Origin of the sequence: Enterobacter cloacae complex sp. P14RS (genome assembly GCF_014895895.1) — a bacterium.
Lineage (GTDB): Bacteria > Pseudomonadota > Gammaproteobacteria > Enterobacterales > Enterobacteriaceae > Enterobacter > Enterobacter bugandensis.
Genome location: NZ_JADBQM010000011.1, coordinates 153,488 through 211,158, shown reverse-complemented (window position 1 = coordinate 211,158; position 57,671 = coordinate 153,488). Strand labels below are relative to the sequence as shown.

Genomic DNA, 57,671 nt, shown 5'->3' with positions numbered 1-57,671 from the left:
CAGCCCGTCACGCTTGGCGAACAGGAAGGGATCGTTCGCCAGTCGCTGTCCAACGGGCATGGAGGCTGAGGTCACCATGATAAAGCCGATCGCCGCCAGCCCCAGCGTCAGCCAGAACAGGGTGCGGTCGTACATAATCAGGCTATCGGAATCTTTATCCCGTGAAGCCATCACCCAGCCTTTCAGCGCCGCAAACAGCCACACCAGAATTCCAAATCCTGGCAGGCGCGGCATTTTCAGGCGAGGGAGAGATAAACGCATCAGCCTAACTCCTTCGCAAGGCGGGTAAAGACATCGCCACGCTGTTCGAAATTCTTAAACTGATCGAGGCTGGCGCACGCCGGGGAGAGCAGAACCATGTCGCCAGGCTGCACGCGCGGGGCAATCAGGCGCATCGCCTGTTCCATCGTTTCAGTTTGCTCAGCAACTTCCGGGCGTAGTTCAGCCAGCTCGCTGCCGTCACGGCCAAAGCAGTACAGGCGGATGTTATCGCCGGTGAGGTACTGTTTCAGGGAGGAGAAATCAGCGGATTTGCCGTCGCCACCCAACAGAAGATGCAGGGTGCCGTCAACGTGCAGACCGTTCAGCGCGGCCTCCGTGCTTCCCACATTGGTCGCTTTGGAGTCGTTAATCCAGCGAACGCCGTTATGCTCCAGCGCCAGCTGGAAACGGTGTGCCAGGCCGGAAAACGTGGTCAACGCTTTCAGGCTGGAAGAGCGCGGCAGCCCTACGGCATCTGCCAGCGCCAGCGCCGCCAGGGCATTGGTATAGTTGTGCTGGCCGGAAAGCTTCATCTCCTTCACGTTCAGCACTTTTTCACCTTTCACGCGCAGCCAGGTTTCGCCCAGCTGGCGGTTCAGATGATAATCACCCATGGTGATACCAAAGCTGATGCAGCGCTCGTCCGCGCCGCGCACCGGCATGGTCAGAGCGTCGTCGGCGTTAACCACGCAAACTTTGGCATTTTCGTAAACACGCAGCTTGGCCGCGCGATACTGCTGCAGACCAAATGGATATCGATCCATATGATCTTCCGTCACGTTGAGGATCGTTGCCGCCGCCGCATGCAGGCTGGAGGTGGTTTCAAGCTGGAAGCTGGAAAGTTCCAGAACGTAAAGCTCGCAGCCTTTGTCCAGCAGCATCAGCGCGGGCAGGCCGATATTGCCGCCTACCCCTACGTTCATGCCCGCGGCTTTCGCCATTTCACCCACCAGGGTAGTGACGGTGCTTTTGCCGTTAGAACCGGTGATCGCGATAACCGGCGCCTGCGCTTCGCGGCAGAACAGCTCGATATCGCCGACAATCTCAACGCCCGCATCCGCAGCAGCGCTCAGTGAAGGGTGCGCCAGCGCCATACCCGGGCTGGCGACAATCAGATCGGCTGCCAGCAGCCAGTCATCATTCAGACCACCAAGGTGGCGTTCAACCTGTTCCGGCAGTTTGTCCAGACCCGGCGGAGAGACACGCGTATCCATCACGCGCGGAGTAACGCCGCGCGCAAGGAAAAAGTCCACGCAGGAGAGGCCGGTGAGGCCTAACCCGATGATAACGACTTTTTTACCCTGGTAATCTGCCATGATTAACGTACCTTCAGCGTTGCCAGGCCAATCAGCACCAGCATCAGCGAAATAATCCAGAAGCGCACAATCACGCGCGGCTCCGGCCAGCCTTTCAGTTCATAGTGGTGGTGGATCGGCGCCATACGGAAGATGCGCTGACCGCGCAGCTTGAAGGAGCCGACCTGCAAAATCACCGACAGGGTTTCAACCACAAACACGCCGCCCATGATCACCAGCAGGAACTCCTGACGCAGCAGCACGGCGATAATGCCGAGCGCACCGCCCAAAGCCAGAGAACCGACGTCACCCATAAAGACCTGCGCCGGATAGGTGTTGAACCAGAGGAAGCCCAGCCCCGCGCCGACAATCGCCGTACAGACGATCACCAGCTCACCCGCGTGACGCAGATAAGGAATGTGCAGGTAGTTCGCAAAGTTCATGTTACCGGTCGCCCACGCCACCAGCGCAAAACCAGCCGCCACGAAGACGGTTGGCATAATCGCCAGACCATCCAGGCCATCGGTCAGGTTAACGGCGTTACCGGTACCAACAATCACAAAGTAGGCCAGCAGGATGTAGAACAGCCCCAGCTGCGGCATCACGTCTTTAAAGAACGGCACCACCAGTTCGGTGGCGGGCGTATCTTTTCCTGCCAGATACAGCGCGAAGGCAACGCCCAGCGCAATCACTGACATCCAGAAATACTTCCAGCGTGCAATCAGGCCCTTCGTGTCTTTGCGGACGACTTTACGGTAATCATCCACAAACCCGATAATGCCGTAGCCCACCAGTACGGTCAGCACGCACCAGACGTACGGGTTAGACGGATAGGCCCACAGCAGTACGGAAACGACGATCGCGGTCAGGATCATGATCCCGCCCATCGTCGGCGTACCGCGCTTGCTGAAGTGCGACTCCGGACCGTCGTTACGTACGACCTGGCCGAAAGAGAGTTTTTGCAGACGGGCAATCATGCGCGGGCCCATCCACAACGAGATGAACAGCGCAGTCAGCAGGCTGACGATGGCGCGAAACGTCAGATACGAAAAGACGTTAAAGCCTGAATAATATTTGACCAAATGTTCGGCCAGCCAAACTAACATGTCCCGTTCTCCTGTAATGCGTGCACAACCTCTTCCATGGCGGCACTACGTGAACCTTTCACTAACACTGTCACAATTTGTTTTTCTGTAATTAATGCCTTAAGGCGCTCAATCAACGCGGCTTTGTCGGCAAAATGTTCGCCAACGCCGCTGGCATGGCTAATCGCCTGGCTCAGTTTTCCTGCGCTCAGCACGCAGTCCAGTCCCGCCGCTTTCGCCGCTTCACCCACCTGGGTATGACAGGCTTCGCTTTCATCGCCCAGCTCCGCCATGTCGCCAACCACCATGATGCGGTAGCCCGGCATTTCAGATAGCACCTGCACCGCCGCCGTCATTGAGCCGACGTTCGCGTTGTAGGAGTCATCCAGCAGCAATTTGTTTTCTGCAAGCGGGATCGGGTACAGGCGTCCCGGCACGGCTTTCAAATTCGCCAGCCCGGTTTTAATCGCCTCGTGTGACGCTCCCACCGCCGTCGACAAGGCCGCTGCAGCCAGCGCATTGGCGATGTTATGGCGTCCCGGCAGCGGTAACAGCACGTCTACGTCACCCGTTGGGGTAGCAAGCGTGAATTCCGTACCGTGCGACGTCACATGGATATTGGTCGCGGTAAAGTCACTGTTGGCCGCGTTCGGCGAGAAGCGCCAGGTTTTACGCGAGCCAATGATGCTCTGCCAGTTCAGCCAGTCGTTGTTGTCGGCATTGAGAATGGCAATGCCGTCAGCAGGCAGACCGGTGTAGATTTCGCCTTTCGCTTTTGCTACGCCTTCCAGCGAGCCAAAGCCTTCCAGATGCGCTGCCGCGAGGTTATTCACCAGCGCCGCTTCCGGGCGAGTCAGGCTCACGGTCCAGGCGATTTCGCCCTGGTGGTTTGCCCCTAACTCGATCACCGCAAACTCATGCTCTTTGGTCAGGCGAAGTAATGTCATCGGCACGCCGATGTCATTATTGAGGTTGCCTGCGGTATAAAGCGTATTACCGCACTGGCTGAGGATGGCCGCCGTCATCTCTTTCACTGACGTTTTGCCCGATGACCCGGTCAGCGCGACAACGCGAGCAGGCACCTGCTGACGAACCCAGGCGGCCAGTTCACCGAACGCGAGACGCGTATCGCTCACCACTATCTGCGGCAAATCGATATCCAGCCTGCGGCTGACCAGCAGCGCGCCAGCGCCGTTTTCTTTGGCCTGTCCGGCAAAATCATGCGCGTCAAAACGTTCGCCTTTCAGCGCCACAAACAGACAGCCCGCGGTCACTTTGCGGGTGTCGGTGGTGACCGCGTCAATGGTCAGATCCAGGCCCAGCAGCTCGCCGTGCAGTACCGCAGCGGCCTGGCTTAAGGTGATGCTAATCATGCGACGACTCCCAGCAGACGCGCTGCCGTTACGCGGTCGGAGTAGTCCAGACGACGATTGCCAACGATCTGATAGTCTTCATGGCCTTTACCGGCCAGCAGAACGACATCATTTTCTTTTGCCTGCATGATGGTATTTGTCACGGCTTCCGCGCGGCCTTCCACCACACGGGCGCGACCGGCGTCCAGCATACCCGCCAGAATGTCGTTGATGATGGCGCGCGGCTCTTCGGTACGCGGATTGTCATCGGTGACCACAGGAATGTCCGCGAACTGCTCCGCAATGGCGCCCATCAGGGGACGTTTACCTTTGTCGCGATCGCCACCGCAGCCGAAGACGCACCAGAGTTTACCGGTGCAGTGCAGGCGTGCCGCTTCCAGCGCTTTTTCCAGCGCATCCGGCGTGTGGGCATAATCGACAACCACGGTCGGTTTGCCCGGCGCGCTAAACACTTCCATACGGCCGCAAACCGGCTGGAGACGCGCTGACGTTTTCAGCAGCTCCGCCATCGGATAACCCAGCGCCAGCAGCGTTGCCAGCGCCAGCAGCAGGTTGCTGACGTTGAACGCCCCCATCAGGCGGCTTTCGATTTCACCGTCACCCCAGGAAGAGGCAAAGCGGATCGTCGCGCCACTGTCGTGATAGTTAACGTCTACGGCCTTCAGCCAGCGGCCGTGGCAGTTCGGATTAATATGGTCTTCCATCGACACCGCTACCGCGTCTGGCAGCTTCGCAAGCCAGCGGCGGCCCACTTCGTCGTCGGCGTTGATGATGGCCTGGCCGTAATGGTGAGTAGAGAACAGCAGCCATTTGGCGGCTTCGTAGTGTTCCATATCACCATGATAATCAAGGTGATCGCGGCTCAGGTTGGTGAACACTGAAGCAGCAAACTTCAGTGCCGCGACGCGGTGCTGGACCAGGCCGTGCGAAGAAACTTCCATCGCGGCAAAGGTTGCCCCCTGCCCTGCCAGAGCGGCAAGCACGTGCTGTACGTCAACCGCAGAACCGGTGGTGTTTTCCGTCGGGCTCACTTTGCCCAGCAGGCCGTTACCCACGGTACCCATCACCGCGCCGGTTTCACCCAGCAGCTGAGCCCACTGCGCCATCAGCTGCGTGGTGGTGGTTTTTCCGTTCGTGCCCGTCACGCCAACCAGACGCAGCTGGTCGGAAGGTTCGTGATAAAAACGTCCTGCCAGTGCAGAGAGACGCTCATTCAACTGGCTGAGATAGATAACCGGCACCCCGTGCATTTCACGGATCTCACCGTCGGTTGCCTCGTCTTTAGCCTCAGCAATAATGGCAGCCACACCTTGCGCAATCGCCTGCGGGATATAACGACGCCCGTCCGCCTGATGACCAACCACCGCCACAAAAAGATCGCCAGAAGCAGCCACGCGGCTGTCCAGTACCATCTCTCTCAGTGCTCGCTCCGGTGCATTTGGCACCCACGGAGCGAGAAGGTCGCGCAAATTACGATCTGCCACCTGTACCCTCGCCTTGATTAATTACAAATTCACTTTTTTCGCCCGTCGCCAGCGCATCTGGTTCAACGTTCATGGTGCGTAAAACGCCGCCCATGATGGCGCCAAACACAGGCGCGGAGACGGCGCCGCCGTAGTATTTACCCGCCTGTGGATCGTTAATCACGACCACCAGCGCAAAACGCGGATTGCTTGCAGGCGCAACGCCTGCGGTATAGGCAATGTATTTGTTGATGTAGCGGCCGTCTGGCCCCACCTTTTTCGCCGTACCGGTTTTAATGGCGATGCGGTAGCCTTTGATGGCCGCCTTCACGCCGCCGCCGCCCGGCAGCGCCACGCTTTCCATCATGTGCACAACGGTACGAACGATGGATTCCGGGAAGATACGCTCGCCCGGAACCGGTGGATCAACTTTGGTGATGGACAGCGGGCGATAGACGCCGTAGCTGCCAATCGTTGCGTAGACTCGCGCTAACTGTAACGGGGTTACCATTAGCCCGTAGCCGAAAGAGAAGGTGGCCCTCTCTATGTCAGACCACCGTTGTTTTTGAGGATATAAGCCACTGCGTTCTCCGACCAACCCCAAATTGGTCGCCTTTCCCAGTCCAAAACGTGAGTAAGTCTCTACTAACGCTGAGGACGGCATCGCTAACGCCAGCTTTGAAACACCGACGTTACTCGACTTCTGTAACACCCCGGTCAGGGTCAATTCGCTGTAGCGCGCCACGTCTTTAATCTCGTGGCCGTTAATACGGTAAGGGATCGTGTTCAGGACCGTGTTTTCATTGACGATACCGCGCTGAAGCGCCGTCATCACCACCATCGGTTTCACCGTGGAGCCGGGTTCGAACACGTCGGTAATTGCCCGGTTACGCATCGCATCTTTTGCGGTGCCGGTAAAGTTGTTCGGGTTGTAGGAAGGACTGTTGGCCATGGCCAGCACTTCTCCGGTGCTGACATCCACCAGCACGGCGCTGCCGGATTCTGCCTTGTTAAACGCCACGGCGTTGTTCAGCTCGCGGTAGACCAGCGCCTGCAGGCGCTCGTCGATACTCAGAGCCAGGTTGTGCGCCGCCTGGCTGTCCGTAGAGGAGATATCTTCAATGACGCGCCCGTAGCGGTCCTTACGCACAATTCGCTCGCCAGGCTGGCCGGTGAGCCACTTATCGAAGCTTTTTTCAACGCCTTCAATCCCCTGGCTGTCGACGTTGGTGAAGCCGATGAGGTGAGCGGTTACTTCTCCGGACGGATAGTAACGACGGGATTCTTCGCGCAGATGAATGCCCGGCAGCTTCAGTTTCCGAATGTAGTCCGCCATGTCAGGGTTAACCTGGCGCGCCAGATAGATAAAACGCCCTTTCGGGTTCGCGTTGACGCGGGAGGCTAGCTGATCCAGCGGCATTTTGAGCGCATCTGAAAGCGCTTTCCAGCGGTTATCAAGCGTGATGCCACCGGCGTCGTGCAGCTCTTTCGGATCGGCCCAGATCGCCTTCACCGGCACGCTCACCGCCAGCGGGCGACCTGAACGGTCAGTGATCATTCCGCGAGAAGTCGACACTTCCTGAACGCGAAGGGAGCGCATATCTCCCTGGCGTACCAGCATGTCAGGGGCGATGATTTGCAACCACGCCACGCGTCCCAGCAGGAAACCCAGCGCCAGTAAAATGCAGCCGCAAAGCAACGCAAAACGCCAACTGATGAAGTTGGCCTGTTCTTCCTGACGTTTTGGTTTAAGCGTTTTTGCCGCTGCTTTCATGCGTCGCGTGTTCCCTTATTTTTGTACTACGATATTTTCCTGGGAAGGATCAACATGCTGCAGCTGCAGCTTTTCCGTTGCGATCCGTTCAACCCGGCTGTGATCGCCGAGCGCGTTTTCTTCAAGGATCAGATTTCGCCATTCAATATCCAGCGCATCGCGTTCCAGCACCAGCTGCTCGCGTTGCGCAGTCAATAAACGTGTATGGTGAGCTGTGGTCACCACCGTAACTGCCGTAACAATGATGCAAATGAACAGGCAGAGTGGCAGTTTCCCGAATCGCAAAAGATCGTCGCCGATCACGCCAGGCAAGGCATGGCGCTCGTTGCTTCCTAACGATCCCTTAACTTTGCTTAGGGTTTCTGTCACTCTGCCGATCATGCGTTCGTCCTCTCTGCAACTCGCAGCACTGAACTACGGGCACGTGGATTCTCTGCCACCTCTTCTTCGCCCGGCATCAACTTGCCTAATGCTCGCAACTGACGGCCCCCCAGCTTCCTGAGTTGTTCTTCCGTCATCGGCAACCCCGCGGGAACCTGAGGACCGCGGCTCTGTTCACGCATGAAGCGTTTTACAATGCGGTCTTCCAGCGAATGGAAGCTGATGATGGATAACCGCCCACCCGGGGCCAGCACGTCGAGCGAGCTTTTTAGCGCCAGCTCTATTTCCTCCAGTTCACTGTTTACCCAGATGCGAACCGCCTGGAAGGTACGGGTCGCGGGATGTTTGTGCTTATCCTTCACCGGCGTTGCCGCCGCGATCACCTCGGCCAACTCTTTGGTGCGGGTCATCGGCTCAATGCGGTTGCGCTCAACAATGGCGCGCGCAATACGTTTGCCAAAGCGCTCTTCGCCAAACGTTTTGATCACCCATGCAATATCGGCTTCGTCAGCGGTCTGTAGCCATTCGGCGGCAGACTGGCCGCGCGTCGGGTCCATCCGCATATCCAGCGGACCATCGCGCATAAAGGAGAAGCCGCGTTCTGCATCATCAAGCTGGGGTGAAGAGACGCCAAGATCGAGAAGAATCCCGTCGATCTTGCCCGTAAGATCGCGCTCGGCCACGTAATCCGCGAGCGCAGAGAAAGGTCCATGCACGATGGAAAAGCGTGGGTCATTGATGGTCTGTGCAACGGCAATCGCCTGCGGATCGCGATCGATTGCCAGCAGGCGCCCTTCCTCTCCAAGCTGGGAGAGGATCAAACGCGAGTGACCACCGCGACCAAACGTGCCATCAATGTAGATGCCATCCGGACGAATATTCAGGCCGTTCACGGCCTCGTCCAGTAACACCGTTTTATGTTTATAATTTTCCATCATATTTATAGAGACAAGTCCTGCAGCCGTTCCGATAAAGTTGCGGAATCAGACTGCTCAGCGTCGATATCTTCCTTGACCTGTTGATACCAGGTCGTTTCGTCCCACAGTTCAAACTTGTTGAACTGCCCGACCAGCATCACTTCTTTGGTCAGACCGGCATGTTGCCGCAACACAGGAGCAATCAGTAATCGCCCGGCGTTATCCATCTGACATTCACTGGCATGTCCCAATAAGAGCCGCTGCACGCGGCGTTCCTGCGGGTTCATGCTCGACAGTCGCGACAGCTTTTGCTCAATGATTTCCCATTCAGGCAAGGGGTAAAGCAGCAGGCAGGGGGAGTTGATGTCAATGGTGCAAACCATTTGACCCGAAGCATTCTCAATCAGCTGGTCGCGGTATCGGGTTGGTACCGATAAACGCCCCTTGCTGTCGAGATTGACTAACGTTGCTCCACGGAACATGCCAGTCTCACCCCTCCTCACCACTTTAACCCACAAATTCCCACCTGAAGGAGTTTACGGAGCGAGGGAAAAGCTTGTCAAGCCAGGACTCTCCCTATACGAGGCTGTACGCCCACTATTTACAGAGATAAACAGTCCCGGTTAATAACTGCACAACTGGCGAGGCAAAATTAACGTTATGAATATTTGTAAGAAAAAAACCGAATATGCACACTAGCGTTAAGGCTCACTCAATATCATCGCAGATAAATATAAAGTGTCAGTTTGCGACGCGGGCAGCATTTTATGACAGATTGTCAGGGGATGACAGCGCCAGATTCGCTCAATCGGTCGGTAGAAGCGGCGGTTGCGTTGCTGGCCGGTCGGGGGGAAGAAAAAACGTCTGAATATTCATCGACCGAAGAGGGTTTGTAACAAAGTAATACAAAGAGAGGCGTCTAAAAATCGCTTCATGATTCTTTAAGGGCCATTTTAAACGGCAAAATGAATTAAGAAAAATAGTAGATTAGGATCTCTCAAGAATTATCCTAATTTCACTGCGGGAATTAACTCGACGAATAATTCCAGTAAAAAGGGCGGTTTTTCGCCGCCCCGTCATTTCATTTATGGCGGCTCAAAATTCCGCGATGATAGAGATTACGTTTGATACGGGTCAGACCCGGCTTCGGTTTGCGCGGCTCATCCAGGCTCGCCAGAACAATCTCCAGGACGCGTTCAGCTACATCTCGGTGACGCTGGGCCACCGCCAGCACCGGGCACTGAAGGAAATCGAGAAGCTCGTTATCCCCAAACGTGGCGATCGCCAGGTCAGAGGGGAGCTTGCCTTCACGACGCAAGGTGACATCCATTACCCCCTGCAGAAGGGCAAATGACGTGGTGAACAGCGCCTGGGGCATCGGGTGCGTCTCCAGCCATTTTTCGAACAGCTGCGCAGCGGCTTCGCGTTCATAGCTGTTGGCATAGAGATAGTGGACTTCACGCGGATCGTCTTTCCAGGCGGTTCTGAACCCTTGCTCACGCAGGAAGCTTACGGAAAGCTCGGGCAGCGCGCCAAGATACAGCACCGTTTCAGCGGGGAAGGTTCTCAGCTCAGCGGCCAGCATTTCCGCGTCATCCTGATCGGCACCCACTACGCTTGTGAAATGCTCACGATCGAGCGCGCGGTCCAGCGCCACGATGGGGAACGGATCGTTCGCCCAGCGCTGGTAAAACGGATGCTCCGGCGGTAAGGAGGTCGAGACGATGATGGCATCGACCTGACGCTGGAGCAGATGTTCAATGCAGCGCATCTCGTTATCAGGCTGGTCTTCAGAACAGGCTATCAGCAGCTGATAACCGCGCTGGCGGGCCTGACGTTCAAGATAGTTGGCGATACGGGTATAGCTGGTGTTTTCCAGATCCGGGATCACCAGACCAATAGAGCGGGTGCGCCCGGCACGCAGGCCGGCAGCGACAGCATTCGGATGGTAGTTATGCTCACGAACCACCGCCATAACTTTTTCAACGGTCTTATCGCTGACGCGGTACTGCTTTGCTTTGCCGTTAATCACATAGCTGGCCGTTGTTCGTGACACGCCGGCTAGCCGGGCGATTTCATCCAGTTTCACAATTGCCCCTTAAAAAAAGAAAAGAGTCCATGGCCCTGTCAAGGTTATGGTTAAATCTTTTAACATCTAAACGCAGAAAAGCCTTCGCGGCAACCGCTTTTATCTGCGTTGTCGGCTGATTACGCAAAAAAAAGCCCGGCTTTGGTGACCGGGCTGAAAGAGGCGAACCTTTTTAACAACTACCGCATGATTTTCTCGCCGCGTGACAGACCAACGATCCCCGATCTCGCCACCTCAACAATTTTTGCTACATCCCGCACGGATGCCAGGAAAGCGTCCAGCTTGTCACTGGTTCCGACCAGTTGAACCGTATAAAGAGAAGGCGTGACGTCGATGATCTGCCCGCGGAAGATATCCGCATTGCGTTTGACCTCCTCGCGCCCGTAACCGCTAGCCTGTATTTTTACCAGCATGACCTCACGCTCAACGTAAGCGCCCTGCCCCAGCTCGCTTACGCGCAGCACATCGACCAGCTTATGCAGCTGTTTCTCGATCTGCTCAATTACCTTGGCATCGCCAACGGTCTGAATCGTCATACGCGACATCGTCGGATCGTCCGTTGGCGCCACGGTCAGGCTTTCAATGTTATAGCCACGCTGCGCAAAAAGCCCAATGACGCGCGACAGTGCGCCAGACTCGTTTTCCAGTAATACCGATAATATCCGGCGCATATCAGGTTCTCTCCGTTTTGCTTAACCACATCTCGTCCATACCGCCGCCGCGAATATGCATCGGATAAACGTGCTCGGTTCCATCAACGATGACATCCATAAAGACGAGGCGATTGTTTTTAACGTGCTCAAGCGCTTCGGCGAGCTTCGTTTCCAGTTCAGCCGGATCGGTCACCCGCATCCCTATATGACCATAAGCTTCAGCAAGACGAACAAAATCCGGCAGCGATTTCATATATGACTGAGAGTGGCGGCCCGAGTAGATCATATCCTGCCACTGCTTCACCATACCGAGATAGCCGTTATTAAGGTTGAGCACCAGTACCGGCAGCTCATATTGCAGCGCGGTGGAAAGTTCCTGAATGTTCATCTGAATACTGCCGTCTCCGGTCACGCAGACGACGGTTTCATTTGGCAGCGCCAGCTTCACGCCCAGCGCGGCAGGCAGGCCAAAGCCCATCGTGCCTAAACCTCCCGAGTTGATCCAGTGGCGCGGTTTATCAAACGGATAATAGAGGGCGGCAAACATTTGATGCTGGCCCACGTCAGAGGTCACATACGCGTCGCCTTTCGTCAGTCGCCATACCGTTTCGATGACCGCCTGCGGCTTAATATGCTCGCTTTGGGTGTCATATTTCAGACACTGCCGCGCGCGCCATTGCTCAATTTGCTGCCACCAGTCACGGATTTCATCCAGCGGTTGCGCTGTGTTTTCCAGCGCCAGCAGATCCAGCATTTGTTCAAGGACCTGTCGCGCGTCGCCGACGATAGGTACATCAGCAGACACCGTTTTTGAAATTGACGTCGGATCGATATCAATGTGCAGCACGGTGGCGTTCGGGCAATACTTCGCCAGGTTGTTGGTCGTACGATCGTCAAAACGCACGCCGACGGCAAAGATGACGTCAGAATGATGCATCGTCATGTTGGCTTCATAGGTACCGTGCATACCCAACATGCCGAGCGCCTGACGGTGGGTGGCGGGAAACGCTCCGAGGCCCATCAGCGATGACGCAACAGGAAGATTGAGCTTTTCAACCAGTTCACGAAGCTGTGCCTCACACGCTGAATTGACGGCCCCGCCACCGACATAGACCACCGGTTTTTTAGCGGCCAGCAACGTTTGCAGCGCGCGTTTGATCTGACCTTTGTGGCCCTGCGTTGTTGGGTTGTAAGAGCGCATGCTCACCGATTCCGGCCAGACATAGGGCAGCTTGTTTGCCGGGTTCAGGATATCTTTAGGGAGATCGACCACCACCGGCCCCGGGCGCCCGCTTGCCGCCAGCCAGAACGCCTTCTTCAGAATGCCAGGAATGTCTTCGGTTTGCTTGACCAGGAAGCTGTGCTTCACGACGGGACGCGAAATCCCGACCATGTCGCACTCCTGAAACGCATCATAGCCAATCAGTGATGTCGCGACCTGTCCGGAAAGGATCACCAGCGGAATAGAGTCCATGTACGCGGTCGCAATGCCGGTAATGGCGTTTGTTGCACCGGGCCCCGACGTGACCAGGACCACGCCCACTTCACCCGTCGCACGCGCCAGGCCATCGGCCATATGTACCGCCGCCTGCTCATGGCGTACCAGCACATGGTCAATACCCCCTACCGTATGCAGTGCGTCATAAATATCGAGGACCGCGCCGCCAGGATAGCCGAACACTTGCTTTACGCCCTGATCGATCAGCGACCGGACGACCATTTCCGCGCCAGACAACATCTCCATGCTTTGCCTCCAGGCATTTTGTTATAGACGGACCGCCGAATTCATTTCCGCACCGTCTTGCGATCGGGATGAACCCGTCTTCTATTTTGCAGAGTGATACTTACCTTAACCGCTCGTTATGAGGCAGGCAATTCGCAAACCAGGAGAGAGAAGAGGCAGTGAAAGCAGAAAAAACAGACATTGTCAGAGGATATGGTTAATTCATCTGAAATTAGGGGATGAGATGATAAATCATCGCTGAAAAGCGCGGCGATGTAGAAAATCATCTATTTTTACGGGCCTGGCAGCCACCAGATAAAATACGCAACAGAACAAAATATTAGTAAAAGAAACAAAACCAGGATAAATCACATGCAAAGATGCAATTTATCCTGACTCGATTACCGACGGCAGATGCTAATAAGTAGCTCTTCCATCCACTGATGTCCTTTATCCCGTCCAGCAGCTTCATGCCAGGAGAGATAGCAGGTGCGGCTATTTAGCTTGAGCGGCAGAGGCAAAATTTGCAGATTTAACGCGCCAGAGAACTCTTCTGCCAGCCAGCGTGGGGCAATTGCCACCAGCTGCGTCTGGGAAACGACGTTTAATACGCTGACCATGGCCATCCCCTGATAAGCCACGCTCGCCTGTTTCTCCGCAGTGTCGTACCAGGGCAGGCTAAAGGAGGCATATCTGTCGAGCGCAACAACGGCATGCTGTTCGCTATAAACGTCACTTTCACGTAACGGCGCATTCAGTCGTGGATGTTTTTTGCTGGCAACCAGCACCATTTCATCTTTAAACAGCGGTACACAGGAAAATTCAGGACGGCGGAATTCTTCATAACCCAGGACGAATTCGATTTCCTGGTAACGTAACTGGTGTTCGGTGTTTTGATTTAAGGACGATTTAAAGACGAGATTAATATTAGGTGCGATCTCTTCAACTTTATTATAAATAATTGACGTCAGATAATTATCTAATGGGCTGCAGACGCAGAGATGGAATACTCGCTCACTGCTTAAGGGTTCAAAGCCCGAGCCCGGCAGCTCATTTTGCACCAGCTGCAGCGCCTGGCGGATGGAGCCGAAAAGCTGGAAAGCCCGCGCTGTAGGCTGGATCCCTCTTCCATAACGAACAAACAATTCGTCGTTGAACATAACCTTAAGCCTGGCAACGGCATTACTTACGGCAGGCTGTGACATCCCCAGGGCTTGTGCCGCACGCGTGATATTCTGCTCCTGCATGACAGCATCAAACACCGTCAGTAGATTAAGATCCACCGTGCGTAACTGTGGTTTAATTCCATCAGTAATCTGTGGTTGTTTAATATTATTTTCTGGCACTTCTGACTCCACTGTCACGCTACACTCCCTTCGCCAACGCACTGTAATAATTTCGAAAAATATGATTTACCATGCAGATACGACCAGCGAAAGAAAATTGTTTAAAAATCGGAATATATAAAGATTATCTAATAATGCTATAATACAAAACGGCACAAAGGATATGCTTAACTTTAGTGTTTGAATGAAACCATAAACCAAATCAATATACAATAACCATCCAGTTAAGGATGACTTAAGTATAATTAAACTGTTATCGACATTGAGCAGAATTAAGTTAACAATCTGTTATCAATGATTCTATTTGAAGGGAGAAAAAGTTCTCTCAAAAAAGATAACTCGATGATAGTAAAACGGTTTAAAGAGAAAGCATTTGTGAGGACTGCGTCACCTGAAAAATACCCGTTATGTTTATTCGTTTCTGCAAATGTTTTTTAAGTCCAAAAATAGACAATTAGTTAAGTTAAAAATCGAAAACCCAGCACAATAAGCTAAACAACACACCCTCTCTGTTTAGCCTTCTGGGGCCGTTTTTACCATCAGGGGTTGACATGCCCAGCTGTATCCAGTACCACTAAAAGCATATTGAATTTAACGGAGCACGATTCATGACACGCACCATTCGTTTCATCGGTCTACTACTACTAAACGCATCCACTGTGCGCGGTAGACTGGCGGGCGAAATTCAGCGTTGAATCGTCACCAGTAAGACTAAAAACCCGCGCCACTGCGCGGGTTTTTTTTATGCTCGTAGCAAGGCGCCCTAAGACTGACAAGGACCTAACCCATGAGCCAGCAAGTCATTATTTTCGATACTACTTTACGTGACGGTGAACAGGCATTACAGGCAAGCCTGAGTGTAAAAGAAAAACTGCAGATTGCGCTGGCTCTCGAGCGTATGGGCGTCGACGTGATGGAGGTCGGTTTCCCCGTCTCCTCTCCGGGTGATTTTGAATCCGTACAGACTATCGCCCGCACCATTAAAAACAGCCGCGTGTGCGGTCTGGCGCGCTGCGTAGAGAAAGACATCGACGTTGCGGCTGAGTCGCTGAAGGTGGCCGAAGCCTTCCGTATTCATACCTTTATTGCAACCTCACCAATGCACATCGCAACCAAGTTGCGCAGCACGCTGGATGAGGTCATTGAACGCGCGGTATACATGGTTAAGCGCGCACGCAACTACACCGATGACGTTGAATTCTCCTGTGAAGATGCGGGCCGTACGCCGATTGAAGACCTGGCGCGCGTAGTCGAAGCCGCCATCAACGCGGGCGCTAAAACCATCAACATCCCGGACACCGTCGGCTATACCATGCCGTTTGAGTTCTCCAACATCATTACCGGCCTGTATGAGCGCGTACCTAACATTGATAAAGCAATCATCTCAGTACATACCCATGATGATTTGGGCCTGGCCGTAGGCAATGCCATCGCTGCGGTGCACGCCGGTGCACGTCAGGTAGAAGGTGCAATGAACGGTATCGGTGAACGCGCGGGCAACTGTTCACTGGAAGAAGTGATCATGGCCATCAAGGTGCGCAAAGACATCATGAACGTGCACACCCGCATCAATCACAACGAAATCTGGCGCACCAGCCAGACCGTCAGCCAGATTTGCAACATGCCGATCCCGGCTAACAAGGCGATTGTTGGAACCGGCGCGTTCGCCCACTCCTCCGGTATTCACCAGGACGGCGTGCTGAAAAACCGTGAAAACTACGAAATCATGACTCCGGAATCCATCGGCCTGAACCAGGTTCAGCTGAACCTGACCTCCCGTTCCGGTCGTGCGGCAGTGAAACACCGGATGGAAGAGATGGGCTATCAGGACAGCGATTACAACATGGATCAGCTGTACGACGCGTTCCTGAAGCTGGCCGACAAGAAAGGCCAGGTATTCGATTACGACCTGGAAGCGCTGGCCTTCATCAACAAGCAGCAGGAAGAGCCAGAGCACTTCCGTCTGGACTACTTCAACGTGCAGTCCGGCTCCAGCGACATCGCTACCGCCTCGGTCAAGCTGGCCTGCGGTGATGAAATTAAAGCGGAAGCCGCCAACGGTAACGGCCCTGTGGATGCCATCTATCAGGCGATCAACCGCGTTACCGAGTACGACGTAGAGCTGGTGAAATACGACCTGACGGCGAAAGGGCACGGTAAAGACGCGCTGGGTCAGGTGGATATCGTCGTCAACTATAATGGCCGCCGTTTCCACGGTGTGGGCCTGGCGACGGATATTGTCGAATCCTCCGCGAAAGCGATGGTGCACGTCCTGAACAACATCTGGCGCGCCGCTGAAGTCGAAAAAGAGTTGCAACGCAAAGCTCAGAATAAAGAGAACAACAAGGAAACCGTGTAATGTCGAAGAACTACCATATTGCTGTGTTGCCGGGTGACGGTATTGGTCCGGAAGTGATGGCACAGGCGCTGAAAGTACTGGAAGCCGTTCGCTCGCGTTTTGCGATGAAAATTACCACCAGCCACTACGACGTGGGCGGTATTGCGATTGATAACCACGGAACGCCATTGCCGAAAACCACCGTTGAAGGCTGCGAAAATGCCGATGCCGTGCTGTTTGGCTCCGTCGGTGGCCCAAAATGGGAACACCTGCCGCCGGCAGAGCAGCCAGAGCGCGGCGCGCTCCTGCCGCTGCGTAAACATTTTAAGCTGTTCAGTAACCTGCGTCCGGCTAAGCTGTATCAGGGGCTGGAAGAGTTTTGTCCGCTGCGCGCGGATATCGCGGCCAACGGTTTCGACATCCTGTGCGTGCGTGAGCTGACGGGCGGGATCTACTTCGGTCAGCCAAAAGGTCGCGAAGGCAGCGGTCAGCACGAGAAAGCGTTTGATACCGAGGTGTACCACCGTTTCGAAATTGAACGTATCGCCCATATCGCCTTTGAATCTGCACGCAAGCGCCGCCATAAGGTGACCTCTATTGATAAAGCGAACGTGCTGCAGTCGTCCATTTTGTGGCGCGAGATCGTCAGTGAAGTCGCTAAGCAGTACCCGGACGTTGAGCTGTCGCATATGTACATCGACAACGCGACCATGCAGCTGATTAAGGATCCGTCCCAGTTTGACGTGCTGCTCTGCTCCAACCTGTTCGGCGATATTTTGTCTGACGAGTGCGCGATGATCACCGGCTCTATGGGCATGCTGCCATCCGCCAGCCTGAATGAAGAAGGCTTTGGCCTGTACGAACCGGCGGGCGGTTCCGCGCCGGATATCGCAGGCAAGAACATTGCGAACCCGATTGCGCAGATCCTCTCCCTGGCCCTGCTGCTGCGCTACAGCCTCGATGCAGGCGACGCAGCAACCGCAATTGAAAGCGCCATTAACCGGGCGTTAGAAGAAGGCGTCCGTACCGGTGACTTAGCGCGCGGCACGGCAGCAGTCAGTACTGATGAAATGGGCGACATCATTGCCCGCTATGTCGCTGAAGGGGTGTAATCATGGCCAAGACGTTATATGAAAAATTGTTTGATGCGCATGTTGTCTACGAGGCGCCAAACGAAACCCCGCTGCTGTACATTGACCGCCACCTGGTGCACGAAGTGACCTCTCCGCAGGCCTTCGACGGCCTGCGCGCGCACAAGCGTCCGGTGCGCCAGCCGGGTAAAACCTTTGCCACGATGGATCACAACGTCTCCACCCAGACCAAAGACATCAATGCTTCCGGCGAGATGGCGCGCATCCAGATGCAGGAGCTGATCAAGAACTGCAACGAATTTGGCGTGGAGCTGTACGATCTGAACCACCCGTATCAGGGCATCGTCCACGTGATGGGACCTGAGCAGGGTATTACGCTGCCGGGCATGACCATCGTCTGCGGCGACTCCCATACCGCGACCCACGGCGCGTTTGGCGCGCTGGCGTTCGGCATCGGCACATCGGAAGTTGAGCACGTTCTGGCGACGCAGACTCTGAAACAGGGCCGCGCCAAAACCATGAAGATTGAGGTGAAGGGCAAAGCCGCGCCGGGTATCACCGCGAAAGATATCGTGCTGGCGATTATCGGCAAAACCGGCAGCGCAGGCGGTACCGGTCACGTGGTGGAATTCTGCGGTGAAGCCATTCAGGCGCTGAGCATGGAAGGTCGCATGACCCTGTGTAATATGGCTATTGAGATGGGTGCTAAAGCAGGCCTGGTCGCACCGGACGAAACCACCTTCAACTATGTGAAAGGCCGTCTGCACGCGCCGAAAGGTCAGGATTTTGACGACGCGGTCGCATACTGGAAAACCCTGAAAACTGACGACGGTGCCACCTTTGATACCGTTGTCACGCTGCAGGCGGAAGAGATTGCGCCGCAAGTCACCTGGGGTACCAATCCTGGCCAGGTCATCTCCGTCAACGACAGCATTCCTGACCCGGCTTCCTTCGCCGATCCGGTCGAACGCGCCAGTGCGGAAAAAGCGCTGGCCTATATGGGGCTGAAACCCGGCGTACCGCTGACCGAGGTGAACATTGATAAGGTGTTCATCGGCTCCTGCACCAACTCCCGTATCGAGGACTTACGCGCGGCGGCAGAGATTGCCAAAGGCCGCAAAGTGGCGCCGGGCGTGCAGGCGCTGGTGGTTCCTGGCTCCGGTCCGGTGAAAGCCCAGGCGGAAGCGGAAGGACTGGATAAGATCTTTATCGAAGCAGGCTTCGAATGGCGTCTGCCGGGCTGCTCCATGTGTCTGGCGATGAACAACGACCGCCTGAATCCGGGCGAACGCTGCGCCTCCACCAGCAACCGTAATTTTGAAGGCCGTCAGGGCCGGGGTGGACGCACCCACCTGGTCAGCCCGGCAATGGCCGCCGCTGCGGCAGTCACCGGCCATTTCGCCGATATTCGCAGCCTGAAATAAGGAGACAATCATGGCAGAGAAATTTACCCAACATACGGGCCGTGTTGTCCCGCTGGACGCCGCTAACGTCGATACGGACGCGATCATTCCGAAGCAGTTTTTGCAGAAAGTGACCCGCACCGGTTTTGGCGCACACCTGTTCAACGACTGGCGTTTTCTGGACGACAAAGGCGAAGTGCCAAACCCGGAGTTCGTCCTGAACTTCCCGGAATACAAAGGTGCATCCATTCTTCTGGCGCGGGAAAACTTCGGCTGCGGCTCCTCGCGTGAGCATGCGCCCTGGGCGCTGACCGACTACGGCTTTAAGGTGGTTATCGCCCCGAGCTTCGCGGATATCTTCTACGGCAACAGCTTCAACAACCAGTTGCTGCCGGTGACGCTGAGCGACGAGCAGGTCGATGAACTGTTCGCGCTGGTTAAGGCAAGTCCAGGGATGGCGTTTGAGGTGGATCTGGAAGCGGAAGTGGTGAAAGCCGGGGATAAGACCTACAGCTTCAGCATTGATGCCTTCCGTCGCCACTGCATGTTGAACGGTCTGGACAGCATTGGCCTGACGCTCCAGCACGAGGACGCCATCTCAGCGTACGAGAAAAAACAGCCTGCGTTTATGGGCTAAAGGCAATGGCCCGCAGGGCGCGGGCCATTGATAAGGGTGCGTTGAGGCTCAACCACTCTGGAGAGGCGGGGACACTTCCCCCGCCAATACCGCTAACGTTTCGCTTCGTAAGCCAACACTGCCGCCAGCTCTGTTTTCTCCTGTCTGAAGTGCAACTCACACAGCGAATCACGCACCATCCAGGTGAAGATCAATAGCGTCGTACAGATCAGAAACAAACCTAACAGCAGAGTACGTTTTGGCATTCCAGCCTCCTTATTGCTTTTCGGCAATGAAGAGACTAACCTCGCAATGTTGGTTGTGAAGTTGGTCTCCCCATCAGTTTTTTGATGTGGGACTCTCCACTGTTTGCCTCTTGCGAAAGCCTGAGGCAAACAGCCTCAAGCACCCGTCACGCACTCTATGCGCCTTCTCTGTATCTGTCAGAAAATCGTTTCATTTCGTGAAGCCGCCTTCCAGAATCAAACATCCTTGACCCGGCAGGTCAGCCCAAGCGTTACCACCGAAATGGCCGCAATCATCCAGTAAACCGAGGCATGACCATAACTTTGCGCCAGCGCGCCCTGAATCACTCCCGCCAGAATAACGCCCGTCGAAATACTGTTGGTAAAAAGCGTAGTCGCAGAGCCGGCGCGGCCGGGCATGAGATCCTGGAACCAGAGCATGCCGATCCCGGCAACGATGCCAATAAACACGGCATTAAACAGCTGCAGCGCCAGCAACGCTTCACGCGAATGGAAAAGGAGCAGCCCCGCGTAGAACAGCACCCCAGCCGCCACGGCAACGATCATCATTCGACGCTTTCCGAAGCGCTTAACGTAATACCCCGCCAGAATCATCACCGGAATTTCCAGCCCGGCGGCGGTCCCCATTAAGATCCCCGCAAGCTTGTCCGGTAGGCCTAGATCGCTGCTGATCCACAGCGGCATATCAATAATGTACATGGTGTTGCAGGTCCACATCAGCGTGGAGGCGATAAACAGCATCCGCACGTTTTTATCCTGCCAGCCGCTCACCTGAGTAATGGGCTTATCCGTCGTCTGCTCAACCCGGGCGACAGACGGCAGCGCAAAAGCAATCAGAGCCAGGCTGATAATAAAAATGCCTGCCGCGATAGAAAACATGACCGTAAAGCCATAGTTCAGCGCCAGCATGAAGGCCAGCGGCGGGCCGATGACCCACGCCAGCGAGAGCTGTGCGCGCATCACCGAGCTGAACATCACCACCTCTCGCGCCGAGCTGTCGGCGTATTCACGGGCCAGCGCGAACAGCTGCGGCATGGCGGTGTTCGCCAGAGAGGCCAGCAGCACGCCGCAGGTGATGAGTGTCAGGTAATGACGGTTAAAGGCAAAAAGCAGCGCGTTGCCCACGGCCATGGCGCAGCAAAAGAGGATCAGCCTGCGGCGATCGCCCTGGCTGTCAGATCGTTTCGCCAGACCCAGGCTAACGAGGATCCCGGCAATCGCGTTAACGGTATAAAACAGGCCCACCCAAAACGGCTGCGCCCCCACCTCGCGGCTGAGAAACAGGCTCAGCGTCGGTGCCTGTAGCGCACCGGCCACGCCCATCATGAAGGCCACCAGCATAAAAGCAGCGTACACGCCGTTCAGGCGGCGCCCCATCGTCATCAACCACAGCATGCGCAAGTCCTTGTGAAAGCGAATCAAAATTGGGTGAAAGAATAAACGAAAAAAGCCAGCAAAAACATTTTGCTGGCGGGTGATAAACACCAATACTCAGTCACACATGATCGAGGCGAGTTAGCGAGAAGAGGTCGGTTTCGTAACGTCCCACTGCATCAGATCTTCCAGGATTCTCAGCCGTTGCTCTGCACACTGGCGGGCCAGCCAGGACACTCCTTTTGTCGCTGAAAAGTACTGCTGATAAAACTGACGTGCGGTAGACCTCTTCATAATTTACCTCCTCACTTCATCGGGAAGCATTATTGGCTTAATATAGGGATTAATAAATTGCTGATTTTTTGTCAGGAGTTCCTCTTTTATGCCATCCGGTCGACTGCAACAACAATTCATTCGCCTGTGGCAGTGCTGCGAGGGTCAATCGCAGGAGACCACGCTTAACGAGCTGGCAGAACTCCTCAACTGCTCACGCCGCCATATGCGCACGTTACTCAACACTATGCAGCAGCAGGGCTGGCTAAGCTGGGAGGCAGAGGCGGGACGCGGCAAGCGCTCACGCTTGACCTTCCTGTATACCGGCTTGGCCCTGCAGCAGCAGCGGGCGGAGGATCTGCTGGAGCAGGACCGCATCGATCAGCTGGTCCAACTGGTGGGCGACAAAGCCGCCGTGCGCCAGATGCTGGTCTCACACCTGGGACGCAGCTTTCGTCAGGGACGCCACATTCTGCGGGTGCTTTACTACCGCCCAATGAAAAACCTGTTGCCCGGCACGGCATTGCGACGTTCTGAAACCCACATGGCCCGGCAGATATTCAGCGGTCTGACGAAAATAAATGAGGAAAACGGGGAACTGGAAGCGGATATAGCGCACCACTGGCAGCAGATTTCCCCTCTGCACTGGCGTTTCTTTTTACGCCCGGGCATTCACTTCCACCATGGCCGCGAGCTGGAGATGCGTGACGTTATCGCCTCTTTAGAGCGCGCCCGCACGCTGCCGCTCTATTCGCATATCACGCGGATCCACTCCCCAACGGCCTGGACGCTGGATATTGAGCTGTCCCAGCCAGACAACTGGCTGCCGTGGCTTCTGGGCTACGTGCCCTCGATGATCCTGCCTGCCGAGTGGCGATCCCTGAACAATTTTTCCAGCCAGCCGATCGGTACAGGCCCCTACTCCGTTACGCGCAATAACAGCAATCAGCTGAAGATCCGCGCCTTTGATGACTATTTTGGCTATCGGGCACTGATCGACGAAGTGAACGTCTGGGTGTTACCGGACCTCAACGAAGAGCTGAGCGCAGGCCTCACCCTGGAGGGGCCCACAACCAGCGAAAAGGCGTTCGAGAGTCGCCTGGAGGAGGGCTGCTACTATCTTCTTTTTGACAGCCGCAGCTACCGCGGAGCAAACCACGACGTCCGCAAGTGGATCAGCCATATTCTGGCCCCGGCTAACCTGATTTATCACGCTGAAGAACAATACCAGACCTGGTGGTTTCCGGCCTATGGCCTGCTTCCGCGCTGGCACCATGCTCAGCCGGTGCGCAGTGAAAAACCCGCCGGGCTGGAGACCATCACCCTCAGCTACTATCGCGATCACATTGAGCACCGGTTTATCGCGAGGATCATGAGTAAACTGCTGGCGGCCGAAGGCGTGACGCTGGCGATACAGGAAGTCGATTATGATGAATGGCACCGCGGGGATGTCGTCAGCGATATCTGGCTCAACAGCGCGAACTTTACGCTGCCGCTTGATTTCTCGCTCTTTTCACACCTGTATGAAGTGCCTCTTATTCAGCACTGCATCAGCCGGGACTGGCAGCAGGACGCCGCGAAGTGGCGGGCAGGAGAGATGGATCTGGCCGCGTGGTGCCAGGAACTCCTGACCGGGCAGACGATCGTACCGTTGATCCACCACTGGCTGCTGATCCAGGGGCAGCGCAGCATGCGCGGCCTGCGGATGAACACCCTGGGCTGGTTTGATTTTAAATCCGCCTGGTTTGCGCCGCCGGAGCCATAACGCTTTCGTAATATTCACCAAATCATTACAATAGCGCCGTTCTCAACGGGGTGCTGCATCACAGATGTGCGCTGAGATAATACCCGTCGAACCTGATCCGGATAACGCCGGCGAAGGGATTTGAGGCTGTTTCTCAAAATCCTTTGCCACTCAACCCTGAGGTGCAAAGTGTTAAAAAACGTTCTTCCTCTGCTGGCGCTGGTTGCGCTGCCTGTTTTTGCTAAGCCTGTTCTGACGGTCTATACCTACGACTCCTTCTCCGCCGACTGGGGCCCCGGCCCGGTGGTTAAAAAAGCCTTTGAGGCCGACTGCAACTGCGAGCTGAAGTTCGTGGCGCTGGAAGATGGCGTGTCGCTGCTCAACCGTCTGCGCATGGAAGGGAAAAACAGCAAGGCCGACGTGGTGCTCGGGCTGGATAACAACCTGCTGGAAGCCGCCACGCAAACCAGACTGTTTGCCAAAAGCGGCGTGGCGGCAGATGCCGTCAACGTGCCGGGCGGCTGGAAAAACGACACCTTCGTTCCCTTCGATTACGGCTACTTTGCGTTCGTCTACGATAAAAACAAGCTGAAGAACCCGCCGAAGAGCCTGAAAGAGCTGGTCGAAAGCGACGAGAAATGGCGCGTGATTTATGAAGATCCGCGCACCAGCACGCCGGGCCTGGGGCTGCTGCTGTGGATGCAGAAAGTCTACGGCGACAAAACGCCGGAGGCGTGGCAGAAGCTGGCTGCGAAAACCGTTACGGTCACTAAAGGCTGGAGCGAAGCCTACGGCCTGTTCCTGAAAGGCGAAAGCGATCTGGTGCTGAGCTACACCACCTCTCCGGCCTATCATATTATTGCCGAGAAGAAAGACAACTACGCGGCTGCGAATTTCGCTGAAGGTCACTACCTGCAGGTTGAAGTGGCTGCCCGCACCGCCGCCAGTAAGCAGCCGGAACTGGCCGAGAAGTTCCTGAAATTTATGGTCTCCCCGGCATTCCAGAACGCCATTCCGACGGGCAACTGGATGTACCCGGTCACCGACGCGGCGCTGCCGGCAGGCTTTGAGCAGCTGAACAAACCGCAGACCGCGCTGGAATTTACGCCGCAGCAGGTTGCCGCTCAGCGTGCCGCATGGATAAGCGAATGGCAACGCGCCGTCAGCCGCTGATCCCCGGCTGGTTAGTTCCCGGACTGATTGCCGCCATACTGATGGTGGTCGTCAGTCTGGGAGCGTTTCTGGCGCTGTGGTTTAACGCGCCAGAGAGCGATCTGCTCGCGCTCTGGCACGATAGCTATCTCTGGCACGTTATCCGTTTCTCCTTCTGGCAGGCGTTTCTTTCCGCGCTGCTGTCAGTCATCCCGGCCATTTTCCTTGCGCGCGCCCTCTATCGCAGACGTTTCCCCGGCAGGCTGGCACTGCTGCGCCTGTGCGCCATGACGCTGATCCTGCCCGTGCTGGTGGCCGTCTTTGGCATCCTGAGCGTATACGGTCGCCAGGGCTGGCTGGCCTCGCTCTTCGCGTCTTTAGGCCTGGAATGGACCTTCTCTCCCTACGGGCTGAAGGGCATCCTGCTGGCACACATTTTCTTCAATATGCCGATGGCGACGCGCCTCTTTTTGCAGGCGCTGGAGAACATACCCGGCGAGCAGCGCCAGATTGCGGCCCAGCTCGGCATGCGCGGATGGTCATTCTTCCGCTTTGTCGAATGGCCGTGGCTGCGACGCCAGATTGCCCCGGTGGCCGCGCTGATCTTTATGCTCTGTTTCGCCAGCTTTGCGACCGTGCTTTCTCTCGGCGGCGGCCCGCAGGCCACCACCATTGAGCTGGCGATCTATCAGGCATTAAGTTACGACTACGATCCGGGCCGCGCCGCGTTGCTGGCGATCGTACAGATGGTGTGCTGCCTGGCGCTGGTGTTACTCAGCCAGCGGCTGAGCAAAGCGGTCCCCGCAGGAAGCAATAATCTTTCTGGCTGGCGCGATCCGCAGGACAGCCTGCATAGCCGCATCTCGGACGTGATGCTGATCGCGCTGGCGCTCCTGCTTCTGCTGCCGCCGCTGCTGGCCGTGATCGCCGATGGCCTCAACAGGAATGTGGTATCGGTACTTCAACAGCCGGTCCTGTGGCAAGCCACGTGGACCTCATTGCGTATCGCGCTGGCAGCCGGGCTAATTTGCGTGACGCTGACCATGATGCTGCTCTGGAGCAGCCGCGAGCTGTACGCGCGACATGCCCGCAAAGCCGGACACGCGCTGGAACTGACGGGCATGCTGATCCTGGCGATGCCGGGCATTGTGCTGGCGACCGGCTTCTTTTTACTGTTTAACAGCACCATCGGCCTGCCGGAAAGCGCCGACGGCATCGTCATTTTTACCAACGCCTTAATGGCCATACCGTACGCGCTGAAGGTGCTGGAAAACCCGATGCGGGATGTTAACAGCCGGTACAGCGCCCTGTGCCAGTCCCTTGGCATTATGGGCTGGCGGCGGCTGAAAGTGGTCGAACTACGCGCCCTGAAGCGGCCGCTCGCCCAGGCGATGGCCTTCGCCTGCGTGCTGTCGATTGGGGATTTTGGCGTGGTGGCCCTCTTTGGCAACGAGGATTTCCGCACGCTGCCGTTCTGGCTTTATCAGCAAATTGGCTCCTACCGCAGCCAGGACGGTGCCGTCACGGCGCTGCTCCTGTTACTGCTGTGCTTTGCCTTATTTACCGTTATCGAAAAACTTCCGGGGCGTGATGTTAAAACTGACTGATGTAACCTGGCTTTACCAGCACCTGCCAATGCGTTTTACCCTCTCCGTTCGTCAGGGAGAGCGAATTGCGGTGCTTGGCCCAAGCGGGGCCGGTAAAAGTACCCTGCTCAATTTGATTGCCGGTTTTTTGCAGCCTGTCAGCGGGTCGATAGTCATTGATAATGGCGAGTATACCTACGCTCCGCCGGCTAAGCGCCCGGTGTCGATGCTGTTTCAGGAAAACAATCTGTTTAATCACCTTACGGTGTGGCAGAACATCGCGCTGGGAATCGATCCGGGGTTAAAACTCAATGCTGCGCAGCGTCAGAAGCTGGAGGCAATTGCCGAACAAATGGGCCTGTCCGCGTTGATTTCCAGACTGCCCGGTGAGCTTTCCGGCGGCCAGCGTCAGCGCGTGGCGCTGGCACGTTGTCTGGTGCGCGAGCAGCCGCTGCTGCTGCTCGATGAACCCTTCTCGGCACTCGACCCGGCCCTGCGCCAGGAGATGCTCTCGCTGGTGGAAGAGGTTTGCCAGCGCCAGCAGATCACGATGCTGATGGTTTCGCACAGCATTGAAGATGCCGCACGCATTGCGCCGCGATCGGTAGTGATCGCGGAGGGACGGATTTTTTGGGATGGAGAAACAGAAGAACTTCTGAGTGGTAACGCGGGGGCGTCTTCATTGTTGGGCATTCGTGCGGTCTGACGCCCTCACCCTGGCCCTCTCCCACGGGGAGAGGGAAAACACCTTAACGGCTCACTACCTTCAACAGGATCTCGCCGTACACCGGCATCAGCGGATGACGAATCAGCGCGACCAGCGCCACCACCGCCACGCCCAGCGTCAGCGGGGCCAGCCAGAGCAGGCGCGCGCGCGGGAGATAGCGCGTCAGGCGATCGACGCTGGCTTTCGCGCTGCGCCATAGCCGCCAGCAAAGCCAGGCCGCCAGCCACAGCAGTACCGCCGTTCCCAGCAGCAGCCACTTGAACTCACCGCTTTGCATACCGTCAGGGATATCAATGGCCGCACCCGCGAGGATCCCCGGCAGGAAGTAAAACGGCGGCCAGAATACGCAGCCGATAATGTTCGGCACAACGAATTTTGCGACGGGCAGATCCAGCATCCCCGCCACCATCGGCACCAGCGGACGCGTTGGCCCGACAAAGCGGCCTACCAGAATGGTGAACATGCTGTGCTGGTGCAGCGCATGTTCGGTTTTATCCAGCAGCGCTTTGTTCTTTTTCATGAACGACCAGCGGTGCAGCGGCTTCTTAAAGCGCCAGCCCAGCCAGAAGGAGATCCAGTCCCCCAGCAGGCAGCCGATAATCCCGGCCAGCCACGCCTGCCAGAAATTGACCTCACCGCTGCCGATCAGCGCCCCAAGCCCCGCCATCATCACGGTGCCGGGCAGGATCAGCCCAACCAGCGCCAGCGATTCCAGAAACGCCACCAGCGCCACGGCGATGAGCGAGTACATAACGGACTGGGTAATAAAGTGTTCCAGCAATGCCTGCATAACTATTCCGGTCAGAAAACGAATCAGCGATTCTGCTTAGCGCCCCGCACCGCGTCAAGGCATCAATTGTCTGAATAGTTTACAGGATGCTCCTGAAGTTCACCTGAATGTTTACCGTTTATTCACATCCCGCGCGGAATTCACTGGGACTGGCGCCGGTGCACTTCTTAAACACGCGAGAGAAATAGAGCTGATCTTCAAAGCCCACGTTGCGTCCGACGGTCGCGATAGGCATCCGGGTGGTGCTGAGCAACAGCTTTGCCTGGCTGATGCGCTGATCCTCACGCCAGCTCAGCACGCTCACGCCAAGCTGCTGGCGGAACAGGTGTGACAGGCGGGACGGCGAAAGACAGACGTGCTGGGCAACGCTGGCGATATCAAACTGGCTGTCGGCCAGATGGTCGCTGATGTACTGGCAGGCGTCGCGGACGCGGTTATCCAGCGGCGGGTTAAGCGACTCGTTGATCGCCTCCATGCGGCGCAGCAGCACCTGCTCAAGCAGGTTGATCGCCAGCAGTTCGGCATAGCGCCCGCCCGCCTGCCCCGCCTCAATAATTTGTGCGAACAGTTCACGAAACTGCGCCAGATGCGCCTCATCCGGACGATAAAAACCGGTTTGCGCGAAAATAGCCGGCCATGAGAGCCACTCCTGCCAGTAGGCGCGCGGGCGGAAATAGACCCACTGGTGATACCACTCTTTGGCGTCCGGGTGACGCCCGTAGTGGTGGATCTCCCCCGGCGGGAACAGCAGCATATCGCCCGGGCGGCAAACAAACTGCCGATCGCCGTTTTTGATCACCCCTTCCCCGCGTACGGTCAGGTTCAGAATATACCCTTTCATGCCGAGCGGCCGGTCGACGTAAAAATCGAGATACCCCTCGGCCTCAATTGGCGTCAGCCCCGCCACCAGATGGGCGTTAAATGAGTATCCCGGCAGCAGGGGATCGTTTTGCGGTTCGGCCATAGATTCAGTTCTCCCAAGGGTCCTGAAGGAAACCATTTGTCCATATCGTTAAAAGCAGTATAAAAATGGCCTGCGAAAAGATCCAAAAAGCATCACGCCTCTTTTACGTCCGCCATGTTTCAGCCTTTTCCCCTGATTTTTCTGCCGGCACGGGCAGAGAAGCAGTAACAAAAGTGTCTATAAGTGCGGCAGAAATGTCCACATTGAATATTTGCACGGCGTCACACTTTCCGTCGTAACAGCAATTTAGTCCATAAGATTAGCGGATCCTGCCTGACGATTTTTATCCCCAGTCTCTAATGTTCTTCCATACCTGTTTCGGATGGAGCAACACCATGGCAATTGCAATTGGCCTCGATTTTGGCAGCGACTCGGTTCGCGCGCTGGCAGTGGACTGTACGACTGGCCAGGAGATAGCAACCAGCGTTGAGTGGTATCCGCGCTGGCAAGAGGGGCGCTACTGCGACGCGCCAAACAACCAGTTCCGTCACCACCCGCGCGATTACATTGAATCGATGGAAGCGGCGATCAAAACCGTGCTGGCTGAACTGACTGACGCCCAGCGGGCCGACGTCGTGGGGATTGGCGTCGACAGCACCGGTTCAACGCCAGCCCCGGTGGACGCTGAAGGCCGCGTGCTGGCGCTGCGCCCGGAGTTTGCCGACAACCCGAACGCCATGTTCGTGCTTTGGAAAGACCATACCGCCGTGGAAGAGGCGGAAGCCATCACCCGCTTATGCCATCAGCCGGGCAAAACCGACTACTCGCGCTACATCGGCGGCATCTACTCCAGCGAATGGTTCTGGGCCAAAATCCTGCACGTTACCCGCGCGGACGCTTCGGTCGCCCAGGCCGCGGCAACCTGGATTGAGCTGTGCGACTGGGTTCCCGCCCTGCTCTCCGGCACCACTCGCCCGCAGGATATCCGCCGCGGCCGCTGCAGCGCCGGGCATAAATCCCTGTGGCATGAAGGCTGGGGCGGTCTTCCTCCGGCAGCGTTCTTCGATGAACTTGATCCGATCATCAACAAAAACCTGAAATACCCGCTCTTTACCGACACCTTCACCGCCGATATTCCGGTCGGCACGCTCTGCGAAGAGTGGGCGACGCGTCTCGGCCTGCCGCAAAACGTGACCATTTCCGGCGGCGCGTTCGACTGCCACATGGGCGCCGTGGGCGCGGGTGCGCAGCCTAACACGCTGGTGAAAGTGATTGGCACCTCCACCTGCGACATTCTGACGGCAGATAAAGCCAGCGTCGGCGACCGCGCGGTGAAAGGGATTTGCGGCCAGGTTGACGGCAGCGTGGTGCCAGATTTTATCGGCCTCGAAGCCGGTCAGTCCGCATTTGGCGATATCTACGCCTGGTTTGGCCGGGTGCTCGGCTGGCCGCTGGATCAGCTGGCTGCCGCGCATCCTGAGCTGAAAACGCAGATTACCGCGAGCAAAAAACAGCTTCTGCCGCAGCTCACCGAAGCCTGGGCAAAAAATCCGTCTCTCGACCACCTGCCGGTGGTGCTGGACTGGTTTAACGGTCGCCGCACGCCGTTTGCCAACCAGCGCCTGAAAGGGGTGATTACCGATCTCAACCTGGCGACCGATGCCCCGGCGCTTTTCGGCGGTCTGATTGCCGCCACCGCGTTCGGCGCGCGCGCCATTATGGAGTGCTTCACCGAACAGGGCATCGACGTGAACAACGTGATGGCGCTGGGCGGTATCGCCCGTAAAAACCCGGTGATTATGCAGGCCTGCTGCGACGTGCTGAACCGTCCGCTGCAGATTGTGGCCTCCGATCAGTGCTGTGCGCTGGGCGCGGCGATTTTCGCTGCCGTGGCCGCAGGCGTTCATGCGGATATCCCGACCGCGCAGCAGCACATGGCAAGCGCCGTCGAAAACACGCTCCAGCCGCGTGTCCAGCAGGCACAACGCTTTGAACAGCTTTATCAGCGCTACCAGCAATGGGCAAAAAGCGCCGAGCTTCACTATCTCCCTGTCGCCGCCCCGGCCAAAAGCACCGCGGACACTACGGCAACCCTGACCCATTAAGGACACGATGATGACCATTTTTAATAATTATGAAGTGTGGTTTGTGATTGGCAGCCAGCATCTGTACGGACCGGAAGCGCTGCAGCAGGTAACGAAACACGCGGAGCACGTGGTTAACGCGCTGAACGCGGAAGCCAAACTGCCGTGCAAACTGGTGCTGAAGCCGCTGGGTACAACGCCGGACGAAATCACCAACATCTGCCGTGACGCCAACTACGACGACAAATGCGCCGGCCTGGTCGTGTGGCTGCACACCTTCTCACCGGCCAAAATGTGGATCAACGGCCTGGCAATCCTCAACAAACCGCTGCTGCAGTTCCACACTCAGTTCAATGCCTCCCTGCCGTGGGACAGCATCGACATGGACTTCATGAACCTGAACCAGACCGCGCACGGCGGCCGCGAGTTCGGCTTCATCGGCGCGCGCATGCGCCAGCAGCACGCTGTGGTCACCGGCCACTGGCAGGACGGCAAGGCGCAACAACGCATTGGCTCCTGGATGCGTCAGGCGGTCTCTAAGCAGGATACCCGCCACCTGAAAGTGGTGCGATTCGGCGACAACATGCGTGAAGTGGCGGTGACCGACGGCGATAAAGTCGCGGCGCAGATCAAGTTCGGCTTCTCCGTGAATACCTGGGCGGTGGGCGACCTGGTGCAGGTGGTGAATGACATCAGCGACGGCGACGTGAGCGCGCTGGTGGACGAGTACGAAAGCAGCTACCGCCTGACGCCTGCGGCACAAATCAACGGCGACAAGCGCCAGAACGTGCTGGATGCCGCACGCATTGAGCTGGGCATGAAGCGTTTTCTGGAACAGGGCGGCTTCCACGCCTTTACCACTACATTTGAAGACCTGCACGGCCTGAAACAGCTGCCGGGTCTGGCAGTACAACGTCTGATGCAGCAGGGCTACGGCTTTGCGGGTGAAGGCGACTGGAAAACTGCCGCTCTGCTTCGCATCATGAAGGTGATGTCGACCGGTCTGCAGGGCGGCACCTCCTTTATGGAGGACTACACCTACCACTTCGAGAACGGCAACGATCTGGTGCTCGGTTCGCACATGCTGGAAGTGTGTCCCTCCATCGCGGTTGAAGAGAAACCGATCCTTGACGTGCAGTACCTCGGCATCGGCGGCAAAGCGGATCCGGCCCGTCTGATCTTCAACACCCGTACCGGTCCGGCCATCAACGCCAGCCTGATCGACCTCGGCGACCGCTTCCGCCTGCTGGTGAACTGTGTCGATGCGGTTGAAACTCCGCACTCTCTGCCGAAGCTGCCGGTCGCCAATGCCCTGTGGAAAGCGCAGCCGGACCTGCCAACCGCGTCAGAGGCGTGGATCCTGGCGGGTGGCGCGCACCACACCGTCTTCAGCCACGCGCTGGACCTGAACGATATGCGCCAGTTTGCCGAGCTGCACGATATCGAGCTGACCGTGATTGATAACGACACCCGTCTGCCAGCCTTTAAAGACGCGCTGCGCTGGAACGAAGTCTATTACGGTTCAAAACGCTAAGTACGTAATGCCCGGTGGCGCTGCGCTCGCCGGGCAGGGAGACAACGATGTTAGAAGATCTCAAACGTCAGGTACTTGAAGCCAACCTGGCGCTGCCAAAACATAACCTGGTGACCCTGACCTGGGGCAACGTCAGCGCCGTTGACCGGGATAAAGGGGTATTCGTGATCAAGCCTTCGGGCGTGGATTACACGGTGATGACCGCAGAGGATATGGTCGTGGTCAGCATCGAAACGGGTGAAGTGGTGGAAGGTAACAAAAAACCGTCATCCGATACGCCCACCCACCGTCTGCTGTATCAGTCCTTCCCGACTATCGGCGGCATCGTGCATACCCACTCGCGTCACGCGACCATCTGGGCGCAGGCGGGCCAGTCCATTCCGGCCACCGGCACCACCCACGCGGACTACTTTTACGGCACCATTCCCTGCACGCGTCTGATGACCGATGCGGAGATTAACGGTGAGTACGAATGGGAAACCGGGAACGTGATCGTCGAAACCTTTGAAAAACAGGGGATCGACGCGGCGCAAATGCCCGGCGTACTGGTGCATTCCCACGGCCCGTTTGCCTGGGGTAAAAACGCGCAAGACGCGGTGCATAACGCAATAGTGCTGGAGGAAATCGCCTACATGGGGATCTTCTGCCGCCAGCTGGCACCGCAGTTGCCGGATATGCAGCAAACCCTGCTGGATAAACACTACCTGCGCAAGCACGGCGCGAAGGCCTATTACGGACAATAAACTGTATATATCCCCAGCATAAAACATTCAACCAGGCTATAATCAGGCCTGGTTTTGTTTTTGGGATAACGGCGTGGCACAGGCGCAAGAAGGCTTTTTACTGACCCGACACTGGCGGGATACCCCTCAGGGCACCGAGGTTGCGTTCTGGCTGGCGACAGATAACGGCCCGCTGCACGTTACGCTTCCTCCTCAGGAATCCGTGGCGTTTATCCCTGAACATTACGTCGAGAAGGTAAAACAACTGCTGCGCGATGAGAACGGCTGGCGCCTCACGCCTCTTGAGCTAAAAGATTTCCATCGTCAGCCGGTGTATGGCCTTTACTGCCGCGCCCATCGCCAGCTGATGCGCTACGAAAAACTGCTGCGCGAAGCGGGCGTGACGCTCTACGAAGCGGACATTCGTCCGCCGGAACGCTTTCTGATGGAGCGGTTTATTACCGCCCCCGTCTGGGTTGACGGCGCTGAGCAAAACGGCACCCTTATCAACGCTCGCCTGAAGCCTAATCCGCATTATCGCCCCCCGCTAAAGTGGGTTTCCCTGGATATCGAAACCACCCGCCACGGCGAGCTGTACTGCATCGGCCTGGAAGGCTGCGGGCAGCGGGTTGTCTATATGCTCGGACCGCCGAACGGCGATGCGTCCGCGCTCGATTTTCAGCTTGAGTACGTCAACAGCCGACCGCAGCTGCTGGAGAAGCTTAACCAGTGGTTTGCCGAGCACGACCCGGACGTGCTGATCGGCTGGAACGTGGTGCAGTTTGACCTGCGCGTACTGCAAAAACACGCAGAGCGGTATCGCATCCCACTGATGCTCGGGCGCGGAAATACGGAGCTGGAGTGGCGCGAGCACGGCTTTAAGAACGGTGTGTTCTTTGCGCAGGCCAACGGCCGCCTGATTATCGACGGCATCGAGGCGCTGAAATCCGCGTTCTGGAATTTCTCCTCCTTCTCTCTGGAAGCGGTAGCGCAGGAATTGCTCGGTGAAGGCAAATCCATCGACAATCCGTGGGACCGCATGGACGAGATTGACCGGCGCTTCAACGAAGACAAACCGGCGCTCGCCACCTATAACCTGAAAGACTGCGAGCTGGTGACGCAGATATTCCACAAAACCGAGATCATGCCGTTCCTGCTGGAGCGCGCGACGGTAAATGGCCTCGCGGCTGACAGGCACGGCGGCTCGGTAGCCGCCTTTAGCCACCTCTATTTCCCACGAATGCACCGTGCGGGCTATGTTGCGCCCAACCTTGGGGGCGTACCGCCGCAGGCCAGCCCCGGCGGCTACGTGATGGACTCCCGCCCAGGACTGTATGATTCGGTTCTGGTGCTGGACTACAAAAGCCTCTACCCGTCAATTATCCGCACTTTCCTTATTGACCCGGTGGGGCTGGTGGAGGGGATGGCGCAGCCAGACGACGCGCACAGCACCGAAGGTTTTCTCGGGGCACGCTTCTCGCGCGAAAAACACTGTCTGCCGGAGATTGTGGGGAACATCTGGCACGGCCGCGACGAGGCGAAACGTCATGGCAACAAGCCGCTCTCGCAGGCCCTGAAAATTATTATGAACGCTTTCTACGGCGTGCTGGGTACCAGCGCCTGCCGCTTCTTCGATCCGCGTCTGGCGTCGTCCATCACCATGCGCGGACACGACATCATGCGTCAGACCAAAGCGCTGATTGAATCCCGGGGCTATGACGTTATCTACGGCGACACGGATTCAACCTTTGTGTGGCTTAAGGGCGCACATTCAGAAGACGACGCCTCACGAATCGGCAAAGAACTGGTGGCCTTCGTAAACGACTGGTGGCAGGAACATTTGCAAAAAGAGCGGTTAACCAGCGCATTAGAACTGGAATTTGAAACCCACTTTGCCCGCTTTTTAATGCCCACCATCCGCGGTACTGACCAGGGCAGCAAGAAGCGCTACGCCGGACTGATCCAGGAGGGTGAAAAGCAGAGAATGGTGTTTAAGGGGCTGGAGACGGTGCGCACTGACTGGACGCCGCTGGCCCAGCAGTTCCAGCAGACGCTCTATCTGCGGGTGTTTCGCAATGAGCCGTATCAGGACTACGTGCGCGAAACGATCGCCAGCCTGATGGCGGGCGAACTTGACGCGCAGCTGGTGTATCGCAAACGCCTGCGCCGCCCGCTCGCGGAGTACCAGCGCAACGTTCCTCCGCACGTTCGGGCCGCGCGCCTCGCAGACGAAGAAAACGTCCGCCGTGGCCGCGCGCCGCAGTATCAGAACCGGGGGACGATAAAATACGTCTGGACAACGAACGGGCCGGAGCCCGTTGATTACCAGCAGTCGCCTCTCGATTACGATCACTACCTGACCCGCCAGCTTCAGCCGGTTGCGGAGGGAATTTTACCGTTCATCGACGACGATTTTGCTACACTTGTGACAGGGCAACTTGGCCTATTTTGACGCGTGACGAAATGGCTGCCATCCAGTACCATAGCGCCCTTTCCATTCCCGGACCCATTTTTCGATGACCGTCTTTTTTGACGGGGGTCGAACTATTGCCTGCAATTAAAGATTAGAGCCGAACAACTATGCCTTTTACACTTGGTCAACGCTGGATCAGCGATACAGAAAGCGAACTTGGATTAGGAACCGTCGTTGCCGTTGATGCACGCATGGTTACCCTCCTCTTCCCTGCTACCGGTGAAAACCGCCTGTACGCTCGCAATGACTCCCCTGTGACCCGCGTAATGTTCAATCCGGGCGACACCGTGACCAGCCACGAAGGCTGGCAGCTAAAGGTTGAAGACGTAAAAGAAGAGAATGGACTGCTCGCCTACATCGGAACGCGTCTTGATACCGACGAGACGAACGTCATCCTGCGTGAAGTGCTGCTCGACAGCAAACTGGTGTTCAGCAAGCCGCAGGACCGCCTGTTTGCCGGGCAAATCGACCGTATGGATCGCTTCTCCCTGCGCTACCGCGCGCGTAAGTTCCAGAGCGAACAGTACCGCATGCCGTGGAGTGGCCTGCGCGGTCAGCGCACCAGCCTGATCCCCCACCAGCTGAATATCGCCCATGACGTGGGCCGTCGCCATGCGCCCCGCGTGCTGCTTGCTGACGAAGTGGGCCTGGGTAAAACCATCGAAGCGGGCATGATCCTGCACCAGCAGCTGCTCTCCGGCGCTGCCGAGCGCGTGCTGATTGTGGTGCCGGAAACGCTGCAACACCAGTGGCTGGTAGAGATGCTGCGCCGCTTTAACCTGCGCTTCTCCCTGTTCGACGACGAGCGCTATGCCGAAGCGCAGCACGACGCGGACAACCCGTTTGAAACCGAACAGCTGGTGATCTGCTCGCTGGATTTCGTGCGCCGCAGCAAGCAGCGTCTTGAGCATCTGTGCGATGCCGAATGGGACATGATGGTCGTCGACGAAGCGCACCACCTGGTGTGGAGCGAAGATGCCCCAAGCCGCGAATATATGGCGATTGAACAGCTTGCCGAGCGCGTGCCCGGCGTCCTGCTGCTGACCGCAACGCCGGAGCAGCTCGGTCTGGAAAGTCACTTCGCCCGTCTGCGCCTGCTCGATCCAAACCGTTTCCACGACTTCGCTCAGTTCGTGGAAGAGCAGAACAACTACCGTCCAGTTGCGGATGCCGTCGCGCTGCTGCTGGCGGGTAAACGTCTCTCAAACGACGAACTTAACACTCTGAGCGATCTGATTGGCGAGCAGGATATCGAGCCGCTTCTGCAGGCTGCGAACAGCGACAGCGAGAATGCGGGATCCGCGCGTAAAGAGCTGATCGACATGCTGATGGACCGTCACGGCACCAGCCGCGTGCTGTTCCGCAACACCCGTAACGGCGTGAAAGGGTTCCCGAAACGCGAACTGCACACCATCAAGCTCCCGCTGCCGACGCAGTATCAGACGGCGATTAAAGTCTCCGGCATTATGGGCGCGCGCAAAACTCAGGAAGAGCGCGCGCGTGACATGCTCTACCCGGAACAGATTTATCAGGAATTTGAAGGCGATACCGGCACCTGGTGGAACTTCGACCCGCGCGTGGAGTGGCTGATGGGCTACCTGACCGCGCACCGCTCCCAGAAAGTGCTGGTGATCTGCGCCAAAGCTGCCACCGCGCTGCAGCTGGAACAGGTTCTGCGCGAGCGCGAAGGCATTCGTGCCGCCGTGTTCCACGAAGGCATGTCCATCGTCGAGCGCGACCGCGCGGCGGCGTGGTTCAGTGAAGAGGACAGCGGCGCGCAGGTGATGCTGTGCTCCGAAATCGGTTCTGAAGGGCGTAACTTCCAGTTCGCCAGCAATCTGGTGATGTTCGATCTGCCGTTCAACCCGGATCTGCTGGAGCAGCGTATCGGACGTCTGGATCGCATCGGCCAGGCGCATGATATTCAGATCCACGTGCCGTACCTGGAAAAAACCGCTCAGTCGGTACTGGTGCGCTGGTTCCACGAAGGTCTGGATGCGTTTGAGCATACCTGCCCGACGGGTCGCACCATTTATGACCAGGTGCATGGCGATCTGATCGGTTACCTGGCCGCGCCGGAAAATACCGACGGTTTTGACGATCTGATTAAATCCTGCCGCGAGAAACATGAAGCGCTGAAGGCGCAGCTTGAACAGGGGCGCGACCGCCTGCTGGAGATCCACTCCAACGGTGGCGAAAAAGCGCAGGCGCTTGCCGAGAGCATTGAAGAACAAGATGACGACACCAGCCTGATCGGCTTCTCCATGAACCTGTTCGACATTGTCGGGATTAACCAGGACGATCGTGGCGAGAACCTGATCGTGTTAACCCCATCAGACCACATGCTGGTGCCCGATTTCCCGGGTCTGCCGGAAGATGGATGTACCATCACCTTCGAGCGTGACGTGGCGCTGTCCCGCGAAGATGCTCAGTTCATCACCTGGGAACACCCGCTGATCCGCAACGGGCTGGATCTGATCCTCTCCGGTGATACCGGCAGCAGCACCATCTCCCTGTTGAAAAACAAGGCGCTGCCCGTAGGCACGCTGCTGCTGGAGCTGATCTATGTTGTGGAAGCGCAAGCGCCGAAACAGCTGCAGCTCAACCGCTTCCTGCCGCCAACGCCGGTGCGTTTGCTGCTGGATAAAAACGGTACGAACCTGGCAGGACAGGTGGAGTTCGAAAGCTTCAACCGCCAGCTGAGCGCGGTGAACCGCCATACCGGCAGCAAGCTGGTGAACGCGGTGCAGCAGGACGTGCACGCCATTCTCCAGCAGGGCGAAATCCAGATTGAAAAAGCGGCCCGAGACCTGATTGACGCCGCGCGCAATGAAGCCGACGAGAAACTGTCGGCCGAGCTGTCCCGTCTGGAAGCGTTAAAAGCGGTCAACCCGAACATCCGCGACGACGAACTGGCGGCAATTGAAAGCAACCGTCAGCAGGTGCTGGAAAGCCTGAATCAGGCAGGCTGGCGTCTGGATGCCCTGCGTCTTATCGTTGTGACGCATCAGTAAACGGAGCGCAAGATGGTGATGGAGCCGTATAATCCGCCGCAGGATCCCTGGCTGGTCATTCTGTATCAGGATGAACACATTATGGTGGTCAATAAACCGAGCGGCCTGTTGTCCGTGCCGGGCCGTCTGGATGAGCACAAAGACAGCGTGATGACGCGCATTCAGCGCGATTATCCGCAGGCCGAGTCCGTCCATCGCCTGGACATGGCCACCAGCGGCGTGATTGTGGTGGCGCTGAATAAAGCAGCGGAGCGCGAGCTGAAGCGTCAGTTCCGCGAGCGCGAGCCGAAGAAGCAGTATGTTGCCCGCGTCTGGGGCCACCCGGCGCAGGCGGAAGGGCTGGTGGATTTACCGCTGATTTGCGACTGGCCGAACAGGCCAAAGCAGAAGGTGTGTTATGAAACCGGCAAGGCCGCGCAAACCGAATATGAAGTGCTGGAGTACGCGCCGGATAACACCGCGCGCGTCCTGCTTAAGCCGATTACCGGACGTTCACACCAGCTGCGCGTGCATATGCTTGCGCTGGGTCACCCGATTCTGGGTGACCGCTTCTACGCCCCGCCGGAGGCCCTGGCGTTAGCGCCACGCCTGCAGCTCCATGCGCAGACGCTCACCATCACCCACCCTACTTTCGGTAACGCGATGACGTTTAAAGCCCCGGTGGACTTCTGAAAAAAAAGCCCGACATCGTCGGGCTTTTTCTTATTTGAAACCTTTCTTCTCTTTAATGAGCTCGTACGCCTTCTGGATTTCCTGCGCTTTTTGCTTCGCCATCTCCATCATTTCCGGCGGTAAACCTTTCGCCACCAGCTTGTCAGGATGATGCTCGCTCATCAGCTTACGGTAGGCACGTTTAATCGTGGTTTGATCGTCCGTGGGCTTCACGCCAAGCACGTTGCAGGCATCTTCCAGCGTCGGGCCACGCTGCGCCTGCTGCCATGCACCGCCGGAAGACTGCTGGTGATAGCCGCCGCCAAACTGGGCGCCGCCCTGCATCATGCGCAGGAACTGATCGAACTGCATACGGGAGATGCCCAGCTCTTCCGCAATCACGTATAAAACATCGCGCTCGTTAGGGTGGAGCGAGCCGTCGGCAAAGGCCGCCTGAATCTGAATTTCCAGAAACATCCGAATTAAATCAAACCGTCCGAAGCAGATGCTGCGGAACTGGCGCATCTTTTCACGCAGCGGATAGTTATCCGATTTACCGATGCGAAACGCATTCTGCGCCGCCAGGCGGGACTCACCATGCAGGTTCATGCGATCCATAAAAACGCTGGCAATCTGAATATCCGCTTCGGTCACGCGGCCTTTGGATTTGGTTAAGTGCCCCATGACCTCAAAGGTGGTGGAGAAAAAGAGCGACTGGCGCTCGCGCTGATTGGCAAACCAGGCCATTTTGCGGCTGCGTGCCTTATCAAACATATGGCCAATGATAAGCCCAAGCACAATTCCCCAGAACCCGGCCCCCATGATGATGGCGAACGCAACGCCGATTATTTTACCCCAATACTGCATATACTCCCCGGATAGTCATATTCCCTGCCGACGCAACGTCATCATCACAGTGTTCAAGCCACGGTCAATTGAAGGACATCGCCTATAATTTGCTTTATCATACTCGTCATTCGATAGCGAGCCTAACACTCTGGCGCGCAAACGGGCAGGATTAACGCTGGTACTGCGCTGATGAGTAAGATAGTCTCTGAGCGTTTGTAAGCCGTAGCCACTGATGACGGAACAATAAAATATAACGTATGAAAAAACGTATCCCCACCCTCCTGGCCACAATGATTGGCTCCGCCCTGTACAGTCAACAGGGGCTGGCGGCCGATCTCGCCTCGCAGTGTATGCTTGGCGTCCCAAGTTATAATCGCCCACTGGTGGAGGGCGATACAAATAGCTTGCCGGTAACCATTACTGCCGATAGCTCCAAAGGTACTTATCCTGACAATGCCACGTTTACGGGCAATGTGGATATTAACCAGGGCAATAGCCGCCTGCAGGCTGATGAAGTGCAGTTGCACCAGAAGCAGCCGGAAGGCGCGGTCGAGCCGGTACGAACGGTGGATGCGCTGGGTAATGTGCACTATGACGACAATCAGGTCATCCTGAAAGGTCCGAAAGCCTGGTCAAACCTGAATACCAAAGATACTAACGTCTGGGAAGGTGATTACCAGATGGTGGGTCGCCAGGGACGCGGTAAAGCGGACCTGATGAAACAGCGCGGTGAAAACCGCTATACGATTCTGGAGAATGGCTCCTTTACATCATGTCTGCCAGGTTCAAATACCTGGAGCGTGGTCGGGAGCGAAGTTATCCATGACCGTGAAGAGCAGGTCGCAGAGATCTGGAACGCACGCTTTAAGCTGGGTCCGGTGCCGGTATTCTACAGCCCTTATCTCCAGCTTCCCGTGGGTGACAAGCGTCGCTCGGGCTTCCTGATCCCGAATGCCAAATACAGCACCTCGAACTACTTTGAGTTCTACCTGCCGTATTACTGGAACATCGCGCCCAACATGGACGCCACGATCACGCCGCACTATATCCACAAGCGCGGCAACATCATGTGGGAAAACGAGTTCCGCTATCTGACTCAGGCCGGTGCTGGCCTGATGGAGCTGGATTATCTGCCGTCGGATAAGGTCTTCCAGGATGAGCACCCTACAGAAGGCGATAAACACCGCTGGCTATTCTACTGGCAGCATGCCGGAGTGATGGATCAGGTGTGGCGCTTTAACGTTGACTATACCAAAGTTAGCGACTCATCTTATTTTAACGACTTCTCGTCTAAATACGGTTCGAGCACGGATGGCTATGCCACGCAGAAGTTCAGCGTAGGCTATGCGGTGCAGAACTTTGATGCAACCGTCTCAACCAAGCAGTTCCAGGTATTCTCTGACCAGTCCACGCCTACCTATGGTGCAGAGCCGCAGCTGGACGTTAACTGGTATCAGAATAATGTAGGTCCATTCGACACCCGGGTTTACGCTCAGGCGGTACATTTCGTGAACACGGATTCGGACATGCCAGAAGCTACGCGTGTTCACCTGGAGCCGACGATCAATCTGCCGTGGTCTAACGACTGGGCAAGCCTGAATACCGAAGCCAAGCTGATGGCGACGCACTATCAGCAAAAAAATATTGATAATTACAACACCACGAAGAATGCGCATCTGGAAGAGTCGGTTAACCGAACGCTCCCGCAGTTCAAAATGGACGGGAAGCTGATCTTCGAGCGTGATATGGGCCTGCTGGCGGATGGTTATACCCAGACGCTTGAGCCACGTATGCAGTATTTGTACGTACCGTACCGCGATCAGAGCAAGATTCAGAACTACGACTCGTCTTTACTGCAGTCTGACTACAGCGGCCTGTTCCGCGATCGTACTTACGGCGGTCTGGACCGTATCGCATCCGCTAACCAGTTAACGACCGGCGTCACAACACGCGTTTATGATGATGCCGCCGTTGAACGTTTTAACGTTTCTGTTGGTCAAATCTACTATTTCACCGAGTCACGTACCGGTGATGACAACATTAACTGGGAGAAGGACAACAAAACGGGCTCGCTGGTTTGGGCGGGAGACACGTACTGGCGCATGACTGACCGTTGGGGCCTGCGTGGTGGTGTGCAATATGACACTCGCCTCGATAATATCGCCACAAGCAGTGCCGCTATTGAGTACCGTCGCGATGAAGACCGCATGGTACAGTTGACGTATCGTTATGCCAGCCCGGAATATATTCAGGCAACATTGCCTTCTTATGCAGGCGCAGAACAGTATAAAGACGGCATCTCGCAGGTTGGTGGTGCAGCAAGCTGGCCTATCGCCGACCGCTGGTCAATCGTAGGCGCTTACTACTTTGACACCAACGCGAATAAGCCAGCGGACCAGATGGTTGGTCTGCAATATAACTCCTGCTGTTACGCGCTGCGCGTCGGTTACGAGCGTAAGCTTAACGGCTGGGACACTGTAAACAATCAGAGCAAATACGATAACGTGATTGGCTTTAATGTCGAACTGCGCGGCCTGAGCTCCAACTACGGCCTGGGCACGCATCAGATGCTGCGTTCGAACATTCTGCCGTACAGTAGTTCTTTGTAATGTGCTTGATTTACAACGTAATCCGCTTTGCGGTTAATTGAAATGGAAAAAGTATGAAGAACTGGAAAACGCTGCTGCTTGGTGTCGCTATGGTTGCGAATACCAGCTTCGCGGCCCCCCAGGTTGTTGATAAGGTCGCCGCTGTCGTTAACAACGGCGTCGTGCTCGAAAGTGACGTTGATGGTCTGATGAAATCCGTGAAGCTCAATTCGGGCGAAGCGGGTCAGCAACTTCCGGATGACGCCACGCTGCGCCACCAAATCCTGGAGCGTCTGATCATGGATCAGATTATCCTGCAGATGGGTCAGAAAATGGGCGTGAAGGTGACCGACGAGCAGCTCGATCAGGCTATCGCTAACATTGCAAAGCAGAACAACATGTCGCCGGACCAGATGCGCAGCCGTCTGGCCTATGACGGCATCAGCTACGCTACCTACCGTAACCAGATCCGTAAAGAGATGCTGATTTCAGAAGTGCGTAACAATGAAGTGCGTCGTCGCGTCACGATCCTGCCTCAGGAAGTGGATGCGCTGGCAAAACAGGTGGGCAACCAGAACGATGCGAGCACAGAGCTGAACCTGAGCCACATTCTGATCCCACTGCCAGAGAACCCAACGTCAGATCAGGCTGCTGAAGCAGAAAGTCAGGCACGTTCAATTGTCGACCAGGCGCGTAACGGCGGCGACTTTGGCAAGCTGGCTATCACCTACTCTGCTGACCAACAGGCCCTGAAAGGCGGCCAGATGGGCTGGGGACGTATCCAGGAGCTGCCATCTATCTTTGCTCAGGCGCTGAGCACGGCGAAGAAAGGCGATATCGTCGGTCCAATCCGTTCAGGGGTGGGCTTCCACATTCTGAAAGTGAACGATCTGCGCGGTCAGAGCCAGAATATCTCCGTGACTGAAGTTCACGCTCGCCACATTCTGCTGAAGCCGTCACCGATCATGACTGACGATCAGGCGCGTGCGAAGCTGGAGCAAATTGCCGCAGATATTAAGAGCGGTAAAACGTCGTTTGCCAATGCAGCGAAAGAGTTCTCTCAGGATCCTGGCTCTGCGAACCAGGGCGGCGATCTGGGCTGGGCGGCTGCGGACATTTACGATCCTGCCTTCCGCGATGCGCTGATGAAGCTGAATAAAGGCCAGATCAGTGCCCCGGTTCACTCTTCATTTGGCTGGCATCTGATCGAGCTGATGGACACCCGCAACGTGGACAAAACGGATGCGGCGCAGAAAGACAGAGCCTATCGTATGCTGTTTAACCGTAAGTTCTCCGAAGAAGCGGCAACCTGGATGCAGGAACAGCGCGCCAGTGCTTACGTGAAAGTCCTGAGCAACTAATGAAACAGCATCGTGTTGTTATCACTCCCGGCGAACCTGCCGGGATTGGGCCTGACCTCGTTGTCCAGCTCGCCCAGCGCAGCTGGCCAGTAGAATTGGTTGTCTGCGCGGATGCAACACTGTTACAAGACCGGGCGAATCTGCTCGGTCTGCCCTTAACGCTCATCCCTTACGTTGAAGGCCAACAGCCCGCACCACAGCAGGCCGGTACGCTCACTCTTCTTTCTGTTCCCCTTCGTACACCCGTTGTTCCAGGCAAGCTCAGCACGGAAAATGGCCACTACGTCGTGGAAACCCTTGCCCGCGCCTGCGACGGTTGCCTGAAGGGCGAATTTGCCGCTCTGATCACCGGCCCCGTGCATAAGGGCGTCATCAACGAAGCGGGCATCCCTTTTACCGGGCATACGGAGTTCTTCGAAGAGCGCTCGCACAGCCCGAAAGTGGTGATGATGCTGGCGACGGAAGCGATGCGCGTTGCTCTCGTGACCACCCATCTACCGATCAAGGCCATTCCTGATGCCATCACCCCGGAACTGCTGCGGGAGATCATCGGGATCCTGCATCACGATCTGCAGACAAAATTCGGGATCCCTCAGCCGCATGTGCTGGTCTGCGGCCTGAATCCGCACGCGGGTGAAGGGGGTCACATGGGCACCGAAGAGATCGACACCATTATTCCGGTGCTTGAAGAAATGCGCGCCAAAGGGATGAATCTCAGCGGGCCGCTGCCTGCGGACACCCTTTTCCAGCCAAAATACCTGGATAATGCCGACGCCGTCCTCGCGATGTACCACGATCAGGGTCTGCCCGTGCTAAAATACCAGGGCTTTGGCCGCGGGGTGAATATCACCCTCGGTTTACCCTTTATTCGAACGTCCGTTGACCACGGCACTGCGCTGGATCTGGCAGGCCAGGGGAAAGCGGATGTCGGCAGTTTTATTACGGCGCTTAATCTCGCCATCAAAATGATTGTTAATACTCAATGACTAATCGAGTCCATCAGGGCCACTTAGCCCGTAAACGCTTCGGGCAAAACTTTCTCAACGATCAATTCGTGATCGACAGCATCGTCTCTGCTATTAATCCGCAGAAGGGTCAGGCTATGGTCGAAATCGGCCCGGGCCTTGCCGCACTGACCGAGCCGGTAGGCGAACGCCTCGACGAGCTGACCGTTATCGAACTGGACCGCGACCTGGCCGCACGCCTGCAAACGCACCCGTTCCTCGGACCAAAGCTGACCATCTATCAGCAGGATGCCATGACTATGAACTTTGGCGAACTGTCGGAAAAAATGGGCCAGCCGCTGCGCGTGTTCGGCAACCTGCCGTATAACATCTCCACGCCGCTAATGTTCCACCTCTTTAGCTATACTGATGCCATTGCCGACATGCACTTCATGTTGCAAAAAGAGGTTGTTAACCGTCTGGTTGCAGGGCCGAACAGTAAAGCGTATGGTCGTTTAAGCGTGATGGCACAATATTACTGCAACGTGATCCCGGTACTCGAAGTACCGCCATCAGCGTTCACGCCGCCACCGAAAGTAGATTCTGCGGTTGTGCGCCTTGTGCCGCACAAAACGAAACCGTATCCGGTTAAAGATCTGCGTGTACTGAGCCGAATTACGACTGAAGCCTTTAACCAGCGCCGTAAAACGATCCGTAACAGCCTCAGCAATTCGTTTACCGTTGAGGTGTTAGCAGAGCTGGGGATCGACCCGGCAATGCGTGCGGAAAACATTTCCGTAGAGCAGTACTGCAAGCTGGCTAATTACATCAGCGAAAATGCGCCGCCGAAGGAGAGTTAAGCCATGATTGATTCGCCCCGCGTATGTGTCCATGTACAAAGCGTCTATGTTGAATCGCAATCCTCGCCGGATGAAGAGCGTTTTGTCTTTGCTTACACCGTGACCATTCGCAATCTGGGGCGGATGCCTGTGCAGCTGCGCGGGCGCTACTGGCTTATCACCAACGGCAATGGCCGCGAAATTGAAGTTCAGGGTGAAGGTGTGGTCGGTGAACAGCCCCACATCGCCCCTGGCGAAGAGTATCAGTACACCAGCGGCGCGGTAATTGAAACGCCGCTGGGTACCATGCAAGGCCATTATGAAATGGTCGACGTCGATGGCAATGTGTTCCGCGTTGCTATTCCTGTGTTCCGTCTCGCCGTAACCACACTCATTCATTAATCTAATGTCTACATATCTGATTGGCGACGTTCACGGTTGCTACGATGAACTGATCGCATTGTTAAAACAGGTCGACTTTACGCCAGGACAGGACACGCTCTGGCTGACGGGCGATTTAGTCGCGCGTGGCCCGGGCTCGCTTGAGGTTTTACGTTTCGTCAAATCTCTGGGCGACAGCGTGCGCATGGTGCTGGGCAATCACGATCTTCACCTGTTGGCCGTCTTTGCCGGGATCAGCCGCAACAAACCTAAAGATCGTCTCTCTCCCCTGCTGGATGCGCCAGACGCGGACGAACTGATTAACTGGCTGCGCCGCCAGCCTTTACTGCAGGTCGATGAGGAGAAAAAGCTGGTCATGGCTCATGCCGGGATCACCCCGCAATGGGATCTTGAGACGGCTAAAACCTGCGCGCGTGACGTTGAGGCGGTGCTGGCGAGCGACTCGTACCCCTTCTTCCTTGATGCCATGTACGGCGATATGCCGAATCACTGGAGCGAGGATCTCAGCGGTCTGGCTCGCCTGCGCTTTATTACCAACGCTTTTACGCGCATGCGTTTCTGCTTCCCGAACGGGCAGCTGGACATGTATTCCAAAGAGACGCCGGAAAGCGCGCCTGCCCCGCTCAAACCGTGGTTTGCCATTCCTGGACCCGTGACAAGCGAGTACAACGTCGTCTTTGGCCACTGGGCTGCGCTGGAAGGAAAAGGCACGCCGGACGGGATCTACGGTCTGGATACCGGATGCTGCTGGGGCGGAGAGTTGACCTGCTTACGCTGGGAAGATAAAACTTACTTTGTTCAGCCGTCCAACCGACAGCTGGACTTAGGGGAAAGTGAGGCCGTTGCCTCCTGAATCATTCCCTCTCCCGGGCGGGAGAGGGACATCACTTAACGACGTTCCAGAATCTCGAAGCAGTAGCTGTGGGAGTTCTGTGCATCCGCGTCGTGGAACTCGCTGAATACCGATTCCCACTCGTCCGGATCGTAATCCGGGAAATGGGTGTCCCCTTCCACTTCCGCATCAATGTGGGTCAGATACAGCTTCTGCGCTTTTGGCAGGAACTGCTCATACACACGGCCGCCGCCGATCACCATGATCTCTTCGGCGTCACCGCAGGCGGCAATCGCTTCATCAACGGACTTAACCCATTCGACGCGATCGTCAGTGCCCGGCTGGCTACTAATAACGATATTCTTACGGCCCGGCAATGGACGACCAATCGACTCCCAGGTCAGGCGGCCCATCACTACCGGCTTGTTTAACGTAGTACGTTTAAACCATGCGAGATCGGCAGGCAGGTTCCACGGCATGGCATTTTCCATACCGATAACGCGGTCCACTGCCAGCGCTGCAATCAGACTGATCATTGAAAATTTCCCGGATGCAAAAAATTGCCGCCACTATACGGAAAGCTTAATCTTTCGTCGACTGGCGGCAGAGTAAAGATAGAGAAATTTTTTATTATTGCTGGCAACTCCACTTCACGCGGAAGGTTTACTCTCGGGCTCGTCAGCCGGATCGCCGGTATGCTTGCCCTCTTCCGTGCCCTGCCAGCCATGACGTTGGATCAGCGACAGGTGATTGCGATCCTCGTTAATGATTTCTGTCAGCATGGCGCTGGTGCGTTTAAACACCGCCGCACGCTCCGTGGCCGTACTGCCGGCCATCGCCGCCATCTCTTCCACCATCCCGGTGTTAAAGCGGCGGAACAGGTCCGCACGTTCGCGCGCTTCATACGCGCCGAGCCCCAGATTCTCCAGCGCCAGGCGGCCAGACTTCAGCGCGCCTTCGAACGTTTCACGCTCCGGCGCCTCTACGCCCGCCTGACGCAGCCGGATGTAATGATCCACATCGCGCGCGCGGGAGATAATGGTCAGCCCCGGAAAATGCTCTTTTACCAGCTCCACCATCTGCATGCTGGTCTCAGGATCGTCAATGGCGTTAATCAATACCTCGGCTTTTGCCGCCCCGGCGGATTCCAGCAGATCGACGCGAGTCGCATCGCCGTAAAACACCTTCATATCAAATTTACGCAGGGTATCGACATGGTCAGGATCGTGATCGAGAATCACCATTTTCACCCCGCTTGACAGCAGTAAACGCCCGACGATCTGCCCGTAGCGACCAAATCCGGCGATGATGACGCGCGGCTGCTCCTCATCGATCTCGTCGGCTTCGCGCTCCTGCTCGCTGCCTGATTTTTCCAGACGCGTCAGCACCACCAGTAGAACAGGCGTTGCCGCCATCGACAGCGCGACTGCCAGCGTCAGCGCTTTCGCCCACTCGGGATCGAGCACGTTTGCCATCTGCGCGGCACCAAAGACCACGAATGCAAATTCGCTCCCCTGACCCAGCAGTACGGCAAACCAGCGGCGCTGCTTGTTCGGCACCTTCAATGGACGCGCAATCAGCCACAGCATCGCCATTTTAATGATCAGGAAACCGACGAGCAGGATGACGATCCGCAGCGGGTGCGTGACCAGCGTGCCGAAGTCTACGGACATCCCCACGCCGATGAAAAACAGCCCCAGCAGCAGCCCTTTGAACGGCTCGATATCGCTTTCCAGCGCGTGACGATATTCAGAGCTCGCCAGCAGAACGCCTGCGAGGAACGCCCCCATCGCCATCGACAGCCCGGCTTCCTCCAGCAGCAAACCAAAGCCAAACACCAGGAACAGCGCCACGGCGCTGAACACTTCGCGCAGGCCTGAACGGGCAACAAACCGCAGTAACGGGCGGGTCACGTAGCGGCCAAGCAGGACCACCAGCGCCAGCGCCCCCACGACTTTTAATGCCGACAGCGCAAACGCCCCCAGCGTCGTGGACGAGCCGCTTGCCGCCAGCAGCGGGATCATCGCCACCAGCGGAATAGCGGCGATATCCTGGAACAGCAGCACCGAGAACGCGCTGCGTCCCATCTGCGAGACCGTCAGATTTCGCTCGTTCATCGCCTGCATGGCGATGGCCGTCGAGGAGAGCGCCAGCGTCATGCCGATAAGCTCCGCCACTTTCCAGTCCATGCCCAACAGGATGCAGAACCCACCGAGCAGCAGGCCGCAGGCCACCATCTGCAGCGCGCCTCCGCCAAATACCGAGGCGCGAAGTTTCCATAACCTCTGCGGATCCAGCTCCAGACCAATCACAAACAGCATCAGCACGACGCCAATTTCAGCGAAATGGAGGATCGCCTCCGCATCCGTTACCAGTCGAAAGCCCCAGGGCCCAATGACGCAGCCCGCAATCAGGTAGCCGAGAACCGACCCCAGCCCCAGACGTACCGCCACCGGCACAATCAGCGCCGCCGCGCCGAGATAAATCAGCGCCTGTATCAGCGTATGGCTATCCATGATGCGTCTCCTGCCACTCAAGCAAGCGTTGTTTATAATGGCGAGCCTGCGCCTGCAGCGTTTCATCGTCGCAAACAAAGGTGCAATGCATCGCAAAAGGCGGGAGCCAGTTCAGCCCGCAGTAAAGCGCCGTAGCCTGCAGCGGCTGCGCCAGGACGTCAAACCCCGGGAAGGCACCAATATCAAAGTGGCTTTCCCCACCGCCGGTGGTAACCGCCCACATCAAGCTTTTGCCTTTTAGCGCATGGCCGTTGTGGCCGTAAGCCCAGCCGTGGGAGAAGACTTTATCGATCCACAGCTTCAGGAGCGGCGGCGTACTGTACCACTGCATAGGATGTTGCCAGATAATCAGATCGGCACGGGTGAGCGCCTCCTGTTCGGCGGCGATATCGATATTAAAATCGGGATAGAGTTGATAGAGGGAACGTATCTCTACGTTTTCGAGCGTCCTTGCCTGCTCAAGCATCCGCTTATTCGCATGCGAGTGCTGCGGATAAGGGTGCGCATAAATTATCAGAATCATTGAATAGCCTGTTGTTTTACTGCCTTCTTTTACCAGAAGAGTGTAGACAGTAATTCAACAGGCTAATAGTGAATATTATTGACGGGCTACGTCAGAAAACTGAATTAGTTATCCAGCTCGCCCATGGATTTCACCTGGTCGCGATTAATCTGTTCAGTTTGACCGGTTTCGGCGTTTTTGTACGACACCAGGCCGGTATCGTCATCCACCTGCGGTTTCCCGTCAGTCACGATGGTTTTACCATCTGTGGTTTTTACGGCCTGATTGGACGAACAGCCCGCGACGGTAAACATTGCGGTGGCAGCCAGAACGGAAGCGATCAGTAATTTATTTTGCATGGTGTTTTCCCCTGCTCTCAGTTGAATTTTCGTTATCGACCTAACTATTTTAGGCTAACTGACTGAAAGCGGATGAAAAACCAGAAGGTTCTTAAGATGGGAAAATTGCCCGGTAACCGAACGGTACCGGGCAATGGGGGTTACTTGCTAATCTGCGCGTGCATTTCCTGCACCGAAATCACCTTTTCGGTGGCATCCGCATTCAGCGCCATCGCTGTTGCGAAACCGCCGTTCAGGGTGGTGTCGTAGTGCACTTTGTATTGCAGCGCGCTGCGGCGAATCAGCTTGGAGTCTTCAATCGCCTGGCGTCCTGCGGTGGTGTTGATGATGTAGGTATATTCGCCATTCTTGATACGATCCTGAATGTGCGGACGACCTTCATGCACTTTGTTCACCAGACGCGGGTTAATACCGGCTTCACCCAGCACAATCGCCGTACCGTGGGTTGCGTCCAGCTCGAAGCCCTGTTTCAGCAGCTTGGCGGCCAGGTCAACCACGCGCTCTTTATCGCCTTCGCGAACGGAGAGCAGCGCACGGCCCGATTTTCTCATGGTAGAGCTGCTGCCCAGCTGCGCCTTGGCAAACGCTTCTGCGAAAGTGCGGCCCACGCCCATCACTTCCCCGGTCGAGCGCATCTCTGGCCCTAACAGCGGGTCAACGCCCGGGAATTTGTTGAACGGCAGCACCACCTCTTTCACCGAGTAATACGGCGGGATGATCTCTTTTGTCACGCCCTGCTGCGCCAGCGTCTGGCCAGCCATCACACGCGCCGCCACTTTCGCCAGCGGAATGCCGGTCGCTTTAGAGACGAACGGTACGGTACGCGCCGCACGCGGGTTGACTTCAATCAGATAAACTTCGTTGTCTTTCACCGCGAACTGAACGTTCATCAGCCCACGAACCTGCAACTCAAAGGCCAGCTTCTGCACCTGCTGGCGCATCACGTCCTGAATTTCCTGGCTCAGCGTGTAGGCCGGCAGAGAACAGGCGGAGTCGCCGGAGTGCACGCCCGCCTGCTCGATGTGCTCCATGATGCCGCCAATCAGCACCATTTCGCCGTCGCAGATGGCGTCAACGTCCACCTCAACCGCGTCGTCGAGGAAGCGGTCAAGCAGTACTGGCGCATCGTTGGAAACGCTCACCGCCGTCTGGAAGTAGCGACGCAGGTCGGCTTCGTCGTAGACGATTTCCATCGCGCGGCCGCCCAGGACGTAGGACGGGCGCACCACCAGCGGGTAGCCAATCTCTTTCGCCTTCTCAACGGCCATTTCAATGGCGGTCACGGTGGCGTTCGCCGGCTGTTTCAGCTTGAGACGGTCAACCGCCTGCTGGAAACGCTCACGGTCTTCCGCGCGGTCAATCGCGTCCGGGCTGGTACCGATAACCGGTACGCCTGCCGCTTCCAGCGCGCGCGCCAGCTTCAGCGGGGTCTGACCGCCGTACTGCACGATAACGCCTTTTGGCTTCTCGATGCGCACGATTTCCAGCACGTCTTCCAGGGTAACCGGCTCGAAGTAGAGGCGATCGGAGGTGTCGTAGTCGGTAGAAACGGTTTCCGGGTTACAGTTGACCATGATGGTCTCGTACCCGTCTTCGCGCAGCGCCAGCGAGGCGTGCACGCAGCAGTAGTCGAACTCAATGCCCTGGCCGATACGGTTTGGACCGCCCCCCAGCACCATAATCTTGTCGCGGTCGACGGACGGGTTCGCTTCGCACTCGTCTTCATAGGTGGAGTACATGTACGCGGTATCGGTCGAGAACTCGGCCGCGCAGGTGTCCACGCGCTTGTAAACCGGGTGCAGGTCATACTGGTCGCGCAGCTTGCGGATTTCCGCTTCGCGCACGCCCGCCAGCTTAGCCAGACGCGCATCGGCGAAGCCTTTACGCTTCAGCATGCGCAGGAAGTCTGCGTCCAGGCCGTTGATGCCCAGCTCCGCCACTTTCTCTTCCAGACGCACCAGCTCTTCAATCTGCACCAGGAACCAGCGGTCGATGTTGGTCAGGTTAAATACGCCGTCGACGGACAGGCCCGCGCGGAAGGCATCGGCGATGTACCAGATACGTTCTGCGCCCGCGTCTTTCAGCTCGCGGCGGATTTTGGTCAGCGCTTCCGGGTCGTCCAGGCTCACTTTCGGGTCAAAGCCGGTGGCGCCCACTTCCAGACCGCGCAGCGCTTTTTGCAGGGATTCCTGCTGCGTGCGGCCAATCGCCATCACTTCACCCACAGATTTCATCTGGGTCGTCAGACGGTCGTTCGCGCCCGCGAATTTCTCGAAGTTAAAGCGAGGAATTTTAGTCACAACGTAGTCGATGGACGGCTCGAAGGACGCAGGCGTGCGGCCACCGGTGATGTCGTTCATCAGCTCGTCGAGGGTATAACCCACCGCCAGCTTCGCCGCCACTTTCGCAATCGGGAAGCCGGTGGCTTTGGAGGCCAGCGCGGAGGAGCGGGACACGCGCGGGTTCATTTCGATAACAATCAGACGGCCGGTTTTCGGGTTAACGGAGAACTGCACGTTAGAGCCGCCGGTTTCCACGCCGATTTCACGCAGTACCGCCATCGAGGCGTTACGCATGATTTGATACTCTTTGTCGGTCAGCGTCTGGGCTGGCGCAACGGTGATGGAGTCGCCGGTGTGGATACCCATCGCATCGAAGTTTTCGATAGAGCAGACGATGATGCAGTTGTCGTTTTTATCACGCACCACTTCCATCTCGTACTCTTTCCAGCCAATCAGCGATTCATCAATCAGCAGCTCTTTGGTTGGAGAGAGATCCAGACCGCGCTCGCAAATCTCTTCGAACTCTTCGCGGTTGTAGGCGATACCGCCACCGGTGCCGCCCATGGTGAACGATGGACGGATGATGCACGGATAGCCTACTTCTGCCGCAACGGCCAGCGCCTCTTCCATGTTATGCGCAATACCGGAACGCGCGGTGTCGAGGCCGATTTTCTTCATCGCCACGTCAAAGCGGCGACGGTCTTCTGCTTTATCAATCGCGTCGGCGGTCGCACCAATCATGGTGACGCCAAATTCAGCCAGCACGCCCTGACGCTCCAGCTCCAGCGCGCAGTTCAGCGCCGTCTGGCCGCCCATGGTTGGCAGCACCGCGTCCGGCCGCTCTTTTTCGATGATTTTACGCACCACTTCCCAGTGAATCGGCTCGATGTAGGTGGCATCCGCCATTTCCGGGTCGGTCATGATGGTCGCCGGGTTAGAGTTAACCAGGATAACGCGGTAACCCTCTTCGCGCAGCGCTTTACACGCCTGTGCGCCGGAGTAGTCGAATTCGCAGGCCTGGCCGATGACGATCGGGCCAGCGCCAAGGATCAGGATGCTTTTTATGTCTGTACGTTTTGGCATGGTCTTCTCGGCTCCTGATTATTTAGCGGTCTTACGGTATTGCTCGATAAGTTCGATGAAGTGATCGAACAGCGGCGCGGCGTCGTGCGGGCCCGGGCTGGCTTCCGGGTGGCCCTGGAAGCTGAACGCTGGCTTATCGGTACGGTGGATACCCTGCAGGGTGCCATCGAACAGTGATTTGTGCGTCACGCGCAGGTTAGCCGGCATAGAGGCTTCATCGACGGCGAAACCGTGGTTCTGCGCGGTAATCATCACCGTATTGTTATCAATGTCTTTCACCGGGTGGTTACCACCGTGGTGGCCGAACTTCATCTTGACGGTGTTCGCACCGCTCGCCAGCGCCAGCAGCTGATGGCCGAGGCAGATGCCGAATACCGGGATGTCGGTTTCCAGGAAGGACTTGATGGCGTCGATAGCGTAATCGCACGGTGCCGGGTCGCCTGGGCCGTTAGAGAGGAAGATGCCGTCCGGGTTCATCTTAAGCACCTCTTCAGCGGAGGTTTTCGCCGGTACCACCGTCAGGCGGCAGCCGCGGTCAACCAGCATGCGCAGGATGTTGCGCTTGGCACCAAAATCATAGGCCACCACGTGGAACGGCAGTTCGTTCTCTTTTTTCGCTTCCGGCAGGTCGCCTTCCAGCGTCCAGCTCCCCTGCGTCCAGCTGTAGGCTTCGGCGGTAGTCACTTCTTTCGCGAGGTCCATACCGTTCAGACCCGGGAAGGCTTTCGCTTTTTCCAGCGCCAGCGTCGCATCGAGGTTATCCCCTGCGATGATGCAGCCGTTTTGTGCCCCCTTCTCGCGCAGCAGACGCGTCAGCTTACGGGTATCGATATCGGCAATCGCCACGATGTTATGGCGCTTCAGGTAAGAAGAGAGGTCTTCAGTGTTGCGGAAGTTGCTGGCAATCAGCGGCAGGTCGCGAATGACCAGGCCTTGCGCATGTACCTGAGAGGATTCTTCGTCAGCCGCATTGGTGCCGACATTGCCGATATGAGGATAAGTAAGAGTAACGATTTGGCGAGAATAGGAAGGATCAGTGAGGATTTCTTGATAACCGGTCATTGAAGTATTGAAAACGACTTCCCCAACCGCCGAACCCGTTGCCCCTATGGCCCGACCGATAAACTGGGTTCCGTCTTCCAGAACCAATAGCGCTGACTTAATCAAAACACCCTCCAGAGAATATTCACTCACTTTATTTGCATATTAATTCATGACTATGTCATAGATCAATGCAAATGTGTTGCCAGCGGATTTTTGGCAAACGGCGGCATTCTGGAGATTTGGTGGGTAAAAGTCAACTTAAAACGGATATTTTGTTTATTCTTTTGCAGGACTGGCGGCTTGAATGGGATTTAATGGGCAAAAAGATCAGGTAAATCATCCTGGAAAACGCTTGCGCGGTAGGTTTTATGGAATTTAAGAGATGTGGGCGACAAAAAGTGGACCAAATGGTCAAAATTTACATTCAATTCACATAATAATGGCATAAAACTCAGATTTATGACCATTAACAATCAAAATACATCTAAAACAAATAAAATAAGAGGGCAATAAATTATTGCCCTATGCAATCAATATATTACGACTGCAATAACCACATCACGATGGGTAATAAAGCTTACAAATTGTTGAGATCCAGCACATCTCGCATATCAAAAAGACCCTTTTCTTTCGATTTCAGCCACAATGCGGAGCGTACTGCGCCATTGGCGAACGTCATGCGGCTTGACGCTTTGTGCGTAATCTCAACACGTTCGCCAATATCGGCGAACATCGCCGTATGTTCGCCGACGATATCGCCCGCCCGGACGGTTGCGAAACCAATGGTGCCCGGCACGCGTTCTCCGGTATGCCCTTCACGGGAATAGACTGCGATGTCTTTTAAATCTTTATCCATTGCATAAGCAATCGCTTCGCCCATCGCCAGCGCCGTGCCTGATGGAGCATCAACTTTATGGCGGTGGTGCGCTTCAATAATCTCTATGTCGGTGTAGTCACCCATCACCTTCGCCGCTTTTTCCAGCAGCTTCAGCATGACGTTAACGCCTACGCTAAAGTTCGCGGCAAAGACAATCGCAATGTCGGTGGCTGCATCCTGAATGGCCTGTTTACCCGCATCATCGAAGCCGGTAGTGCCAATCACCATCCCTTTACCGTGCTGGCGGCAAAACGCCAGGTGAGACAGGGTGCCTTCGGGACGGGTAAAGTCGATGAACACGTCAAAGTCATCTTTCACCGCATCAAGGCAGCTCTGAACGGTAACACCTGTCTTGCCCGCGCCGGCCAGTTCACCCGCATCGGATCCCAGCAGGGATGAACCTTCACGCTCCAGCGCCGCGCCGAGTGCCACGCCATCCATTTGTATTGCCGCCTGAATCAGCTGGCGACCCATACGTCCACCCGCGCCCGCAATGGCGACGCGGATCTGTGCATCATGCATAGTTATTCTCTTACGTTAAAATGATGTAAACCGTTTTCAGATTAACCAGCCTTCGTAAAGGCTGCCAACTGAAAACACCAATAATTAGAATTTAACGTGAAACCGACTCAGATATCAGTAAAAGACATGATTTTGTCGTCACGATAAAGTCCGGAGCAAAAAAAAGGCCAGCACAGGAGGTGCTGGCCTTTCATCAGAAAAGAAATTATTCCACTTCGCGGGCGTCGATACGCAGCTCTTTCGGCACTTCGAAGACGATATTCTCTTCGCGTCCTTCCAGCGGAACCGCTTCGCCCCCGCCCAGCTCCTGCAGACGAGCAATCACGTTCTGCACCAGGATATCCGGCGCGGAAGCGCCTGCGGTAACGCCAACGCAGGCCGCATTTTTCACCCACGCTTCCTGGATGTCCGTCGCGTCGTCGATTAAAAACGCCGCTTTCCCCATACGCTGCGCCAGTTCGGCAAGACGGTTGGAGTTAGAGGAGTTTTTAGAGCCGACAACCAGCACCACGTCCGCCTGTTCAGCCAGCGCGCGCACCGCTTCCTGACGGTTAGTGGTGGCGTAGCAGATATCATCCTTACGCGGCCCGACGATTTTCGGGAAGCGCTGGCGCAGGGCGTCAATCACGTCTGAGGTGTCGTCTACGGAAAGCGTGGTCTGGGTCATAAACGACAGACGCGCTTCGTTTTTCACGTTCAGCGTCAGGACATCTTCCGGCGACTCCACCAGGTACATTCCCCCTTCCGGGTTGCTGTACTGGCCCATGGTGCCTTCAACTTCCGGGTGACCGGCGTGGCCAATCAGAATCGACTCTTCACCGCGACGGCTGGCGCGCGCCACTTCCATATGCACTTTTGTCACTAATGGACAGGTGGCATCGAATACGGTCAGATCGCGGCTTTTCGCTTCGTTACGCACCGCCTGAGAGACGCCGTGCGCAGAGAAGATCAGGATCGCACCGTCCGGCACTTCGCTGATCTGCTCGATGAAAATCGCCCCGCGCTCGCGCAGGCTGTCGACCACGTAGCGGTTATGCACCACTTCGTGACGCACGTAAATCGGCGCGCCGTAAATCTCCAGCGCGTTTTCAACAATGCTGATAGCGCGGTCTACACCGGCGCAGAAGCCGCGCGGGTTAGCCAACAGGATCTGCATTTCAGGCCTCCAGTGCCGGATCGATCTCCAGCACTTCAACATCAAAATGAACGGTACGCCCGGCAAGCGGATGGTTGAAGTCAACGGTGATAGAGTCGCCGTTAATCTCGCGGATCACGCCAGGCATTTCGCTGCCGTCCATAGCGGTAAAGAGCATAATCGCCCCGATTTCCGGTTCGCCCGCGTCCATAAACTCGCGGCGCGAGAAATACTGAATCAGGTCCGGGCTTGGCACGCCAAACGCGGCATCCGGCTCCAGCGAGAACGCTTTTTTCTCACCCTCTTTCAGGCCCAGGAGCTGCTGCTCAAGACCTTCAGACAGGGAGGTATCGCCGAGACGAAACAGGGCAGGTTTGCCGTTATTGCGGGTGGATTCAGCCGTGGAGCCGTCATCCAGCTTCAGCGTGAAGTGA

At 56.5% G+C, this 57,671-nt stretch carries 49 protein-coding genes and 1 riboswitch (2 of these 50 running past the window's edge); of the genes, 21 read left to right on the top strand and 28 right to left on the bottom strand.

Annotation, left to right across the window (positions count from 1 at the left end; all coding sequences use genetic code 11):
* The 13 genes from ftsW to leuO all read right to left on the bottom strand — a co-directional run.
* Nucleotides 1-261, bottom strand: the 5' portion of a protein-coding gene (ftsW, locus tag IM295_RS10275) for a cell division protein FtsW (protein ID WP_028015508.1). It extends 984 nt beyond the left edge of the window; 261 of the gene's 1,245 nt are visible here — the first part of the coding sequence; its start codon is at nt 259-261; the stop codon falls past the left edge of the window.
* A complete protein-coding gene (murD, locus tag IM295_RS10270; RefSeq protein WP_028015507.1) occupies nt 261-1,577 on the bottom strand; it encodes a UDP-N-acetylmuramoyl-L-alanine--D-glutamate ligase in 1,317 nt (438 codons plus the stop codon). Before murD ends, ftsW begins: the two co-directional genes overlap by 1 nt.
* A 2-nt stretch (nt 1,578-1,579) precedes the next feature.
* Entirely contained in the window at nt 1,580-2,662 is a 1,083-nt protein-coding gene (mraY, locus tag IM295_RS10265) for a phospho-N-acetylmuramoyl-pentapeptide-transferase (protein ID WP_008501985.1), read from the bottom strand.
* Nucleotides 2,656-4,014, bottom strand: a complete 1,359-nt coding sequence (gene murF, locus IM295_RS10260) for a UDP-N-acetylmuramoyl-tripeptide--D-alanyl-D-alanine ligase (protein WP_193066639.1) — start codon at nt 4,012-4,014, stop codon at nt 2,656-2,658. Before murF ends, mraY begins: the two co-directional genes overlap by 7 nt.
* The gene (murE, locus tag IM295_RS10255) at nt 4,011-5,498 is read right to left on the bottom strand and encodes a UDP-N-acetylmuramoyl-L-alanyl-D-glutamate--2,6-diaminopimelate ligase (RefSeq protein WP_193066638.1); all 1,488 of its coding nucleotides are present in this window, start codon (nt 5,496-5,498) and stop codon (nt 4,011-4,013) included. Before murE ends, murF begins: the two co-directional genes overlap by 4 nt.
* Nucleotides 5,485-7,251: a peptidoglycan glycosyltransferase FtsI gene (locus IM295_RS10250; protein ID WP_028015504.1), complete on the bottom strand. Its 1,767-nt coding sequence runs from the start codon at nt 7,249-7,251 to the stop codon at nt 5,485-5,487. The genes murE and IM295_RS10250 overlap by 14 nt, the downstream gene beginning before the upstream one ends.
* A 15-nt stretch (nt 7,252-7,266) precedes the next feature.
* Nucleotides 7,267-7,632, bottom strand: a complete 366-nt coding sequence (gene ftsL, locus IM295_RS10245; RefSeq protein WP_006173860.1) for a cell division protein FtsL — start codon at nt 7,630-7,632, stop codon at nt 7,267-7,269.
* Entirely contained in the window at nt 7,629-8,570 is a 942-nt protein-coding gene (rsmH, locus tag IM295_RS10240) for a 16S rRNA (cytosine(1402)-N(4))-methyltransferase RsmH (protein ID WP_045259453.1), read from the bottom strand. Before rsmH ends, ftsL begins: the two co-directional genes overlap by 4 nt.
* Before the next feature lie 2 nt (nt 8,571-8,572).
* Entirely contained in the window at nt 8,573-9,031 is a 459-nt protein-coding gene (mraZ, locus tag IM295_RS10235; protein ID WP_010426995.1) for a division/cell wall cluster transcriptional repressor MraZ, read from the bottom strand.
* 599 nt (nt 9,032-9,630) lie between these two features.
* Nucleotides 9,631-10,638, bottom strand: coding sequence for a catabolite repressor/activator (cra, locus tag IM295_RS10230; protein WP_014168621.1), 1,008 nt, complete (start codon nt 10,636-10,638; stop codon nt 9,631-9,633).
* Nucleotides 10,639-10,817: 179 nt separating this feature from the next.
* The gene (gene ilvN / locus IM295_RS10225) at nt 10,818-11,309 is read right to left on the bottom strand and encodes an acetolactate synthase small subunit (protein ID WP_049000496.1); all 492 of its coding nucleotides are present in this window, start codon (nt 11,307-11,309) and stop codon (nt 10,818-10,820) included.
* A 1-nt stretch (nt 11,310) separates the two neighbouring features.
* Complete coding sequence (ilvI, locus tag IM295_RS10220; protein ID WP_028015500.1) at nt 11,311-13,035, bottom strand: acetolactate synthase 3 large subunit; 1,725 nt, start codon at nt 13,033-13,035, stop codon at nt 11,311-11,313.
* Between the two features lie 380 nt (nt 13,036-13,415).
* Nucleotides 13,416-14,360 (bottom strand): transcriptional regulator LeuO, encoded by a 945-nt coding sequence (gene leuO, locus IM295_RS10215; protein WP_041911249.1) that lies wholly within the window; start codon nt 14,358-14,360, stop codon nt 13,416-13,418.
* 608 nt (nt 14,361-14,968) lie between these two features.
* On the opposite strand from leuO, the gene leuL reads away from it, so the two are divergent.
* The 5 genes from leuL (at nt 14,969) to leuD (ending at nt 19,829) form a co-directional block, all read left to right on the top strand.
* On the top strand, nt 14,969-15,055 hold the full coding sequence (gene leuL / locus IM295_RS23290) for a leu operon leader peptide (protein ID WP_071993742.1): 87 nt from the start codon (nt 14,969-14,971) through the stop codon (nt 15,053-15,055).
* Between the two features lie 92 nt (nt 15,056-15,147).
* Entirely contained in the window at nt 15,148-16,719 is a 1,572-nt protein-coding gene (leuA, locus tag IM295_RS10205) for a 2-isopropylmalate synthase (protein WP_028015499.1), read from the top strand.
* The gene (gene leuB / locus IM295_RS10200) at nt 16,719-17,810 is read left to right on the top strand and encodes a 3-isopropylmalate dehydrogenase (protein ID WP_045631152.1); all 1,092 of its coding nucleotides are present in this window, start codon (nt 16,719-16,721) and stop codon (nt 17,808-17,810) included. The genes leuA and leuB overlap by 1 nt, the downstream gene beginning before the upstream one ends.
* A 2-nt stretch (nt 17,811-17,812) precedes the next feature.
* Nucleotides 17,813-19,213, top strand: a complete 1,401-nt coding sequence (leuC, locus tag IM295_RS10195) for a 3-isopropylmalate dehydratase large subunit (RefSeq protein WP_063943830.1) — start codon at nt 17,813-17,815, stop codon at nt 19,211-19,213.
* A gap of 10 nt (nt 19,214-19,223) precedes the next feature.
* On the top strand, nt 19,224-19,829 hold the full coding sequence (gene leuD / locus IM295_RS10190; protein ID WP_193066637.1) for a 3-isopropylmalate dehydratase small subunit: 606 nt from the start codon (nt 19,224-19,226) through the stop codon (nt 19,827-19,829).
* 92 nt (nt 19,830-19,921) lie between these two features.
* Here leuD and IM295_RS10185 read toward each other — a convergent pair whose 3' ends face one another.
* The 3 genes from IM295_RS10185 to sgrT form a co-directional block, all read right to left on the bottom strand.
* Complete coding sequence (locus IM295_RS10185) at nt 19,922-20,074, bottom strand: Hok/Gef family protein (RefSeq protein WP_010427008.1); 153 nt, start codon at nt 20,072-20,074, stop codon at nt 19,922-19,924.
* 216 nt (nt 20,075-20,290) lie between these two features.
* Nucleotides 20,291-21,469, bottom strand: coding sequence for a sugar efflux transporter (locus IM295_RS10180; protein WP_193066636.1), 1,179 nt, complete (start codon nt 21,467-21,469; stop codon nt 20,291-20,293).
* Nucleotides 21,470-21,589: 120 nt separating this feature from the next.
* Nucleotides 21,590-21,742: a glucose uptake inhibitor SgrT gene (gene sgrT, locus IM295_RS10175; RefSeq protein WP_045631150.1), complete on the bottom strand. Its 153-nt coding sequence runs from the start codon at nt 21,740-21,742 to the stop codon at nt 21,590-21,592.
* Nucleotides 21,743-21,830: 88 nt separating this feature from the next.
* On the opposite strand from sgrT, the gene sgrR reads away from it, so the two are divergent.
* The 4 genes from sgrR to thiQ all read left to right on the top strand — a co-directional run bounded on the left by sgrR (nt 21,831) and on the right by thiQ (nt 26,909).
* The gene (sgrR, locus tag IM295_RS10170; RefSeq protein ID WP_193066635.1) at nt 21,831-23,486 is read left to right on the top strand and encodes an HTH-type transcriptional regulator SgrR; all 1,656 of its coding nucleotides are present in this window, start codon (nt 21,831-21,833) and stop codon (nt 23,484-23,486) included.
* 36 nt (nt 23,487-23,522) lie between these two features.
* Nucleotides 23,523-23,623: riboswitch (TPP riboswitch) on the top strand.
* Nucleotides 23,624-23,654: 31 nt separating this feature from the next.
* Nucleotides 23,655-24,638, top strand: coding sequence for a thiamine ABC transporter substrate binding subunit (thiB, locus tag IM295_RS10165; protein ID WP_182035618.1), 984 nt, complete (start codon nt 23,655-23,657; stop codon nt 24,636-24,638).
* Entirely contained in the window at nt 24,614-26,224 is a 1,611-nt protein-coding gene (gene thiP, locus IM295_RS10160) for a thiamine/thiamine pyrophosphate ABC transporter permease ThiP (protein ID WP_193066634.1), read from the top strand. The genes thiB and thiP overlap by 25 nt, the downstream gene beginning before the upstream one ends.
* The gene (thiQ, locus tag IM295_RS10155; protein ID WP_045631146.1) at nt 26,208-26,909 is read left to right on the top strand and encodes a thiamine ABC transporter ATP-binding protein ThiQ; all 702 of its coding nucleotides are present in this window, start codon (nt 26,208-26,210) and stop codon (nt 26,907-26,909) included. The genes thiP and thiQ overlap by 17 nt, the downstream gene beginning before the upstream one ends.
* Before the next feature lie 43 nt (nt 26,910-26,952).
* Here thiQ and IM295_RS10150 read toward each other — a convergent pair whose 3' ends face one another.
* Both IM295_RS10150 and araC read right to left on the bottom strand, forming a co-directional pair.
* Nucleotides 26,953-27,720, bottom strand: a complete 768-nt coding sequence (locus IM295_RS10150) for a DedA family protein (RefSeq protein ID WP_045259445.1) — start codon at nt 27,718-27,720, stop codon at nt 26,953-26,955.
* A 118-nt stretch (nt 27,721-27,838) separates the two neighbouring features.
* The gene (gene araC / locus IM295_RS10145) at nt 27,839-28,684 is read right to left on the bottom strand and encodes an arabinose operon transcriptional regulator AraC (protein WP_028015490.1); all 846 of its coding nucleotides are present in this window, start codon (nt 28,682-28,684) and stop codon (nt 27,839-27,841) included.
* 335 nt (nt 28,685-29,019) lie between these two features.
* On the opposite strand from araC, the gene araB reads away from it, so the two are divergent.
* The 6 genes from araB (at nt 29,020) to rluA (ending at nt 39,123) form a co-directional block, all read left to right on the top strand.
* A complete protein-coding gene (gene araB / locus IM295_RS10140) occupies nt 29,020-30,729 on the top strand; it encodes a ribulokinase (protein ID WP_193066633.1) in 1,710 nt (569 codons plus the stop codon).
* A 10-nt stretch (nt 30,730-30,739) separates the two neighbouring features.
* A complete protein-coding gene (gene araA / locus IM295_RS10135; RefSeq protein WP_048960667.1) occupies nt 30,740-32,242 on the top strand; it encodes an L-arabinose isomerase in 1,503 nt (500 codons plus the stop codon).
* A gap of 47 nt (nt 32,243-32,289) precedes the next feature.
* The gene (gene araD, locus IM295_RS10130) at nt 32,290-32,985 is read left to right on the top strand and encodes an L-ribulose-5-phosphate 4-epimerase (RefSeq protein WP_047367313.1); all 696 of its coding nucleotides are present in this window, start codon (nt 32,290-32,292) and stop codon (nt 32,983-32,985) included.
* A gap of 73 nt (nt 32,986-33,058) precedes the next feature.
* Entirely contained in the window at nt 33,059-35,416 is a 2,358-nt protein-coding gene (polB, locus tag IM295_RS10125) for a DNA polymerase II (RefSeq protein WP_193066632.1), read from the top strand.
* A 128-nt stretch (nt 35,417-35,544) separates the two neighbouring features.
* A complete protein-coding gene (rapA, locus tag IM295_RS10120; protein ID WP_193066631.1) occupies nt 35,545-38,451 on the top strand; it encodes an RNA polymerase-associated protein RapA in 2,907 nt (968 codons plus the stop codon).
* A gap of 12 nt (nt 38,452-38,463) precedes the next feature.
* Nucleotides 38,464-39,123 (top strand): bifunctional tRNA pseudouridine(32) synthase/23S rRNA pseudouridine(746) synthase RluA, encoded by a 660-nt coding sequence (gene rluA / locus IM295_RS10115; RefSeq protein WP_028015484.1) that lies wholly within the window; start codon nt 38,464-38,466, stop codon nt 39,121-39,123.
* A 30-nt stretch (nt 39,124-39,153) separates the two neighbouring features.
* On the opposite strand, the gene djlA is transcribed toward rluA, so the two are convergent.
* Nucleotides 39,154-39,969: a co-chaperone DjlA gene (djlA, locus tag IM295_RS10110; RefSeq protein ID WP_028015483.1), complete on the bottom strand. Its 816-nt coding sequence runs from the start codon at nt 39,967-39,969 to the stop codon at nt 39,154-39,156.
* Between the two features lie 239 nt (nt 39,970-40,208).
* Between djlA and lptD the strand changes: the two genes are divergently transcribed.
* Genes lptD through apaH form a run of 6 tightly spaced genes read left to right on the top strand, consistent with a single transcriptional unit; the run spans nt 40,209 to nt 46,938 of the window.
* A complete protein-coding gene (gene lptD / locus IM295_RS10105) occupies nt 40,209-42,560 on the top strand; it encodes an LPS assembly protein LptD (protein WP_047367310.1) in 2,352 nt (783 codons plus the stop codon).
* A 53-nt stretch (nt 42,561-42,613) separates the two neighbouring features.
* Entirely contained in the window at nt 42,614-43,900 is a 1,287-nt protein-coding gene (surA, locus tag IM295_RS10100) for a peptidylprolyl isomerase SurA (RefSeq protein ID WP_028015481.1), read from the top strand.
* The gene (pdxA, locus tag IM295_RS10095; RefSeq protein WP_136486652.1) at nt 43,900-44,886 is read left to right on the top strand and encodes a 4-hydroxythreonine-4-phosphate dehydrogenase PdxA; all 987 of its coding nucleotides are present in this window, start codon (nt 43,900-43,902) and stop codon (nt 44,884-44,886) included. The genes surA and pdxA overlap by 1 nt, the downstream gene beginning before the upstream one ends.
* Entirely contained in the window at nt 44,883-45,704 is an 822-nt protein-coding gene (gene rsmA, locus IM295_RS10090; protein ID WP_028015479.1) for a 16S rRNA (adenine(1518)-N(6)/adenine(1519)-N(6))-dimethyltransferase RsmA, read from the top strand. Before pdxA ends, rsmA begins: the two co-directional genes overlap by 4 nt.
* 3 nt (nt 45,705-45,707) lie before the next feature.
* Nucleotides 45,708-46,085 carry a Co2+/Mg2+ efflux protein ApaG gene (apaG, locus tag IM295_RS10085; RefSeq protein WP_014882505.1) on the top strand — a complete coding sequence of 126 codons (378 nt, stop codon included), beginning with the start codon at nt 45,708-45,710 and terminating at the stop codon, nt 46,083-46,085.
* 4 nt (nt 46,086-46,089) lie between these two features.
* On the top strand, nt 46,090-46,938 hold the full coding sequence (gene apaH / locus IM295_RS10080; RefSeq protein WP_028015478.1) for a bis(5'-nucleosyl)-tetraphosphatase (symmetrical) ApaH: 849 nt from the start codon (nt 46,090-46,092) through the stop codon (nt 46,936-46,938).
* 35 nt (nt 46,939-46,973) lie between these two features.
* Here apaH and folA read toward each other — a convergent pair whose 3' ends face one another.
* The 9 genes from folA to fkpB all read right to left on the bottom strand — a co-directional run.
* On the bottom strand, nt 46,974-47,453 hold the full coding sequence (gene folA, locus IM295_RS10075) for a type 3 dihydrofolate reductase (RefSeq protein WP_006173915.1): 480 nt from the start codon (nt 47,451-47,453) through the stop codon (nt 46,974-46,976).
* A 114-nt stretch (nt 47,454-47,567) separates the two neighbouring features.
* Nucleotides 47,568-49,433 (bottom strand): glutathione-regulated potassium-efflux system protein KefC, encoded by a 1,866-nt coding sequence (gene kefC / locus IM295_RS10070; RefSeq protein WP_045259435.1) that lies wholly within the window; start codon nt 49,431-49,433, stop codon nt 47,568-47,570.
* Nucleotides 49,426-49,956 (bottom strand): glutathione-regulated potassium-efflux system oxidoreductase KefF, encoded by a 531-nt coding sequence (gene kefF / locus IM295_RS10065; protein ID WP_045259434.1) that lies wholly within the window; start codon nt 49,954-49,956, stop codon nt 49,426-49,428. The genes kefC and kefF overlap by 8 nt, the downstream gene beginning before the upstream one ends.
* Before the next feature lie 104 nt (nt 49,957-50,060).
* Entirely contained in the window at nt 50,061-50,294 is a 234-nt protein-coding gene (locus tag IM295_RS10060) for a YgdI/YgdR family lipoprotein (RefSeq protein ID WP_003856439.1), read from the bottom strand.
* Between the two features lie 140 nt (nt 50,295-50,434).
* Entirely contained in the window at nt 50,435-53,659 is a 3,225-nt protein-coding gene (carB, locus tag IM295_RS10055) for a carbamoyl-phosphate synthase large subunit (protein WP_041911263.1), read from the bottom strand.
* Nucleotides 53,660-53,677: 18 nt separating this feature from the next.
* Nucleotides 53,678-54,826, bottom strand: coding sequence for a glutamine-hydrolyzing carbamoyl-phosphate synthase small subunit (carA, locus tag IM295_RS10050; RefSeq protein ID WP_041911264.1), 1,149 nt, complete (start codon nt 54,824-54,826; stop codon nt 53,678-53,680).
* A gap of 454 nt (nt 54,827-55,280) precedes the next feature.
* Complete coding sequence (gene dapB, locus IM295_RS10045; protein ID WP_063154831.1) at nt 55,281-56,102, bottom strand: 4-hydroxy-tetrahydrodipicolinate reductase; 822 nt, start codon at nt 56,100-56,102, stop codon at nt 55,281-55,283.
* Nucleotides 56,103-56,307: 205 nt separating this feature from the next.
* The gene (gene ispH / locus IM295_RS10040; protein ID WP_028015471.1) at nt 56,308-57,258 is read right to left on the bottom strand and encodes a 4-hydroxy-3-methylbut-2-enyl diphosphate reductase; all 951 of its coding nucleotides are present in this window, start codon (nt 57,256-57,258) and stop codon (nt 56,308-56,310) included.
* Between the two features lies 1 nt (nt 57,259).
* Nucleotides 57,260-57,671: the 3' portion of an FKBP-type peptidyl-prolyl cis-trans isomerase gene (gene fkpB / locus IM295_RS10035; protein ID WP_003856450.1), read on the bottom strand. The gene runs 38 nt beyond the window's last position; the window shows 412 of its 450 coding nt (coding positions 39-450); the start codon falls outside the window, past its right edge; it ends in the stop codon at nt 57,260-57,262.

What these genes read in the sequence shown, in the direction of transcription:
- murD (WP_028015507.1), bottom strand. Translation starts at nt 1,577, where the DNA reads ATGGCAGATTACCAGGGTAAAAAAGTCGTTATCATCGGGTTAGGCCTC.
- mraY (WP_008501985.1), bottom strand. Translation starts at nt 2,662, where the DNA reads ATGTTAGTTTGGCTGGCCGAACATTTGGTCAAATATTATTCAGGCTTT.
- murF (WP_193066639.1), bottom strand. Translation starts at nt 4,014, where the DNA reads ATGATTAGCATCACCTTAAGCCAGGCCGCTGCGGTACTGCACGGCGAG.
- IM295_RS10250 (WP_028015504.1), bottom strand. Translation starts at nt 7,251, where the DNA reads ATGAAAGCAGCGGCAAAAACGCTTAAACCAAAACGTCAGGAAGAACAG.
- ftsL (WP_006173860.1), bottom strand. Translation starts at nt 7,632, where the DNA reads ATGATCGGCAGAGTGACAGAAACCCTAAGCAAAGTTAAGGGATCGTTA.
- rsmH (WP_045259453.1), bottom strand. Translation starts at nt 8,570, where the DNA reads ATGATGGAAAATTATAAACATAAAACGGTGTTACTGGACGAGGCCGTG.
- mraZ (WP_010426995.1), bottom strand. Translation starts at nt 9,031, where the DNA reads ATGTTCCGTGGAGCAACGTTAGTCAATCTCGACAGCAAGGGGCGTTTA.
- ilvN (WP_049000496.1), bottom strand. Translation starts at nt 11,309, where the DNA reads ATGCGCCGGATATTATCGGTATTACTGGAAAACGAGTCTGGCGCACTG.
- ilvI (WP_028015500.1), bottom strand. Translation starts at nt 13,035, where the DNA reads ATGGAGATGTTGTCTGGCGCGGAAATGGTCGTCCGGTCGCTGATCGAT.
- leuL (WP_071993742.1), top strand. Translation starts at nt 14,969, where the DNA reads ATGACACGCACCATTCGTTTCATCGGTCTACTACTACTAAACGCATCC.
- leuA (WP_028015499.1), top strand. Translation starts at nt 15,148, where the DNA reads ATGAGCCAGCAAGTCATTATTTTCGATACTACTTTACGTGACGGTGAA.
- leuB (WP_045631152.1), top strand. Translation starts at nt 16,719, where the DNA reads ATGTCGAAGAACTACCATATTGCTGTGTTGCCGGGTGACGGTATTGGT.
- leuC (WP_063943830.1), top strand. Translation starts at nt 17,813, where the DNA reads ATGGCCAAGACGTTATATGAAAAATTGTTTGATGCGCATGTTGTCTAC.
- leuD (WP_193066637.1), top strand. Translation starts at nt 19,224, where the DNA reads ATGGCAGAGAAATTTACCCAACATACGGGCCGTGTTGTCCCGCTGGAC.
- IM295_RS10185 (WP_010427008.1), bottom strand. Translation starts at nt 20,074, where the DNA reads ATGCCAAAACGTACTCTGCTGTTAGGTTTGTTTCTGATCTGTACGACG.
- IM295_RS10180 (WP_193066636.1), bottom strand. Translation starts at nt 21,469, where the DNA reads ATGCTGTGGTTGATGACGATGGGGCGCCGCCTGAACGGCGTGTACGCT.
- sgrT (WP_045631150.1), bottom strand. Translation starts at nt 21,742, where the DNA reads ATGAAGAGGTCTACCGCACGTCAGTTTTATCAGCAGTACTTTTCAGCG.
- sgrR (WP_193066635.1), top strand. Translation starts at nt 21,831, where the DNA reads ATGCCATCCGGTCGACTGCAACAACAATTCATTCGCCTGTGGCAGTGC.
- thiP (WP_193066634.1), top strand. Translation starts at nt 24,614, where the DNA reads ATGGCAACGCGCCGTCAGCCGCTGATCCCCGGCTGGTTAGTTCCCGGA.
- thiQ (WP_045631146.1), top strand. Translation starts at nt 26,208, where the DNA reads ATGTTAAAACTGACTGATGTAACCTGGCTTTACCAGCACCTGCCAATG.
- IM295_RS10150 (WP_045259445.1), bottom strand. Translation starts at nt 27,720, where the DNA reads ATGCAGGCATTGCTGGAACACTTTATTACCCAGTCCGTTATGTACTCG.
- araC (WP_028015490.1), bottom strand. Translation starts at nt 28,684, where the DNA reads ATGGCCGAACCGCAAAACGATCCCCTGCTGCCGGGATACTCATTTAAC.
- araB (WP_193066633.1), top strand. Translation starts at nt 29,020, where the DNA reads ATGGCAATTGCAATTGGCCTCGATTTTGGCAGCGACTCGGTTCGCGCG.
- araA (WP_048960667.1), top strand. Translation starts at nt 30,740, where the DNA reads ATGACCATTTTTAATAATTATGAAGTGTGGTTTGTGATTGGCAGCCAG.
- araD (WP_047367313.1), top strand. Translation starts at nt 32,290, where the DNA reads ATGTTAGAAGATCTCAAACGTCAGGTACTTGAAGCCAACCTGGCGCTG.
- rapA (WP_193066631.1), top strand. Translation starts at nt 35,545, where the DNA reads ATGCCTTTTACACTTGGTCAACGCTGGATCAGCGATACAGAAAGCGAA.
- rluA (WP_028015484.1), top strand. Translation starts at nt 38,464, where the DNA reads ATGGTGATGGAGCCGTATAATCCGCCGCAGGATCCCTGGCTGGTCATT.
- djlA (WP_028015483.1), bottom strand. Translation starts at nt 39,969, where the DNA reads ATGCAGTATTGGGGTAAAATAATCGGCGTTGCGTTCGCCATCATCATG.
- lptD (WP_047367310.1), top strand. Translation starts at nt 40,209, where the DNA reads ATGAAAAAACGTATCCCCACCCTCCTGGCCACAATGATTGGCTCCGCC.
- surA (WP_028015481.1), top strand. Translation starts at nt 42,614, where the DNA reads ATGAAGAACTGGAAAACGCTGCTGCTTGGTGTCGCTATGGTTGCGAAT.
- pdxA (WP_136486652.1), top strand. Translation starts at nt 43,900, where the DNA reads ATGAAACAGCATCGTGTTGTTATCACTCCCGGCGAACCTGCCGGGATT.
- rsmA (WP_028015479.1), top strand. Translation starts at nt 44,883, where the DNA reads ATGACTAATCGAGTCCATCAGGGCCACTTAGCCCGTAAACGCTTCGGG.
- apaG (WP_014882505.1), top strand. Translation starts at nt 45,708, where the DNA reads ATGATTGATTCGCCCCGCGTATGTGTCCATGTACAAAGCGTCTATGTT.
- apaH (WP_028015478.1), top strand. Translation starts at nt 46,090, where the DNA reads ATGTCTACATATCTGATTGGCGACGTTCACGGTTGCTACGATGAACTG.
- folA (WP_006173915.1), bottom strand. Translation starts at nt 47,453, where the DNA reads ATGATCAGTCTGATTGCAGCGCTGGCAGTGGACCGCGTTATCGGTATG.
- kefC (WP_045259435.1), bottom strand. Translation starts at nt 49,433, where the DNA reads ATGGATAGCCATACGCTGATACAGGCGCTGATTTATCTCGGCGCGGCG.
- kefF (WP_045259434.1), bottom strand. Translation starts at nt 49,956, where the DNA reads ATGATTCTGATAATTTATGCGCACCCTTATCCGCAGCACTCGCATGCG.
- IM295_RS10060 (WP_003856439.1), bottom strand. Translation starts at nt 50,294, where the DNA reads ATGCAAAATAAATTACTGATCGCTTCCGTTCTGGCTGCCACCGCAATG.
- carB (WP_041911263.1), bottom strand. Translation starts at nt 53,659, where the DNA reads ATGCCAAAACGTACAGACATAAAAAGCATCCTGATCCTTGGCGCTGGC.
- dapB (WP_063154831.1), bottom strand. Translation starts at nt 56,102, where the DNA reads ATGCATGATGCACAGATCCGCGTCGCCATTGCGGGCGCGGGTGGACGT.
- ispH (WP_028015471.1), bottom strand. Translation starts at nt 57,258, where the DNA reads ATGCAGATCCTGTTGGCTAACCCGCGCGGCTTCTGCGCCGGTGTAGAC.